Origin of the sequence: Bordetella parapertussis (assembly GCF_020735925.1) — a bacterium.
Lineage (GTDB): Bacteria > Pseudomonadota > Gammaproteobacteria > Burkholderiales > Burkholderiaceae_B > Bordetella > Bordetella pertussis.
This window is the reverse complement of sequence record NZ_CP085971.1, coordinates 3748209-3804540: the sequence shown is the minus strand read 5'-3', so window position 1 is coordinate 3804540 and position 56332 is coordinate 3748209. Positions and strand designations below refer to the sequence as shown.

General features: G+C 68.6%; 52 protein-coding genes and 2 pseudogenes (2 of these 54 only partly in view). 32 read left to right on the top strand and 22 right to left on the bottom strand.

The features are described 5' to 3' along the window. The 6 genes and pseudogenes from LK409_RS17935 to LK409_RS17910 form a co-directional block, all read left to right on the top strand. A protein-coding gene (locus LK409_RS17935) for an SDR family NAD(P)-dependent oxidoreductase (protein ID WP_003815002.1) crosses the window boundary here: on the top strand, window positions 1-408 show its 3' portion. Its footprint begins 384 nt before the window's first position; 408 of the gene's 792 nt are visible here — the last part of the coding sequence; its start codon lies beyond the left edge, outside the window; it ends in the stop codon at window positions 406-408. Window positions 409-429: 21 nt separating this feature from the next. Continuing rightward, window positions 430-1230, top strand: a pseudogene (locus tag LK409_RS17930) (enoyl-CoA hydratase family protein). 2 nt (window positions 1231-1232) lie between these two features. Further along, window positions 1233-2402, top strand: coding sequence for an acyl-CoA dehydrogenase family protein (locus LK409_RS17925; RefSeq protein WP_010929317.1), 1170 nt, complete (start codon window positions 1233-1235; stop codon window positions 2400-2402). Window positions 2403-2442: 40 nt separating this feature from the next. Further along, window positions 2443-4092 carry an AMP-binding protein gene (locus tag LK409_RS17920; protein ID WP_010929316.1) on the top strand — a complete coding sequence of 550 codons (1650 nt, stop codon included), beginning with the start codon at window positions 2443-2445 and terminating at the stop codon, window positions 4090-4092. Window position 4093: 1 nt separating this feature from the next. Continuing rightward, window positions 4094-4528: an acyl-CoA thioesterase gene (locus LK409_RS17915; RefSeq protein ID WP_003814993.1), complete on the top strand. Its 435-nt coding sequence runs from the start codon at window positions 4094-4096 to the stop codon at window positions 4526-4528. A gap of 24 nt (window positions 4529-4552) precedes the next feature. Next, window positions 4553-4954, top strand: a complete 402-nt coding sequence (locus LK409_RS17910) for a RidA family protein (RefSeq protein ID WP_003814990.1) — start codon at window positions 4553-4555, stop codon at window positions 4952-4954. Window positions 4955-5047: 93 nt separating this feature from the next. Here the strand turns inward: LK409_RS17910 and LK409_RS17905 are convergent, their stop codons facing one another. The 4 genes from LK409_RS17905 to LK409_RS17890 all read right to left on the bottom strand — a co-directional run bounded on the left by LK409_RS17905 (window position 5048) and on the right by LK409_RS17890 (window position 9712). Then, complete coding sequence (locus tag LK409_RS17905) at window positions 5048-6673, bottom strand: DUF342 domain-containing protein (protein WP_010929315.1); 1626 nt, start codon at window positions 6671-6673, stop codon at window positions 5048-5050. Window positions 6674-6913: 240 nt separating this feature from the next. After that, the gene (hemL, locus tag LK409_RS17900; protein ID WP_010929314.1) at window positions 6914-8197 is read right to left on the bottom strand and encodes a glutamate-1-semialdehyde 2,1-aminomutase; all 1284 of its coding nucleotides are present in this window, start codon (window positions 8195-8197) and stop codon (window positions 6914-6916) included. 16 nt (window positions 8198-8213) lie between these two features. Next, on the bottom strand, window positions 8214-8867 hold the full coding sequence (thiE, locus tag LK409_RS17895; RefSeq protein ID WP_003814984.1) for a thiamine phosphate synthase: 654 nt from the start codon (window positions 8865-8867) through the stop codon (window positions 8214-8216). After that, entirely contained in the window at window positions 8864-9712 is an 849-nt protein-coding gene (locus LK409_RS17890) for a hydroxymethylpyrimidine/phosphomethylpyrimidine kinase (RefSeq protein WP_003814982.1), read from the bottom strand. The genes thiE and LK409_RS17890 overlap by 4 nt, the downstream gene beginning before the upstream one ends. A gap of 116 nt (window positions 9713-9828) precedes the next feature. Between LK409_RS17890 and LK409_RS17885 the strand changes: the two genes are divergently transcribed. The 6 genes from LK409_RS17885 (at window position 9829) to LK409_RS17860 (ending at window position 14079) form a co-directional block, all read left to right on the top strand. Continuing rightward, window positions 9829-9993 carry a rubredoxin gene (locus tag LK409_RS17885; protein ID WP_003814980.1) on the top strand — a complete coding sequence of 55 codons (165 nt, stop codon included), beginning with the start codon at window positions 9829-9831 and terminating at the stop codon, window positions 9991-9993. An 87-nt stretch (window positions 9994-10080) separates the two neighbouring features. Then, window positions 10081-10686: a YqgE/AlgH family protein gene (locus LK409_RS17880; protein ID WP_010927118.1), complete on the top strand. Its 606-nt coding sequence runs from the start codon at window positions 10081-10083 to the stop codon at window positions 10684-10686. Next, window positions 10679-11080: a Holliday junction resolvase RuvX gene (ruvX, locus tag LK409_RS17875; RefSeq protein WP_003814967.1), complete on the top strand. Its 402-nt coding sequence runs from the start codon at window positions 10679-10681 to the stop codon at window positions 11078-11080. Before LK409_RS17880 ends, ruvX begins: the two co-directional genes overlap by 8 nt. Window positions 11081-11093: 13 nt before the next feature. Beyond that, window positions 11094-12047: an aspartate carbamoyltransferase catalytic subunit gene (locus LK409_RS17870; RefSeq protein ID WP_010929313.1), complete on the top strand. Its 954-nt coding sequence runs from the start codon at window positions 11094-11096 to the stop codon at window positions 12045-12047. Continuing rightward, complete coding sequence (locus tag LK409_RS17865) at window positions 12044-13342, top strand: dihydroorotase (protein ID WP_003814964.1); 1299 nt, start codon at window positions 12044-12046, stop codon at window positions 13340-13342. The genes LK409_RS17870 and LK409_RS17865 overlap by 4 nt, the downstream gene beginning before the upstream one ends. Continuing rightward, window positions 13339-14079, top strand: coding sequence for a lysophospholipid acyltransferase family protein (locus LK409_RS17860; RefSeq protein WP_010929312.1), 741 nt, complete (start codon window positions 13339-13341; stop codon window positions 14077-14079). The genes LK409_RS17865 and LK409_RS17860 overlap by 4 nt, the downstream gene beginning before the upstream one ends. 36 nt (window positions 14080-14115) lie before the next feature. Here LK409_RS17860 and LK409_RS17855 read toward each other — a convergent pair whose 3' ends face one another. The 8 genes from LK409_RS17855 to mpl form a co-directional block, all read right to left on the bottom strand. After that, entirely contained in the window at window positions 14116-14949 is an 834-nt protein-coding gene (locus LK409_RS17855; protein ID WP_003814962.1) for a symmetrical bis(5'-nucleosyl)-tetraphosphatase, read from the bottom strand. Beyond that, complete coding sequence (lptG, locus tag LK409_RS17850; protein WP_041937300.1) at window positions 14946-16124, bottom strand: LPS export ABC transporter permease LptG; 1179 nt, start codon at window positions 16122-16124, stop codon at window positions 14946-14948. The genes LK409_RS17855 and lptG overlap by 4 nt, the downstream gene beginning before the upstream one ends. A gap of 96 nt (window positions 16125-16220) precedes the next feature. Beyond that, on the bottom strand, window positions 16221-16949 hold the full coding sequence (mtgA, locus tag LK409_RS17845) for a monofunctional biosynthetic peptidoglycan transglycosylase (RefSeq protein WP_003814960.1): 729 nt from the start codon (window positions 16947-16949) through the stop codon (window positions 16221-16223). 20 nt (window positions 16950-16969) lie between these two features. Continuing rightward, the gene (gene aroE, locus LK409_RS17840; RefSeq protein ID WP_010929310.1) at window positions 16970-17833 is read right to left on the bottom strand and encodes a shikimate dehydrogenase; all 864 of its coding nucleotides are present in this window, start codon (window positions 17831-17833) and stop codon (window positions 16970-16972) included. Beyond that, a complete protein-coding gene (locus tag LK409_RS17835; protein ID WP_004567783.1) occupies window positions 17830-18729 on the bottom strand; it encodes a TonB family protein in 900 nt (299 codons plus the stop codon). Before LK409_RS17835 ends, aroE begins: the two co-directional genes overlap by 4 nt. A 37-nt stretch (window positions 18730-18766) precedes the next feature. After that, window positions 18767-20650: a ribonuclease catalytic domain-containing protein gene (locus tag LK409_RS17830; protein ID WP_010929309.1), complete on the bottom strand. Its 1884-nt coding sequence runs from the start codon at window positions 20648-20650 to the stop codon at window positions 18767-18769. 71 nt (window positions 20651-20721) lie between these two features. Further along, complete coding sequence (locus LK409_RS17825) at window positions 20722-21315, bottom strand: YqiA/YcfP family alpha/beta fold hydrolase (protein WP_003814956.1); 594 nt, start codon at window positions 21313-21315, stop codon at window positions 20722-20724. A 10-nt stretch (window positions 21316-21325) separates the two neighbouring features. Beyond that, window positions 21326-22696 carry a UDP-N-acetylmuramate:L-alanyl-gamma-D-glutamyl-meso-diaminopimelate ligase gene (mpl, locus tag LK409_RS17820; RefSeq protein WP_003814955.1) on the bottom strand — a complete coding sequence of 457 codons (1371 nt, stop codon included), beginning with the start codon at window positions 22694-22696 and terminating at the stop codon, window positions 21326-21328. Between the two features lie 82 nt (window positions 22697-22778). Between mpl and LK409_RS17815 the strand changes: the two genes are divergently transcribed. The 13 genes from LK409_RS17815 (at window position 22779) to LK409_RS17760 (ending at window position 33888) form a co-directional block, all read left to right on the top strand. Then, complete coding sequence (locus LK409_RS17815) at window positions 22779-23327, top strand: TlpA family protein disulfide reductase (RefSeq protein WP_003814954.1); 549 nt, start codon at window positions 22779-22781, stop codon at window positions 23325-23327. A gap of 78 nt (window positions 23328-23405) precedes the next feature. Beyond that, complete coding sequence (aroQ, locus tag LK409_RS17810; RefSeq protein ID WP_003814953.1) at window positions 23406-23840, top strand: type II 3-dehydroquinate dehydratase; 435 nt, start codon at window positions 23406-23408, stop codon at window positions 23838-23840. Window positions 23841-23929: 89 nt separating this feature from the next. Next, a complete protein-coding gene (accB, locus tag LK409_RS17805; RefSeq protein WP_010929308.1) occupies window positions 23930-24379 on the top strand; it encodes an acetyl-CoA carboxylase biotin carboxyl carrier protein in 450 nt (149 codons plus the stop codon). Between the two features lie 9 nt (window positions 24380-24388). Beyond that, the gene (gene accC / locus LK409_RS17800; RefSeq protein ID WP_003814951.1) at window positions 24389-25735 is read left to right on the top strand and encodes an acetyl-CoA carboxylase biotin carboxylase subunit; all 1347 of its coding nucleotides are present in this window, start codon (window positions 24389-24391) and stop codon (window positions 25733-25735) included. Window positions 25736-25753: 18 nt separating this feature from the next. Continuing rightward, window positions 25754-26677, top strand: coding sequence for a 50S ribosomal protein L11 methyltransferase (prmA, locus tag LK409_RS17795; protein ID WP_010929307.1), 924 nt, complete (start codon window positions 25754-25756; stop codon window positions 26675-26677). 25 nt (window positions 26678-26702) lie between these two features. Then, a complete protein-coding gene (locus LK409_RS17790; protein ID WP_010927115.1) occupies window positions 26703-27812 on the top strand; it encodes a DUF3426 domain-containing protein in 1110 nt (369 codons plus the stop codon). Between the two features lie 11 nt (window positions 27813-27823). Next, on the top strand, window positions 27824-28765 hold the full coding sequence (locus LK409_RS17785; RefSeq protein ID WP_003814947.1) for a carbohydrate kinase family protein: 942 nt from the start codon (window positions 27824-27826) through the stop codon (window positions 28763-28765). A 173-nt stretch (window positions 28766-28938) separates the two neighbouring features. After that, complete coding sequence (locus tag LK409_RS17780; RefSeq protein ID WP_003814946.1) at window positions 28939-29442, top strand: outer membrane lipoprotein; 504 nt, start codon at window positions 28939-28941, stop codon at window positions 29440-29442. Window positions 29443-29764: 322 nt separating this feature from the next. Continuing rightward, on the top strand, window positions 29765-30004 hold the full coding sequence (locus LK409_RS17775; protein WP_003814943.1) for an acyl carrier protein: 240 nt from the start codon (window positions 29765-29767) through the stop codon (window positions 30002-30004). A 25-nt stretch (window positions 30005-30029) separates the two neighbouring features. Beyond that, on the top strand, window positions 30030-31157 hold the full coding sequence (locus LK409_RS17770) for a D-alanyl-lipoteichoic acid biosynthesis protein DltD (protein ID WP_003814941.1): 1128 nt from the start codon (window positions 30030-30032) through the stop codon (window positions 31155-31157). After that, entirely contained in the window at window positions 31154-31279 is a 126-nt protein-coding gene (locus tag LK409_RS22715) for a hypothetical protein (RefSeq protein ID WP_003814939.1), read from the top strand. The genes LK409_RS17770 and LK409_RS22715 overlap by 4 nt, the downstream gene beginning before the upstream one ends. Before the next feature lie 7 nt (window positions 31280-31286). Further along, window positions 31287-32414 (top strand): membrane-bound O-acyltransferase, encoded by a 1128-nt coding sequence (locus tag LK409_RS17765; protein WP_010929306.1) that lies wholly within the window; start codon window positions 31287-31289, stop codon window positions 32412-32414. Window positions 32415-32424: 10 nt separating this feature from the next. After that, window positions 32425-33888 carry a D-alanine--poly(phosphoribitol) ligase gene (locus LK409_RS17760; RefSeq protein WP_010927112.1) on the top strand — a complete coding sequence of 488 codons (1464 nt, stop codon included), beginning with the start codon at window positions 32425-32427 and terminating at the stop codon, window positions 33886-33888. Between the two features lie 7 nt (window positions 33889-33895). On the opposite strand, the gene LK409_RS17755 is transcribed toward LK409_RS17760, so the two are convergent. The 5 genes from LK409_RS17755 to LK409_RS17735 form a co-directional block, all read right to left on the bottom strand. Further along, window positions 33896-34471 carry a YggT family protein gene (locus tag LK409_RS17755; RefSeq protein WP_003814933.1) on the bottom strand — a complete coding sequence of 192 codons (576 nt, stop codon included), beginning with the start codon at window positions 34469-34471 and terminating at the stop codon, window positions 33896-33898. Between the two features lie 138 nt (window positions 34472-34609). Next, a complete protein-coding gene (locus LK409_RS17750; protein ID WP_041937459.1) occupies window positions 34610-35197 on the bottom strand; it encodes a histone H1-like DNA-binding protein in 588 nt (195 codons plus the stop codon). 317 nt (window positions 35198-35514) lie between these two features. Then, window positions 35515-36711, bottom strand: a complete 1197-nt coding sequence (locus tag LK409_RS17745) for a ribonucleotide-diphosphate reductase subunit beta (protein ID WP_003814929.1) — start codon at window positions 36709-36711, stop codon at window positions 35515-35517. A gap of 21 nt (window positions 36712-36732) precedes the next feature. Then, entirely contained in the window at window positions 36733-39660 is a 2928-nt protein-coding gene (locus LK409_RS17740) for a ribonucleoside-diphosphate reductase subunit alpha (RefSeq protein WP_003814928.1), read from the bottom strand. A gap of 305 nt (window positions 39661-39965) precedes the next feature. Further along, entirely contained in the window at window positions 39966-43463 is a 3498-nt protein-coding gene (locus LK409_RS17735; RefSeq protein WP_010929304.1) for an indolepyruvate ferredoxin oxidoreductase family protein, read from the bottom strand. Window positions 43464-43591: 128 nt separating this feature from the next. Here LK409_RS17735 and LK409_RS17730 point away from each other — a divergent pair, with 128 nt between their 5' ends. The 3 genes from LK409_RS17730 (at window position 43592) to LK409_RS17720 (ending at window position 46079) form a co-directional block, all read left to right on the top strand. Then, a complete protein-coding gene (locus LK409_RS17730; protein ID WP_003814925.1) occupies window positions 43592-44044 on the top strand; it encodes an Lrp/AsnC family transcriptional regulator in 453 nt (150 codons plus the stop codon). Between the two features lie 254 nt (window positions 44045-44298). Then, on the top strand, window positions 44299-44808 hold the full coding sequence (locus tag LK409_RS17725) for a hypothetical protein (protein ID WP_010929303.1): 510 nt from the start codon (window positions 44299-44301) through the stop codon (window positions 44806-44808). 68 nt (window positions 44809-44876) lie between these two features. Next, window positions 44877-46079: an MFS transporter gene (locus tag LK409_RS17720; protein WP_010929302.1), complete on the top strand. Its 1203-nt coding sequence runs from the start codon at window positions 44877-44879 to the stop codon at window positions 46077-46079. Between the two features lie 3 nt (window positions 46080-46082). Here the strand turns inward: LK409_RS17720 and gltX are convergent, their stop codons facing one another. Next, window positions 46083-47528 (bottom strand): glutamate--tRNA ligase, encoded by a 1446-nt coding sequence (gene gltX, locus LK409_RS17715; RefSeq protein WP_010929301.1) that lies wholly within the window; start codon window positions 47526-47528, stop codon window positions 46083-46085. Between the two features lie 96 nt (window positions 47529-47624). Between gltX and LK409_RS17710 the strand changes: the two genes are divergently transcribed. After that, window positions 47625-50084, top strand: a complete 2460-nt coding sequence (locus tag LK409_RS17710; RefSeq protein WP_010929300.1) for a bifunctional acetate--CoA ligase family protein/GNAT family N-acetyltransferase — start codon at window positions 47625-47627, stop codon at window positions 50082-50084. Here the strand turns inward: LK409_RS17710 and LK409_RS17705 are convergent. After that, window positions 50081-50755, bottom strand: a complete 675-nt coding sequence (locus tag LK409_RS17705) for a GntR family transcriptional regulator (RefSeq protein ID WP_003814914.1) — start codon at window positions 50753-50755, stop codon at window positions 50081-50083. The genes LK409_RS17710 and LK409_RS17705 overlap by 4 nt on opposite strands. A gap of 296 nt (window positions 50756-51051) precedes the next feature. On the opposite strand from LK409_RS17705, the pseudogene LK409_RS17700 reads away from it, so the two are divergent. The 3 genes and pseudogenes from LK409_RS17700 (at window position 51052) to LK409_RS17690 (ending at window position 54570) form a co-directional block, all read left to right on the top strand. After that, window positions 51052-52547 (top strand): annotated as a pseudogene (locus LK409_RS17700) (hypothetical protein). A gap of 139 nt (window positions 52548-52686) precedes the next feature. After that, complete coding sequence (gene dbpA / locus LK409_RS17695) at window positions 52687-54075, top strand: ATP-dependent RNA helicase DbpA (protein WP_003814910.1); 1389 nt, start codon at window positions 52687-52689, stop codon at window positions 54073-54075. A 105-nt stretch (window positions 54076-54180) separates the two neighbouring features. Next, a complete protein-coding gene (locus tag LK409_RS17690; protein ID WP_010929298.1) occupies window positions 54181-54570 on the top strand; it encodes a VOC family protein in 390 nt (129 codons plus the stop codon). Window positions 54571-54581: 11 nt separating this feature from the next. Here the strand turns inward: LK409_RS17690 and LK409_RS17685 are convergent, their stop codons facing one another. The 3 genes in view from LK409_RS17685 to LK409_RS17675 are tightly spaced (at most 14 nt apart) and all read right to left on the bottom strand, a layout consistent with a single transcriptional unit that may run on beyond the window. Then, window positions 54582-55274 carry an isochorismatase family cysteine hydrolase gene (locus LK409_RS17685; RefSeq protein ID WP_010929297.1) on the bottom strand — a complete coding sequence of 231 codons (693 nt, stop codon included), beginning with the start codon at window positions 55272-55274 and terminating at the stop codon, window positions 54582-54584. A 14-nt stretch (window positions 55275-55288) separates the two neighbouring features. Then, a complete protein-coding gene (locus LK409_RS17680; protein ID WP_003814904.1) occupies window positions 55289-56125 on the bottom strand; it encodes an ABC transporter permease in 837 nt (278 codons plus the stop codon). Window positions 56126-56127: 2 nt separating this feature from the next. Beyond that, window positions 56128-56332 carry the final stretch of an ABC transporter ATP-binding protein gene (locus tag LK409_RS17675; protein ID WP_003814902.1) on the bottom strand. It continues 605 nt past the right edge of the window, so only the last 205 of its 810 coding nucleotides appear in the window; its start codon lies beyond the right edge, outside the window; the stop codon is at window positions 56128-56130.

Here is a 56332-nt window from a genome sequence, read left to right as displayed (position 1 = left end):
CTGCCGGGGATGCTGGATGGCGGCTGGGGCAGGGTGGTCAACGTCGCCAGCACCGCCGGCCTGATCGGCTACGCCTACGTCAGCGCCTACTGCGCCGCCAAGCATGGCGTGGTGGGCCTGACCCGCGCGCTGGCGCTGGAGACGGCGCGCAAGGGCGTCACGGTCAACGCCGTGTGCCCGGGCTACACCGAAACCGACATCGTGCGCGGCGCGGTGGCCAACATCGTGGAGAAGACCGGCCTGAGCGAGGCCGAGGCGCGCGCCACGCTGGCCGAACGCAATCCGCAAGGACGCCTGATCAACCCCGAGGAAGTCGCGGAAACCGTGGCCTGGCTGGCCCTGCCCGCCTCGGCAGCCATCAACGGCCAGGCCATCGCCGTCGACGGCGGCGAAGTCATGACTGGCTGAGAACCCGAAAACGGAGAGGAAATGACGCAATCCGAGCAAGTCCACACCATGAAGCACCACAAGCGGCCGTATGCCGGCCATGCCGCGCGCACGTTCCAGTGGCAGGTGTCCGACGACGGCAAGATCGCCACCATCACGCTGAACCGGCCGGAACGCAAGAACCCGCTGACGTTCGACTCGTACGCCGAGCTGCGCGATCTGTTCCGCGGCCTGGTCTACGCCACCGACATCAAGGTCGTGGTGCTCACCGGCGCGGGCGGCAACTTCTGCTCGGGCGGGGATGTGCACGAGATCATCGGGCCGCTGACGCGCATGAGCATGCCCGAGCTGCTGGACTTCACCCGCATGACCGGCGACCTGGTCAAGGCCATGCGGGCGTGTCCGCAGCCCATCGTGGCGGCGGTGGACGGCGTGTGCGCCGGCGCCGGGGCGATGATGGCGCTGGCCTCGGACATGCGGCTGGGCACGCCGGCGGCGCGCACGGCCTTCCTGTTCACGCGCGTGGGGCTGGCCGGCGCCGACATGGGCGCCTGCACGCTGTTGCCGCGCATGATCGGCCAGGGCCGCGCCAGCGAGCTGCTGTACACCGGCCGCGCCATGAATGCCGACGAGGGCCTGTAATGGGGGTTCTTCAATGCGCTGCATGATCCGGCCGAGCAGCTGGCCGCCGGTCCGACCTTCGCGCACGGCGTGACCAAGAAGCTGCTGCACCAGGAATGGAACATGGGCGTGGACGAGGCCATCTGCATGCAGACGCAGGATTTCCGCCGCGCCTACGATGCCTTCGTGGCCAGGCGCAAGCCGGTGTTCGAGGGGGACTGAGCATGCCGGATCTCTCCTGGCAGGACTGGCCCTTCTTCGACCCCCTCCATCGCGAACTGGCGCGCGAACTGGAGGCCTGGTGCGGCCCGGCGCTGGCGGCCATCGACCATCGCGACACCGACGCCGCCTGCTGCGCCCTGGTGCGCAGCCTCGGCCAGGCCGGCTGGCTGCGATATGCGGTGCCGGCCGGGCCGGGCGGCGGCTGGGGCGGGCGCCTGCCCAAGATCGACTCGCGCGCCGTGTGCATCCTGCGCGAAACCCTGGCGCGCCACGACGGGCTGGCCGATTTCGCGTTCGCCATGCAGGGGCTGGGCAGCGGCGCCATTTCGCTGATGGGTAGCGATGCGCTGCGTCAACAGTACCTGCCGCCGGTGGCGCGCGGCGAGGCGATCGCCGCTTTCGCGCTGTCCGAACCCGAGGCGGGTTCGGACGTGGCGGCGCTTGCCTGCGAGGCGCGCGCCGACGGCGACGGCTATGTGCTCAATGGCGAGAAGACCTGGATCTCCAACGGCGGCATCGCCGACTTCTATTGCGTGTTCGCGCGCACCGGCGAGGCGCCCGGCGCGCGCGGCATCAGCGCGTTCGTGGTCGATGCCGGCACGCCGGGGCTGGAGATCGCCGAGCGCATCGACCTGATCGCGCCGCATCCGCTGGCCCGGCTGCGCTTTGCCGACTGCCGCATCCCGGCGTCCCGGCGCCTGGGCGAGGCGGGGCAGGGCTTCAAGCTGGCCATGATGACGCTGGACATCTTCCGCGCCTCGGTGGCGGCCGCCGCGCTGGGCTTTGCGCGCAGGGCGCTGGACGAGGGCCTGGCGCGGGCGCGCGGGCGCCGCATGTTCGGCCAGACCCTGGCCGACCTGCAGCTGACGCAGGCCGCGCTGGGCGACATGGCGACCGCCGTCGATGCGTCGGCGCTGCTGACCTACCGCGCCGCGTGGATGCGCGACGTGCAGGAGGTGCGCACCACGCGGGAGGCGGCGATGGCCAAGATGACGGCCACCGAATCGGCCCAGGCGGTCATCGACCGGGCCTTGCAGATGTTCGGCGGCGCGGGCGTGGTGGCGGGCGCCACGGTCGAGCGCCTCTACCGCGAGATCCGGGCATTGCGCATCTACGAGGGCGCCACGGAAGTGCAGAAACTGATCATCGCCCGGGAACTGCTCAAGTCCTGAGCGCGGCGAGATCCACATCATCGACACAGGGGAAACAACCATGGAACCCTCCGCACACCTGGACAGCTTCGCGCGCGACAACCTGCCGCCCGCGAGCGAGTGGCCCGAATTCCTGCTCGACGGTCCCGACGTGGCCTATCCGAAGCGCTTCAATTGCGCCGCCGAGCTGGTCGACGCCATGGTGCGCCAAGGCCATGGCGAACGCGTGGCGCTGCGCTGGCGCCAGGACGAGCGGATCGAGACCATGACCTACGGCCAGCTGCAGGCGCTGACCAACCGCATCGCCCGCGTGCTGGTCGAGGACATGGGCCTGGTGCCGGGCAACCGCCTGTTGCTGCGCGGCCCCAACAATCCGATGATGGCCGCCGCCTGGCTGGGCGCGATCAAGGCCGGGCTGGTCACGGTGCCCACCATGCCGCTGCTGCGCGCCAAGGAGCTCAGGCAGATCATCGAGAAGGCGCAGGTGCAGGCCGTGCTGTGCGATGCCCGGCTCAAGGACGAGGCGCTGCACTGCGCCGCGCCCGCCCACGAGCACTATTGCCCCGGACTGGGCCAGGTCATGCTGTTCAACGACGGCGCGCCCGATGCGCTGGACGCGCGCGCCGCGGCCAAGCCGGAGGATTTCCCGGCCTGCGACACCGCCGCCGACGACGTGTGCCTGATCGCCTTCACCAGCGGCACCACCGGCGCGCCCAAGGGCTGCATGCATTTCCACCGCGATGTGCTGGCCATGTGCGACCTGTTCCCGCGCCACGTCATCAGGCCGGGGCCCGACGACATCTTCTGCGGCACGCCGCCGCTGGCCTTCACCTTCGGGCTGGGCGGGCTGCTGTGCTTTCCGCTGCGCGTGGGCGCCAGCGCCGTGCTGGCCGAGAAACTGAGCCCCGACACGCTGCTGGCGCTGATCCACGATTTCCGCGCCACCATCTCGTTCACCGCGCCGACCTTCTATCGCCAGATGGCCGCGCTCGCGCCCAAGTACGACATCTCGTCGCTGCGCAAGAGCGTGTCGGCCGGCGAGGCGCTGCCCGACGCCACCCGCCAGCTGTGGCGGCAGGCCACCGGCATCGAGATGATCGACGGCATCGGCGGCACCGAGATGATCCACGTGTTCGTCTCCAGCCCCCCCGAGGAGGTCCGCCAGGGCGCCATCGGCAAGGCGGTGCCGGGCTACGTGGCCGAGGTGGTCGACGAGCAGATGCGCCCGGTGCCCAACGGCACGGTGGGGCGGCTGGCCATCAAGGGCCCCACCGGTTGCCGCTATCTGGCCGACGAGCGCCAGCAGCGCTTCGTCCAGCAAGGCTGGAACCTGCCGGGCGATACCTTCTTGCGCGACGACGATGGCTATTTCTTCTACCAGGCGCGCAACGACGACATGATCATCTCGGCGGGCTACAACATCGCCGGCCCGGAGGTCGAGGACGCGCTGCTGCGCCACGAGGCGGTGGCCGAGTGCGGGGTGGTGGGCGCGCCGGATGACGACCGGGGGCAGCTGGTCAAGGCCTATGTGGTGTTCAAGCCCGGCTACGAGCCGGACGACGCGCTGGCCGCGGCGCTGCAGGCCTTCGTCAAGGCCGGCATCGCGCCGTACAAGTATCCGCGCGCCATCGAGTTCGTCGATGCGCTGCCGCGCATCGAGACGGGCAAGCTGCAGCGTTTCGCGCTGCGCCGCATGGCGGCGGAGGGTTGAGGTGGCCGAGCCGTTCGTCAGCGAGGTGGAGGTGCGGTTCCGGCATTGCGACCCGGCCGGCATCGTGTTCTACCCGCGCTATTTCGAGATGATCAATGACTTTGTCGAAGAGTGGTTCGACAAGGGCATGGGCCTGCCGTTTCATGCATTGCACGTGGACCGCCATATCGGTACGCCGCTGGCGTCGGTGCAGTGCGACTTCAGCGCGCCCAGCCGCTGGCACGAACGCCTGCGGCAGGAGCTGAGCGTGCGACGCATCGGGGGAGCGTCGTTTCGCGCGGATGTGCGGTTTCTGGGGCCGGACGACCGTCTGCGGCTGTCGGCCGACCTGACCATCGTCACGGTGGACCTGCGCAGCATGCGCTCGACGCCGCTACCCGATGACCTGCGCGCCCGCATGCAGGCGTTCCTGTCGCCGCAGGCGCGGGACGCATAACGTTTTTACAAGAGGATCCATGACATGAAAATTCTGCAACCGCCGGACTGGCTCGCGCCGCGAGGCTATTCGAACGGCACGCTGACCGAGATGGCGGTCGGCTCCAAGCTGGTGTTCGTCGGCGGGCAGGTGGGCTGGAACGGCCAACAGCAGTTCGAGACCGACGATTTCGCCGAGCAGGTGCGCCAGACCCTGGTCAATGTCCTGGCCATCATGGCCGAAGGCGGCGCCGGGCCGCAGCACATCGTGCGCATGACTTGGTACGTCAAGAACAAGGCGGAGTACGTGGCGTCCTATCCGGAAATCGGCAAGCACTATCGCGAGCTGATCGGCCGCCATTTCCCGGCCATGACCGCGGTCGAAGTCGCCGACCTGATCGAGGACCGGGCCAAGGTCGAAATCGAAGTCACCGCCGTGATTCCCTGACGCGGCGATCCGGGCGCCTGTCCCGCAGGGGGAGCGACACCCGCGGCCAGGGTGCCTGTCCCCGCCGGGACAGGCACCCCACTGCCCGGCCCGTCAGCGGATCGCCAGCTCGCCCTGCTCCAGCACGGCCTTGCCGCCGACCTGGTCCTCCAGGAATTCGGTCACCTTCACGCCCAGGTGCAGCGTCACGCCGCCGAAGAAGCGCCGCGAGGCCACGATCATGGCGGTCTCCAGGGGCTGCAGCTCCTTGGCCAGGCGTGCGTCCTCGGCCTGCAGCTCCACCAGGTCGGCGCTGATCTTGGCGTGCGTCTGGCGGGCGCGCTCGCTCATGTTGTTGACGTTCTTGGCCGGGTTGTTGTGCAGGAACAGGATCAGCTTTTCCAGCTTGGCCTTTTCCTCTTCCAGCTCGCGCGCGCGCGTCTCCAGCGCGGCGCGCTTGGCGTTGGCGTGCGGGTTCAGGCCGGCGCGCACCACGGTGGGAATGCCGGCCATCGAGCCCAGCGTTCCGGCGTGCACCGATTTGTACGCATGCGCCGTGCCGCCGGTGATCACGCCCTGCTGCGAGCCCGGCGGGCCGACGGTGATGGTTTCGCCGGCGGTCACCGTGCTCTGGCGGATCTCGCGTTCGGCCGCCACGTTCTTCTCGGCGCGCACCTGCGCGTTGTCGATGAAGCGCGCCTTGACCGACCCGCCGCTGACGATGCGGGCCATGCGGCTGCCGCCGCGGCTGTCCGCGACCCCTTCGGCGCTGCCGATGATGCCGCCGTTGACGGTGACGTTGCCGCCGGCCTCGACGTGGGCCGCCTCGATCGTGCCGTTGACCACGACATCGCCCGATACCCGCACGTGCATGCCGGCGGTGATGTCGCCCTTGACGCGCAGGGTGCCCTCGAAGTCGATGTTGCCCGAGCTCAGGTCCACCGCGGGCACTTCCACCAGCGAATTGACCGTGGCGCCGTGCTGCACCAGCATGGGCGAGCCGGCGATGGCCGCGCGCAGCAGGCCGGGGTCTTCCGGATCGACCTCCACGCCATTGAGCTTGGGGACGAAGGGCGGGTCGGCCACGGTCGGCGGCGCGACCGGGCCGCCCAGCACGTCGGTGCCCGGCTGGCCCGGGGTCGCCGGGATACGGCGCATCAGCGGCGTGCCGGCCGACACCAGGGTCAGGTCGCCCAGGTTGCGGTAATCGATGATGGCGTTCTCGTCATCCTCGCTCAGGCGCGTCTTCAGCGCGTCCAGCAGGCTTTCGAAGCGCGCCGGCTCGCCCGCCTCGGGCAGGGTGCCGCGTGCGATCTCCAGGGCCTCGCAGGCGCCGCGCTCCAGGGCCTGGCGCAGCGCTTCGGGGATGAGGCCGTGCACGATGCCGTGCGCCTGCAGGCCGGCCAGCAGGTCGGATTCGCCGACCGGCTGGCCGCCCTTGGGGGCACGCAGGGTCAGTTGCGCGCTCATGCGGTCTTCGGCCACCTCCAGCTCGAATGTGCCGTTGCGCACCTCGCCGATGCAGGCCTCGACCGGGCCGGCCGTATCGCGGCATTGTTCGATGAACACGATGGCGCTGATCTGGTCGAGCACCGTGGCCGGCCATCCGCGCGCCTGCACGGCCGCCACCAGCGTGTCCCAGGTGGGCAGCGTGTCGTTCTCGCCGGTCGGGGCATAGGCGGCCGATAGGACGCACGTCGCCTCGTCCAGCTCGAGCTGGAGCGCATTTGCGATGGTCATGTCTGTTCCTGCGGGTCCGGCCCGCTGCCGCGCGTCGGGGCAGGGCCGGTCGGCGATGTCATTAGGTGGGTAATATGTGGAAATATCGAGTTATATTAAGCCATAGATCGTGAAATCAATCGAGCCGGGGTTTCCCTGGATTTCGCGCTATGTCACTGATTTTTTTGATCCAAAACAAAAAAGCGAAGCCCATCGGATCGTAACAATCCGATGGGCCGGGCCCTGCCCGTCGCGGCGGGATCAGGCGCGCAGCGTGGCGAACACCTGTTCGGCCGCCTCCAGGGTGGCGTCGATGACGGCGTCGTCGTGCGTGGCCGAGACGAAACCAGCCTCGAAGGCGGACGGCGCGAAGTGGATGCCGCGCTCCAGCATGGCATGGAAGAAGCGCTTGAAGGCCTCGGTGTCGCAGGCCGACACTTCGGCGAACGAGGCGGGGACGCGGTCACCGAAGTACAGGCCGAACATGCCGCCGATGGCGTCGGCCGAGAACGGCACGCCAGCTGCGCGCGCGCGCTCCTGCAGGCCCTGGGCCAGCCGCGCGGTCTGGGCCGACAGGCGCTCGTAGAATCCGGGCTCGCCGATCAGGCGCATGGTCGCCAGGCCGGCGGCCACCGCCACCGGGTTGCCCGACAGCGTGCCGGCCTGGTAGACGCCGCCCAGCGGGGTGATATGGGCCATCAGGTCGGCGCGGCCGCCGAAGGCGCCCACCGGCATGCCGCCGCCGATGACCTTGGCCAGCGTGGTCAGGTCCGGACGCACGCCGGTCAGGCCCTGCACGCCTTGCGGTCCGACGCGGAAACCCGTCATGACCTCGTCGAAGATCAGCACCGCGCCGTGGCGGGTGCACAGTTCGCGCAGGCCGGCCAGGAAGCCTTCGGCCGGCTTGATCAGGTTCATGTTGCCGGCCACCGGCTCGACGATCACGCAGGCGATCTCGGCGCCGTGCTGGCTGAACGCGGCGTCGACCGCGGCCAGGTTGTTGAATTCCAGGGGCAGGGTGTGCGCGACGAATTCCGGCGGCACGCCGGCCGAGCTGGGGTTGCCGAAAGTCAGCAGGCCCGAGCCGGCCTTGACCAGCAGGCTGTCGGAGTGGCCGTGGTAGCAGCCCTCGAACTTGATGATCTTGTGGCGGCCGGTGGCGCCGCGCGCCAGGCGGATGGCCGTCATGGTGGCTTCGGTGCCCGAGCTGACCAGGCGCACCTGCTCCAGCGACGGCAGGCGGGCGATCAGCATTTCGGCCAGCTCCACCTCGGCTTCGGTGGGCGCGCCGAACGACAGGCCGTGGACGGCCGCTTCCTGCACGGCGCGCACGACTTCGGGATGGGCATGGCCCAGGATGGCCGGGCCCCAGGAACCGACATAGTCGATGTACTGCTTGCCCTCGGCGTCCCAGACGTAGGGGCCTTGCGCGCGCTGGATGAAGCGCGGGGTCCCGCCTACGGAGCGGAAGGCGCGCACGGGCGAATTGACGCCGCCGGGAATGCTGCGGCAGGCGCGATCGAAGAGTTCGGCGTTGGTGGACATGGCGGATACGGCAGGGTTAGGGGTTGACGGAGAAAGCCGCGGCGCATGCGCGCGCGGCCGCCTGAATGTCGGGCGCCTCGAACAGGCCGCTGATGACCGCGGCCGAATCGGCGCCGGCCTGGGCCACCTGCGACACGTTGGCCGGCGTGATGCCGCCGATGGCGACGACCGCCGGACGCGGCGCGGGGCAGGCCAGCACCCGGGCGCGGGCCTCGGTCAGGGTTTGCAGCGGCGCATGCACGGCCTCGGGCTTGGTGGGCGAGGCAAACACCGTACCGAAGGCGACGTAGTCGGCTCCGGCGGCCAGCAGGGCGTCCGCGCGCCGCAGGTCGTTGTAACAGGACACGCCCAGCAGCAGGCCGGCGCCGGCCTGCGCCCGCACGGTGGCCGGGTCGGCGTCGTCGCGCCCCAGGTGCGCGCCGTCGGCGCCCACATCCAGGGCCAGTTTCCAGTGATCGTTGACCAGGAACACCACGCCCAGCTCGCGGCACAGCGGCGCCAGGGCGCGCGCCTGCGCCGCGCGCAGGCGTTCGTCGGCCAGCTTGCGCCGCAATTGCAGCGCCGTCATGCCGCCGGCCGCCGCGGCGCGCACGGCCGCCAGCAGGCGGTCGGTATCGTCCCATTCGGGGGTGATGCCGTAGAGCCCGGCGGGAAATCGCAGCGTCTTCATGACTGGGCCACGCGGTTGGGCAGGCGGCGGCCCATGCCGGGCAGGAAGCTGGCGGCGATGGTGCGTTCGGCATGCGCCAGGGCCTGTTCCACCGCGCGCGGCATTTCCATCCCCTGCGCCAGCATGGCGGCGGCCGCGATGGCGGCGACGCCGCCCGTGTCGCCGTTGCGGTCGGGGGGGGCCTGCCACGGCCAGGTGCTGGTCTGGCCCTCCGGCCCCACCAGCATGTTGACCTGGTGGCCGGGACGCACCGGCGAACCCAGCACCAGCGCCCATTGCGCGCCGCCCGCCAGCAAGGCGTGGGCGGGCGAGGGCGCGCCGCTGGTGTCGATGCTGCCGTCGGCCTGCCATTGCGCCAGGCGCACGTGCTCGACCACGACCAGGTCGGTCTGCGGCAGCACCAGTTCCAGCGTGGCGGCCAGCAGGTCGTCGGCGTCGTCCTGGTCGGCGGCATCCTGCGGCAGCGGCGTGCGCTGGCCCAGGTGCAGCACCAGCGGCACGTGGCTGTAGTCGGCGGCGATCTGCGCGGCCACGCTGGCTGCCTCGGCCGACAGCAGCGCGCCGACCTTGATGGCCTGCACCGACATGTCTTCCAGCAGGCAGCGTGCCTGGTCGTCGAGCAATTCGGGGGCCACCGGGTGGACTTCTTCGATGCCGGCCGTGTCCTGCACGGTCAGCGCGGTGACCGCGGCCAGGGCGTGGCAGCCCAGCCGGGCGCAACTGACTGCGTCGGCGGGCAGGCCATCGGCGCCGGACGGATCCACGGGGCCGATAATGAGAACGAGGGGAGGCGTAACGGAGTCCAAGACAGGAACGACGGCGAAAAAGGGGTAATCGGGCCGCATCTTGAGCTAGCTCAGACGCTCCCGGTTGTGTTTCGGTAAGATGTGCCCATTCTAATGGATGCTTGACGGACTTGCCCCGGAGGTCGGAGCAAGCGACAGCAGTGCAAGAGAGAACTATGCGTACTTGGATGTGTCTTATCTGTGGCTGGGTCTATGACGAAGAGGCTGGCCTGCCCGATGAAGGAATTGCCCCCGGCACCCGCTGGGAAGACGTTCCGCCGAACTGGGTCTGCCCGGAATGCGGAGCGCGCAAGGAAGATTTCGAACTGATGGAAATCTGAGCACGCCAGGCCGTGATGGCCGCGCCCGCGGCCGCCTTCGCCGGCTTGCCGCGACTGTCCCGACTACCCGCTACCAAGGGGGCTGCCATGACCGACTCACATCGCCCAGACGCCGACGACATCCCGGACGACGACGAGCTGTCGACCGATTTCTCCAACCAGTTCCTGCTGGCCATGCCTGGCGTGGTCGAGGGAAGCCTGGCCGGCACGGTCATCTACATCTGCGAGCACACCCGGCGCGGCGCGCTGGGCCTGGTGATCAACCGGCCGACCGACCTGACCCTGGCAACGCTGTTCGAGCGCATCGATCTCAAGCTGGAAATCGGCCCGGTCAAGGATGAAATGGTGTTCTTCGGCGGACCGGTGCAGACCGACCGCGGCTTCGTGCTGCACGCGCCGGCCGGCGACTACACCTCCAGCATCAACCTCGGCGAGCTGGCCCTGACCACCTCGCGCGATGTGCTGCAGGCCGTGGCCGACGGCAACGGCCCGGCCCGCATGCTGGTGACGCTGGGCTATGCCGGCTGGGGCGCCGGGCAGCTGGAAAGCGAAATGGCGCAGAACTCCTGGCTGAGCGTGGGCGCCGACTCGCACATCATTTTCGATGTCGCGCCCGAAGACCGCTACCCGGCCGCGCTTAAGCTGCTGGGCGTCGACCCGGTGATGCTGGCGGGCGGCGCCGGCCATGCCTGAGGAAACCCTGCTGGCGTTCGACTTCGGCGAAAAGAAGATCGGCATTGCCATCGGCAATACCCTGACCCGCCAGGCGCGCCCGCTGGAAATCATTTTCTCGGAGACGCGCGCGGCGCGCTTCGGCCGCATCGGCCAGCTGCTGCAGGAATGGCAGCCGCAGCGCGCCGTGGTGGGCCTGCCGCTGACCCTGGACGGACAGGAGCAGCCCGCCAGCGCGCGGGCGCGCCGCTTCGCCAACCAGTTGCACGGCCGCTTCGGCCTGGCGGTCGAGCTGGTCGACGAGCGCGGCTCCAGCATGGAGGCCCAGCAACTGCTGGGCACGCATGCCGCCGACGACGCGGTCGCCGCGGCCGTCATATTGCAACGTTACCTGGATACCCTGCCGCAGCCCTGACCTGCCGCTGCCCATGCTCAATCCCCAACTCAATCGCCACGGCGAGCTGATCCACCTGCTGTCCACCGAAGGCCTGCCGCGCCGCATCATCGAGCAGATCCTCGACCTGGCCGCCACCTTCGTGCCGGCGCCCGGACAGGAATTCCCCAAGCTGCCCCTGCTGCACGGCAAAAGCGTGTTCAACCTGTTCTTCGAGAACTCCACCCGCACGCGCACCACCTTCGAGATCGCCGCCAAGCGCCTGTCGGCCGACGTGGTCAACCTGAACATCGCCGCCTCGTCCACGTCCAAGGGCGAATCCCTGCTCGATACCATCGCCAACCTGTCGGCCATGCAGGCCGGCCTGTTCGTGGTGCGCCACGGCGCCAGCGGCGCGCCGTACCTGATCGCGCAGCACGTGGCGCCCCATGTCCATGTCATCAACGCCGGCGACGGCCGCCATGCGCATCCCACGCAGGCCTTGCTGGACATGTACACCATCCGTCACCACAAGGGCGATTTCAACCAGCTGACGGTGGCCATCGTCGGCGACGTACTGCATTCGCGCGTGGCGCGCTCCGACATCCACGCCCTGACCACGCTGGGCGTGCCCGAAGTGCGCGTGGTGGCGCCGGCCACGCTGCTGCCCGAGGGGCTGGCGCAGATGGGCGTGCGCGTCTGTACCGACATGGAAGAAGGGCTGCGCGACGCCGACGTCGTCATCATGCTGCGCCTGCAGAACGAACGCATGCGCGGCGCGCTGCTGCCGTCGGCGCACGAATACTTCAAGCACTATGGCCTGACGCAGGCCCGCCTGGCGCTGGCCCGGCCCGACGCCATCGTGATGCACCCGGGGCCGATGAACCGCGGCGTCGAGATCGCCTCCGAGGTGGCCGACAGCGGCCAGGCCGTGATACTGGACCAGGTGACATTCGGCATCGCGGTGCGCATGGCCGCCATGAGCCTGGTCGCGGGAGTACGGCCATGACGGTGCGCACGGTACGCATCGCCGGCGGCCGGCTGATCGATCCCGCCAGCGGCGCCGACGCCCGCGCCGACCTTTACCTGGCGGACGGCCGCATCGCCGCCATCGGCCAGGCGCCGGCGGGCTTCCAGGCGCAGCAGCACATCGACGCGCGCGGGCTGGCCGTGCTGCCGGGCCTGGTGGACCTGTCGGCGCGCGTGCACGGCGCCGGGCTCGCGCCGCTGGCCTGCGAAATGCAGGCTGCGCTGGCCGGCGGCGTGACCCGGCTGGTCGTGCCGCCGGATACCGACCCGCCGCTGGACGAGCCGGGCCGGGTGGAAATGCTGCGCCACCGCGCGCACCAGGCCGGCCAGGCACAGCTGCACCCGCTGGGCGCCCTGACCGAGGGCCTGCGCGGCGAACGGCTCAGCGAGATGGCCGCCCTGGCCGAGGCCGGCTGCGTGGCCTTTTCCCAGGCCGGCTTGCCGGTGGCCGATACCCGGGTGCTGTGGCGCGCCATGCAATACGCGCGCACCTTCGGGCTGGCATTGTGGCTGCGGCCCCTGGACCCCTGGATGGGCCGCGACGGCGTGGCCGCGGCCGGCGCCTATGCGTCGCGGCTGGGCCTGGCCGAGGTGCCGGTGCAGGCCGAGACGCTGGCGCTGCACACGATTTTCGAACTGCAGCGCGCCACCGGCGCGCGCGTGCACCTGATGCGCCTGTCCAGCGCAGCCGGCGTGGCGCTGGTGCGCGCCGCGCGCCGCGAGGGCCTGCCGCTCACCTGCGACGTGGCCGCCCACCAGATCCACCTGACCGATGTGGACATCGGCTTTTTCGACAGCCGCTTTCGCCTCGACCCGCCGCTGCGCGGCCAGCGCGACCGCGATGCGATCGTCGCCGGGCTGGCGGATGGCACCATCGATGCCATCTGCTCCGACCACAGGCCGGTCGGCGATACCGGCAAGCTGCTGCCCTTCGCCGAGGCCGAGGCGGGCGCCAGCGGCCTGGAGCTGCTGTTGTCGCTGACGCTGAAATGGGCGCAGCGCGAACGCGTGCCCCTGGCGCGGGCGCTGGCCCTGGTCACCAGCGCGCCGGCGGCCATCCTGCGCGCCGCCACGGCGGCGCTGCCGCCCTGCGGCGAACTGGCGGCGGGCGCGCCGGCCGACCTGTGCCTGGTCGACCTGGACGCCGACTGGACCGCCGCGCCGGCCGCCATGCGCAGCCGCAGCGTGCACACGCCGTTCGCGGGTATGATGCTGCCCGGCCGTGTACGGGCGACCCTGGTGGCGGGGCGTACGGTCTGGGAGACCCCTGCTTGAAACTGCTGCGCTTCGTTTTCCGCGTGTTCCTGGTGGTGCCCTGGGTGCTGTTCGGCCTGCTGTGCGTGACCCTGGTGTACCGGGGGCTGCGCCAGGACCAGCGGGCCCGGCTGAACCGGTGCTGGTCGGCGTGCCTGATGCGGCTGTGCGGCATTGCCGTGCATGTGCGCGGCGCGCCGCGCCTGCGAGGCGGCGTGCTGTGGGTCGCCAACCATGTCTCGTGGATCGACATCTTCGTGGTCAACTCGGTGCGCGCGACGTCGTTCGTGGCCAAGAGCGAGATCCGCGCCTGGCCGGTCATCGGCTACCTTGCCGCCGGCGCGGGTACCTTGTTCATCGACCGGACGCAGCGCCACGCGGTGCATGCCATGGGGCAGTCGATCCATGACTGCTTCGCCCGCGGCGATGCCGTGGGCCTGTTTCCCGAGGGCACGACGACCGAAGGCTTCACGACCCGCCCGTTCCATGCCAGCCTGTTCGAGCCGGCGCGCGCCGAAGGCGTGGATATCCAGCCGGTGGCGCTGCGGTTCATGCATCGCGGCCAGCGCAGCGGCTTTGCCGCTTTCGTCGGCGAGGAAACCCTGGTGGCCAATCTGTGGCGGGTATTGGGGACGACCGGGCTGGCGGTGGAGGTGGTGTTCCTGGAGCCCCTGCCTACGCAGCATGCCGAAGGGCATCAGCCGACCCGGCTGGAGCTCTCGCACATGGCGCGCAACGCCATCGCCGGCGAGCTGTAGCCGGCCCGGGCGGCGCGTGGCCGCCCGCGGCGGCGTTCAGTCGCCGTTGGGATCCTGAAAACGTTTGCATTTCACCTGCACGAGTTTGCGGTCATGCAGGCGCAGGGCGCTCAGCGCGCCGCCCCATACGCAACCGGTATCCAGGCAGATGACGTCGGGGCGCATCAGCAGGCCCAGCGTCGACCAGTGGCCGAACACGACAGTGACGTCGCGGGTGGCGCGGTTGGGCACGTCGAACCAGGGCACCAGGCCGGCCGGCCAGGCGCCCGGCGCCACCTTGGTGGCGAACTCCATGTGGCCGGACGGGGTGCACAGGCGGATGCGGGTCAGGGCATTGATGATGACGCGCATGCGCTTGCCGCCCGTGTGGTCGTCCTTCCAGGTGGCGGGCTCGTTGCCGTACATCTTCTGCAGCGCCTTGCGCCAGTTCGGGCCGCGCAAGGCCTGCTCGACCTCGCCGGCCAGCGCCAGGGTCTTGGCGACGTCCCATTTGGCCAGCACGCCCGCGTGCACCATCAGGTGGCCCGCTTCGTAGTGGGCCAGCGGCCGGAACCGCAGCCAGTCGATCAGGTCGACGGCATCGGGCGCCTGCAGCACCTCGTCCAGCGTGTCGGACTTGGAGGGTTTGCGCACGCCCGCGTAGGCCGCCAGCAAATGCAGGTCGTGATTGCCCAGCACGGCCGTGCAGCGCTCGCCCATGGCCATGATGCGCCGCAGCACGGCCAGCGATTGCGGGCCGCGGTTGACCAGGTCGCCGGCAAACCAGAAACGACTGTCGGTATCGCCGGCGATCTCGGGGTGCGCCAGCAATTCTGCGAGCGGCGCGCAGCAGCCCTGCACGTCGCCTATGGTCCAGATACTGCCTTTCATGCAGGAACTTTTCTCCAAGGCCAGCGGTGTTGCATGCAACGCGCCATGGCGTGACGGTATTCCATCATCGACAGCGCGCCGAAAGCCAGCAGCAGGGCGCCGAGGTTCGGTCCCAGCGCCGTGATCCAGGGCGGCCAGCGGCTGAGCATGCCGACGTTCAGCGCGAGCTGGTTCAGCATGAAGAAGCCCACGCCCAGCAGGATGCCGATGAAGACTTTGGCGCCCACGCCGCCGCGGCGGGTCTGCATGAAGCCGATGGGCGCCGCGACGGTGATCATTACCAACAGGGTAAACGGATAGACCAGCTTGCGCCACAGCGCCACGACCTGGCGGTCGTATTGCAGCTGGTTGTGGCGCAGGTATTCGATGTAGTCGACCAGGGTCAGCGCCGACATGCGTTCGGGCGTGAGCACCCGCGCCAGCAGGCGCTCGGGGCTGAGCGTCGTGTCCAGCTTGAGTTCGGGCACCTTGGTGACCCGCGCCGGCAGCTCCTTGGGCTGCTTGGCGTCGGCCAGGGCCGACGGGGCGTGCTCGTCGATGCGGGTTTCGCTGACGTCGGTGAGCACCAGGTCGCCGCGGCTGAACCGGCCGTTGGGCGCGGTCCACAGCGCGGTCATTTCCAGGTCGGAGCGGAACTCGTACAGCGTGACGTCCTTGACCTGGCCGTCGGCCAGCAGGGTCTTGATATTGATGATGCGGGTGCCGTTCTGCGGGGTGGGTTCCTTGAACCAGTAGCCGCTGTTGAGGCGCCCGCCGCCGGCCTTGCCGCGGAACGTCAGGTCGGCCTCGCCGCTCTTGATCTCGGCCGCCGGCGTGACGAATTCGGACAGCAGCGTCGCGCCTATCATCAGCGGAATGGTAATGACCCACAGCATGCCCAGCAGCCGCATGCCGCTGACCCCCGAGACGCGCAGGATGACCAGCTCGTTGCGCTGCGCCAGGCCGGCCAGCGCCAGGATCGCGCCGATCAGCAGGCCGATGGGCAGCAGATCGTACAGCCGGGTGGGCAGGGCCAGCGCCTGCATGTAGAACAGCGCCAGCATGCTGAACTTGTCGCCCACGTTGTCCAGGTCGTCGACCAGCGCGAAAAACGTGAACAGCCCCAGCAGGGCCAGCAGGACCACTGCACAGGAGCGGTAGATTTCACGAGCCAGATAGCGGCGTGCGGTACGCATGGTGGGTGATGCGGCAGATAAAGCGCGGAAACGTGACAGGTTAACAAAAACGCGGCGGTTGGCGCAGCCCCGGGTAACCGGGGCCCGCACTCCTGGTCAGGGAATCTCGACCATGCGCATGCGGCGTGTCAGCGTGGCGGTGCGCGAGTTCAGGTAACCGGTGTTGCGGTGGCGGTCATAGTAGCGGGGATTGGGCAGCATGGCAGCCAGCCTGGCCGCCTGGCCTGCGCCCAGCCGCGCCGCGCTGGTATTGTAATAATGCCGGGCCGCCGCCTCGGCGCCGAACACCCCCACGCCCCATTCCGCGACATTCAGGTACAGCTCCAGGATGCGCTCCTTGGGCATGACATGCTCGATCATGTAGGCAAGCACCAGTTCCTGGCCCTTGCGCAGGTAGCTGCGCGACCCGGACAGGAACAGGTTCTTGGCCAGTTGCTGGGTGATGGTCGAGCCGCCGCGCATCTTGGTGCGGCCGCGTTCGGCCTGCCGCTGGTTGTATTCCCAGGCCTTGCGGATGGCATCCCACTCGACGCCGTCGTGCTCGGTGAAGTTGGCGTCCTCGGACGCCACGACCGCCTGCTTGAGCGTATTGCTGATGCGGTCGTAGGGCACCCACTGGTACTTCAGCTCGGCCTCGGGGTCGCGTTCGCGCAGGCGCGCCAGCTCCTGCCGCATGATGGCGCTGCTGCCCGGGTCGCGGTAGGCGTACCAGACCACCAGGGAGAACATCCACAATTGGTACAGGATGGCGATGCACAGCACCGCCATGATGACGGCGGTGATGACCCGGAACCAGTTCAGGCGGCGCGCGGTGGGCTTGGGCATGGGCGGGCGGCGGATTGCGGCTAGCCCGCGGCCAGCAGTTCGGTGCGCAGGGCCAGCAGCACCGGCCCGGGGTCGGGCCGCACGCCGTGCCAGATATGGAAGCTCTCGGCGGCCTGGCCGACCAGCATGCCCAGGCCGTCGGCGCAGCGCGCCGCGCCGTCGGCCTCGGCCTGGCGCATGAAGGCGGTGGGCCGCGCGCCGTACATCATGTCGTAGGCCAGGGCGTCGGGCGCGTACAGGCCGCCGGGCAGGTCCGGCGCCGCGTCCTGCAGGCTGCTGGCCGTGGCGTTGATGGCCACGTCCCAGCCGCCGGGTTCGGCGGCCTGGGCCAGGGCGCCGGCGCTGACCTGCGTGCCGGTGCGCGGCGCCGCGGCGCGCCAGGCGGCCGCCAGCTCGGCGGCGCGCGCGGCGGTACGGTTGACGATATGGATGCGGGCGCAGCCGGCCGCGGCCAGCGGCTGCAGTACGCCGCGCGCGGCGCCGCCGGCGCCCACCAGCAGCACCCGCGCGCCGGCCAGCGCCACGCCCAGGCGCAGCAGGTCGTTGACCAGCCCGACGCCGTCGGTATTGCAGCCGTGCCAGGCGCCGTCGCGCCACGACAAGGTATTGACGGCGCCGGCCAGCCGCGCCCGCTCGGACAGGCGCGCCTCGGCCAGCGCGTAGGCTTCCAGCTTGAAGGGCACGGTCACGTTCAGGCCCAGCCCGCCGCTCTCGCGGAAGGCCTGCACGGTGGGCAGGAAGCCGTCCACGGGCGCCAGCAGCCGCTCGTAGCGCAGCGGGCGGCCGGTCTGGGCCGAGAACATGGCGTGGATCTGCGGCGAGCGGCTGTGCGCGATCGGATTGCCGATGACGGCATAGCGGGGCGGAGAGGCCGGCAGGGTCATGGGGCGGTCGTTTCCAGGGAGTCGTTGACGAAATGCCAGGTGCGCGTGATGACCAGCACGTCGGTGTCGCGCGCCATCTCGGGCGGGAACGGCGGGAATGGCGCGGCCATCTGCACGATGCGGCGCGCCGCCTGGTTCAGCACGGCGTGCGGCGAGGGCTGGTCGATCTCGAAATCGGCCAGGCTGCCGTCGGCGCGCACCGTGACGGTGATGCGCAGCGAGCCGTAGATGCGGCCGCGCGCGTCTTCGGGGTAATGGCGCGTGCCGATGGTTTCGATGCGGGTGCGCCAGGCGTCCAGGTAGGCGGCATGGCGCGAGGCCTGGGCGGCCGGGGCCACGAATTCCTTGCGCGGCTGGGCGTTGTAGGCTTGCACCCGGCTGGCCAGCGTGGCGATCTGGGCGTTCTGGATCACGCCGGGTTGTTCGCGCGGGTCCAGCCCGGGTTCGGAGGCGTCCGGCCATGGGTGCACCGGCTGGCGCTCCTGGCCGGTCCTGGCCTGCGACTGCAGCTGCGTCAGCAGCCGGTCCTGCTCGGCCTCCAGTTGCGCCTGGCGCTTGCGCATGGCTTCCAGCACGATGGTCTCGGCGTTGCGGCCGGTCTGCGGCAGCGGCGTGGCGGCCAGCCCGCGCGCGGCGTTGCCGCCGCCATCGACCTGGCTTTGCGCGAGCACCTGCGCCGTGACCGGCGCGCTGTCGGTGCGGGCGTTGACCAGCACGATCTCCAGCGTCGAGGCCTGGGGGCGCGCGGGCGCTGGCCCGGCGAAGCGCCAAGCCAGCGCGCCGGCGTGCACCAGCAGCGAGATGGCCGTGCCGACCAGCAGGTAGTGCTGGGCGGGGGCGCCCAGCCAGCGCCAGAAGCGCGTCAGGATCGAAGAGGAGGAAGCGGAGCGTCGCACCCGTGCATTTTAGGGCGAACCGGCGCGCGGCGTGATCTCAGTCCGCCGGCCCCAGGTAGCGGCAGTCCAGCTCCAGCGCCAGTTCGTCCATATTCATGATGTCGATCTGCACCGCCGCGCCGCGTTCCGGCTCGGGCAGGCCGCCCACGCGCGTGACCAGCGGCGCGTTGGCCAGGCGCACCAGGTCCTCGCGCAGCACGTGGGCGGTCGTGCGGCTGATTCCCTGCTGCTTGAGCCAGCGCATGCACCAATAGCGCTCCATGGCGTTCTGGAAATCAGCCCAGGCTGCATACTGCGCGTCGAACGCGCCGATGATGGCATAGAGGTCGGCGTCGCGCGGCTTGAAGGGCGCCACCAGGCGCGCCGACACGCCGTGCTCGACGGCCGCGATCAATTGCCACTGGTTGACCAGGTCGACATAGCGGCGCAGCGGCGAGGTGCTCCAGGCATATTGCGGCACGCCGATCGCTTCGTGCGGCAGCGCCTGCGTGCTCATGCGTACCCGGCCGGCCTGCTGCGAGCGGTAGATGCCCGGCACGCCGTGCTGGTTCAGCAGGCCGCCCCAGATGTTGTTGGCCAGGATCATGTACTCGGCCACCATACGGTCCAGCGGCGCGTTGCGCTGGCGCGGCACCAGCCGCACCGGGGTATCCGGGTCGTCCGGGCTGCCGTCCAGGTAGAAGCTGTATTCGACCCGCGTATTGTTTTCGGGCTTGCCGCGCACGGCTTCGCGCTGCGCGCCCAGCGCCTGCGCCAGCTGCCACAGCGGCCGCAGCCAGTGGCCATAAGCCAGGGGGGCGTCCGGATCGGCCAGCGCGGCTTCGGAAATCTGCGCGTCCAGGTCGTTGTGGCGCAGGTTCTCGCGCACCACGATGCGTTCCAGGCGGGTTTCCGAGGCTTCGATCGCGCCGGTGCGCGGGTCGGCCGTGACATACAGCGACACGGCCGGCACCGGCCGGCCCGCGTCCAGCGAAAACGCCTGGATCACATTGTCGGGCTGCATCGGAATCTTCTCGCCCGGCATGTAGACCGTGGACAGGCGGGTGCGCGCCAGCTTGTCGTGTTCGCTGCCGCGCGTAATGGCCAGTCCGGGCGCGGCGACGTGGATGCCGACGCGGATCTTGCCGTCGGGCAGGGCGCTGACCGACAGCGCGTCGTCGATCTCGGTGGTGGTGATGTCGTCGACCGAGTAGATCTCGCCCTCGGCCAGCGGCAGTTCGCGTTCGATCGACGGCACGTCCATGGCCGGAAATCCCACGCCCCTGGGGAAGTTCACGGCCAGGAAGCGCCGCTTGTGCAGCGCCAGCGGATGCGGCCAGGCGCCCAGGTCCAGCAGCAGGCGCTCGGGCGTCTTCTGCAGCTGGGTGCAGGCGGCGTCGAACGCCTTCCACTGCATCGAATTCTTGTCCGGACGCACCAGCAGCGATTCGGCCGCCAGGGCGATGGCCTCGGGCAGGCGGCCCTGGGCCATTTCGTCGATCCACTGCTGCTGCTGTTCGGCCTGCAGGCGCTTTTTCTCCAGCGCGGCCAGGGCGGCGGCCAGGATGTCGGGCGGGGCCGGGCGGTAGCGGCCCTTGCCGCGGCGATGGAAATAGGCCGGCGCGCCGTGCAGGCGCATCAGCAGGGCGGCCTGCTCGACCGGGCCGGGGGCGTGGCCGAAGTACTCGGCCGCCAGCGCGGGCGCGTCGAATTCCTCCTGCGGCGCGCACTCCCAGAGGAACTGCAGGTCGATGTCCTCGGCCAGCGTGGCCGCCTGGGCCATCAGCGCGGCCGGCTCCGGCGCCGCGAAGGTGAACAGGGTGCTGGCGCGCTTGATCTTGCTGCGCTTGCCCGTTTCCGACTCAACCTGCAGGCTGGCGTCGGTCTCGGACAGGATATTGCCGGCCTTGAAGCCGCCGTCGTCGTCGTAAAACACGTACATAGTGAGAATCCATCGGGCGCGGCGGCGTCAGGAGCGCCCCGGCACATTGCGGCCTATCCGTATATTAATAATCAGTGGGGCGAACCCAGGGCAAATTCAAGGACCTCGGGCATCCAGCGCGGGAAGTCCGACAGGCCGTGGTCGCCGCCCTGCACGATACGCTGGCGGCAGCCGGGGTAGCGATCGCGCATCTCCCGCCAGTCCAGCACCTCGTCGCCCGTGGCCGCCACCAGGAAGTAGCGTTCGGGATGGGTGAGCGGGTCCGCGTACAGGGCGCGCAGTTCCTCGACATACTCGGGCAGGAAGTGGAACGGCGCGTCGGAATGATACATGCGATGTTCGCCGACCTGGGTGGCCAGATCGCGCGCCGCCTGCACCGCCGGGTTCAGCAGCACGGCCTGGCAGCCCAGCCGTTCGGCCAGCCAGGTGGCGTAATAGCCGCCCAGCGACGAGCCGATCACTGTCAGCCGGCGGGGATCCTGCTGCCCGGCCAGTTGCTCCCGGGCCAGCGCCAGCGCCAGCTCGGCGGCCTGCCGCGGGCTGGCCGGCAGTTGCGGGCATTGCCATTGGCCGGCCAGGCCGCGTTGGTGCATGGCCTGCGCCAGCAGGCGCGCCTTGAACGAGTCGGGCGAAGAACGGAAACCGTGCAGGTACAGGATGGGCATCGCGGCGCCTTCAGCGGGGTTGGGCCAGGGCGTCGAGCAGCTTGCCGTGCACGCCGCCGAAGCCGCCATTGCTCATGACCAGCACATGGTCGCCCGGCCGGGCCGCCGCCGCGACTGCGCGCACCAGCGCCGGCAGGTCGTCGTAGCCGGCGGCGCGTTCGCCCAGCGGCGCCAGCACCCGGGCCGGGTCCCAGCCCAGCGCGTGCTTGCCGGCGTGATCGCCGAAGCAGAACACCAGGTCGGCGCCGGCCAGCGCCTCGGGCAGGCGCGCCGCCATCGTGCCCAGCTTCATGGTGTTCGAGCGCGGCTCGAGCACGGCCAGGATGCGGGCCGCGCCTACCTGCCGGCGCAGCCCCTCGATGGTGGTGGCGATGGCGGTGGGATGGTGCGCGAAATCGTCGTAGACGCGTATGCCGTTGACCGTGCCGCGCAGTTCCATGCGGCGCTTGACGCCGCCAAAGCGCGACAGCGCCTCGATGCCTTCGGCCGGCGCCACGCCCGCGTGCCGGGCCGCCGCCAGCGCCGCCAGGGCGTTGCGGCGGTTGTGCTCGCCGCCCAGCGTCCAGCGCACCGTGCCGGCATCGCGGCCGTCCACGCTGACTTCGAAGGCGCCTTGCTCATCGGCGGGGCCGGCCTGCCATTGGCCGCCGGGGCCGAAACGCGCCACCGGGGTCCAGCAGCCGCGCTCGAGCACGCGTTCGAGCGCCGGCGCGTCGGTCGGCAGCACCAGCTGGCCGTTGGACGGCACCGTGCGCACCAGGTGATGGAACTGGGTCTCGATGGCGGCCAGATCGGGGAAGATGTCGGCGTGATCGTATTCCAGGTTGTTCAGGATGGCGGTGCGCGGCCGGTAGTGCACGAACTTCGAGCGCTTGTCGAAAAAGGCCGTGTCGTACTCGTCGGCCTCGATCACGAAGGGGCGGGCGCCAGGCGCGTAGCGCGCCGACACCTGCAGGTCGGGCGCGACGCCGCCGATCAGGAAGTTGGGCTGGCGTTGCGCGCATTGCAGGATCCAGGCCAGCATGGAGCTGGTAGTGGTCTTGCCGTGGGTGCCGGCCACGGCCAGCACGTGCGCGCCGGGCAGGATGTGCTCGCCCAGCCATTGCGGGCCGGATATATAGCGGGCGCCGCTGTCCAGGATGGCTTCCATCAGCGGGTTGCCGCGGCTGACCACGTTGCCGATCACGAACAGGTCGGGGGCCAGCGCCAGCTGGTCGGCGCCGAAGCCTTCGATCAGCTCGATGCCCTGCTCGGCCAGCTGGGTGCTCATCGGGGGGTAGACGCCGGCGTCGCAGCCGGTGACCTTGTGGCCGGCCGAGCGCGCGATCAGCGCCAGGCCACCCATGAAAGTGCCGCAAATACCAAGAATATGCAGGTGCATGGTGTTCTCCTGTGCGGCATTGTAGAGGCTGGCGCGGGGCGCGCCGGTATCCCCGGCGCGCGCGCATTGTTATGATCGCGCCATGAATCGTCGTCTTTTTCTGTACGCTGGCGTGGCCGCGGCAGCCGCCGCCTCCGGCGGGTATTTCCTGGCCGAGCGCCGCAACGCGCGCCCGGCGCCGTCGGCGGCTGCGCCGGCCGAAGGCGCCGGCGACCCGCTGGCGCAGCTGCGCCAGCTCGCCCTGCCCGATCTGCAGGGCACGCCGCGCAAGCTGGCCGACTGGGGCGGCCAGCCCCTGGTGGTCAATTTCTGGGCTACCTGGTGCGCACCCTGCGTCAAGGAAATGCCCGAACTGGACGCCCTGCAGAAAAAATATCCGCAGGTACGGTTTGTGGGTATCGGCGTCGATACTGCCGACAATATGCGCAAATTCGTCGAGAAAATCCCCGTGTCCTATCCCTTGCTGGTAATGGGTGCGGGCGCCATCGATACCCTGCGCAGCCTGGGCAACCCTAGTGGCGGTCTGCCTTTTACGCTGCTTTTGTCGGCAGATGGCAGCATGAAGCGCAAAATTCTGGGCCAGATTGTCTACGATGACCTGGATCGCAGCGTGGCCGGCCTGTCAGCTTGAATTCGGTTGGACAAATAGGCCGTTTTGGCGTTAAAAAGGCGGTTTATCGCTCGTATTGCCAACAGTTTGGCAAGCTCCATGGCGCAACGCATTCTTGTTTTGCATGGTCCCAACCTGAATCTGCTCGGCACCCGGGAGCCTCATATCTACGGCAGCCTGACGCTGGCGCAGATCGACCAGGGCTTGGCGGCGCTGGCCGGCCAGCTCGGCGTGGCGCTGACCTCGTGGCAAAGCAATCACGAAGGTGCGCTGGTCGAGCGCATCCAGGCAGCGGCGGCCGACGGTACCGATTTCATCATCATCAACGCGGCCGCCTACACGCACACCAGTGTCGCGATCCGCGATGCGCTGGCGGCGGTGGCCATACCGTTTATTGAAGTACATTTGTCCAACCTGTATAAGCGCGATTCATTCCGGCAGCATTCTTATCTGTCCGATCTGGCGATAGGCCTGATTACCGGCCTGGGCGCCGATGGCTACGAGGCGGCGCTGCGCTACGCGGCGCGCCACTGATCCTCGCCCCGGCATCTCTCACATCTACAGCAATCTGACGCGGCCCGGAAGTACGGGCGCGGCCAAAACACAATCGGGAAGCAGCTTCTATGGACCTCCGAAAACTCAAAACCCTGATCGACCTCGTGGCTGAATCGGGTATCGCCGAGCTTGAAATCACCGAAGGCGAAGGCAAGGTTCGCATCGTCAAGTTCTCGCAAGCCCTGCGGCCGGTTGCCTATCACATGCCCGAGGCCGTCGCCCCGGCCGCCGCTCCTGCGGCGGCTGCCGCGCCCGCCGCCGAGGCGGCGCCCGCGGCGCCGCAGGGCCATGTGGTCAAGGCGCCCATGGTCGGCACCTTCTACCGCGCGCCCAATCCCGGCGCCGCGCCTTTCGTCGATGTCGGGCAGTCGGTCAAGGAAGGCGACCCGCTGTGCATCATCGAGGCGATGAAGCTGCTCAACGAGATCGAAGCCGACAAGGCTGGCGTGATCAAAGAAATCCTGGTCGAGAACGGTGAGCCGGTCGAGTACGGCCAGCCGCTGTTCATTATTGGCTGATAGGTCAACATGTTTGAAAAGATCCTGATCGCCAATCGCGGCGAGATCGCCCTGCGGATCCAGCGCGCCTGCCGCGAGCTGGGCATCAAAACCGTCGTCGTGCACTCCGAGGCCGACCGCACCGCCAAGTATGTGCGCCTGGCCGACGAGTCGGTCTGCATCGGCCCGGCGCCGTCGCGCGAGAGCTACCTCAACATGCCGGCCCTGATCTCGGCGGCCGAGGTGACCGACGCCGAGGCGATCCACCCGGGCTACGGCTTTCTGGCCGAGAACGCCGATTTTGCCGAGCGCGTCGAAAAGAGCGGCTTCGTCTTCATCGGCCCGCGTCCCGAAACCATCCGCCAGATGGGCGACAAGGTCAGCGCCAAGCGCGCCATGATCGAGGCCGGCGTGCCGGTCGTGCCGGGGTCGGAGGGCGCCTTGCCGGACGATCCGCAGGAGATCCTGCGCATCGCGCGCGAAGTGGGCTATCCGGTCATCATCAAGGCTTCCGGCGGCGGCGGCGGGCGCGGCATGCGCGTGGTGTACACCGAAGCTGCGCTGCTGAACGCGGTCAACATGACGCGCTCGGAAGCCGGCGCGGCGTTCAACAATCCCGAAGTCTATCTGGAGAAGTTCCTGGAGAATCCGCGCCACGTGGAGATCCAGGTGCTGGCCGACGGCGGCCGCAACGCCGTGTGGCTGGGCGAGCGCGACTGCTCGATGCAGCGCCGCCACCAGAAAGTCATCGAAGAGGCGCCGGCGCCCGGCATTCCGCGCCGGCTGATCGAACGCATCGGCGATCGTTGCGCCGACGCGTGCCGCAAGATGGGCTACCGCGGCGCGGGCACGTTCGAGTTCCTGTACGAGAACGGCGAGTTCTATTTCATCGAAATGAACACCCGTATCCAGGTCGAGCACCCGGTCACCGAACTGATCACCGGCGTGGACGTGGTCCAGCAGCAGATTCTGATCGCCGCCGGCGAGAAGTTCACGCTGCGCCAGCGCGACATCCAGTTCAAGGGCCATGCCCTGGAATGCCGGATCAACGCCGAGGATCCGTTCCGTTTCGTGCCCAGCCCGGGCCGCATCACCAACTGGCATGTGCCGGGCGGCCCCGGCGTGCGCATCGATTCGCACGCCTTCAACGGCTACTTCGTTCCGCCCAACTACGATTCGATGATCGCCAAGGTCATCACCTATGGCGACACGCGCGAACAGGCGCTGGCGCGCATGCGCATCGCCCTGTCCGAGATGGTGGTCGAGGGCATTTCCACCAACATCCCGCTGCATCGCGAACTGCTGCAGGATGCGCGCTTCATCGAGGGCGGCACCAGCATCCATTATCTGGAGCACAAACTGGCGCAGCGGCCCTGATTCACGGAAATCCTAGTCATGCGTGAACTGGTCCTAAATTGCCGCGAGGCGCAGGCCGACGCGCTGTCCGATGCGCTGCTGGAGGCCGGCGTGCTGTCCGTCTCGGTGGAGGACGCCGACCTCGGCACCGAGGCCGAGCGGCCGCTGTTCGGCGAGCCGGGCACCGAGCCGCAGGTCCAGGCCTGGGAACGCAATTGCGTGGTGGCCTTGCTGCCCGGCGGCGCCGATCCGGCGCAGATCCTCGAACAGGCCATCGCCGCCGCCGGGCTGGATCCGGCGCTGGCGCATGGCTGGTCCCTGCGCGAGGTGCCGGACGCCGACTGGGTGCGCCTGACCCAGTCGCAGTTCGGCCCCATCCCGATTTCGGAGCGGCTCTGGATCGTGCCCAGCTGGCACCGCGACGACCCCGCCGTGCCGGGCCTGGCGCCCGACGCCGCGCGCGACGCGATTCATATCGAACTCGATCCGGGCCTGGCGTTCGGCACCGGCAGCCATCCCACCACCCATTTGTGCCTGGCCTGGCTGGAAGCCGAGCTGCCCGCCGGCGCGCGCTTGCTGGACTACGGCTGCGGCTCGGGCATCCTGGCCATTGCCGCGCGCAAGCTGGGCGCGGGCGAGACCGTGGCGGTGGACATCGATCCGCAGGCCGTGCAGTCCACCGTCGACAATGCCGAGGTCAACCAGGTACGCCTGCAGGCCATGCTGCCCGATGCGCTGCCGGCCGGCGAGTTCCAGGTCGTGGTGGCGAACATCCTCTCCAATCCGCTCAAGGTGCTGGCGCCCATGCTGGCCGGGCGCGTCGCGCCGGGCGGCCATCTGGTGCTCTCGGGCGTGCTCGAGCGCCAGGCCGACGAAGTGGCCGCGGCCTATGCGCCCTGGCTGACCATGTCCGTCTGGCGCGAGCGCGACGGCTGGGTCTGCCTGCATGGCGTAAAGGCCTGAGCGGCCGCGGGCAGGAGGCCGTCTCATGGCGCTGACCACCCGTTGTCCGCAATGTGGCGCCGCCTTCAGGGTGGTGGCCGACCAACTGCGTGTACGCAACGGGCTGGTGCGCTGCGGCGAATGCGCCACGGTGTTCGATGGCCGGGCCTGCCTGGTCCCGGCGCCCGATGCCGGCGCGCCGCGCGCCGCAGCGCCGCCGGTCCCGTCCGCGCCGCCGTCCGATCCGCCCTTCGATCCGCCTTACGCCCATCGGGCGGCGTCCGAGCCGGCGGCCCCGGCCACCCAGGCGCCGCCGGCCGTACTGCGTGGCCGCGCCGACATGCAACGCGGCGACGCCCCGCCCGTGGACGAAGACGAACCCGACGCGATGGCCGATGGCGCGCCCGAAGACGAGGCCGATTGGGACGCGGCGCCGCGCCCCGAGTCCGCAGAGGCCGGCTGGCGTCCGATATTGCCGCGCGATCCGGCGCACGACGACCGGGAGCCGGCGTTCCGGATCGGCCGCACGGCCACGGCCTGCGCTGCGGCCGACGCCGAGGATGCGGTGCAGGTGCCCGGCGAAGTCCGTACGCGCTATTCCAACGCCGTCGACAGCGGCCGTACGCCGCCCGAGTTCCTCGACGATGACCGCATCCAGGCGCGCCAGCTGGTGCGGCGCCTGTGGGCCTACGCCTGTGTGCTGGGCGTGCTGGCGCTGGCCGCGCAGCTGGTCTACGTCTATCGCGGCGCCATCGCCGGCGCCGCGCCGGCCTTGCGGCCGGTGCTCGAACAAGCCTGCGTGCCGCTGCAATGCAGCGTGGGCCATGCGCGCCGCATCGAACGCATTTCCATCACGTCATCGTCGCTGCGGCCGGCCGCCGGCGCCGCGCAGGGCGACGACGCCCGCACCCGGCTGACGCTGAACGTGGTGCTGCGCAACCGCTACGACCGGCCCCAGGAATGGCCGGCGCTGGTGCTCGATCTGACCGATATCTCCGATACCGTCGTGGCGCGCAAAATCATTCTGCCCCAGGATTACCTGCCCTCGCAGGCCGGGCCCGCGTTCGCGGCCGGCAGCGAAATCAACCTTGCCATCCCGGTCGAAGTGGCCGGGCTGCAGGTCAATGGCTACCAACTCGATAAATTCTTCCCATGAAGGACTCCAGCATGACGGCTCCCGTACTTGTATGCGGCTCGATGGCGTTCGACACGATCGCGGTGTTCGAAGGCCGTTTCAAAGAACACATCCTTGCCGAGCGCATTCAATCATTGAGCGTTTCGTTCCTGGTGCCCGCCATGCGCAAGGAGTACGGTGGCTGCGCCGGCAACATTGCCTACAACCTCAAGCTGCTGGGCGGCCAGCCGGTGCCGGTGGCGACGGTGGGCGAGGATGCCGGCGAATACCTGGCGCGCCTGTCCGGACTGGGCATCGACGTATCGCGCATCCAGGTCGTGCCCGGCACGTTCACCGCGCAGTGCTTCATCACCACCGACCTCGAAGACAACCAGATCGCTGCCTTCCACCCCGGCGCGATGGAGTTTTCCTCGGGCAACGACCTCAGCGACGCGCAGGCCGCCTGGGCCATCATCGCGCCGGACTCCAAGGCCGGCATGTTCGCCCACGCCGAGCGTCTCCACGCGCGCGGCATTCCGTTCATTTTCGACCTCGGGCAAGCCATGCCGCTGTTCGACGGCGCGGACCTGGAGCGCATGCTCAAGCTGGCCCAGGCGCTGACCGTCAACGACTATGAAGCCGGCGTGGTCGAGCAGCGCACCGGCCGCAGCCTGGCCGAGATCGCCAGCGGGCTGCGGGCCGCGGTGGTCACGCGCGGCGCGCACGGCGCCACGGTGATGGCCGGCGGGCAGACCATCGAGGTCGCGCCGGTGCAGGCGCAGGCGGTGGTCGACCCCACCGGCTGTGGCGATGCCCACCGCGCCGGCCTGCTTTACGGCCTGACCAGCGGCTGGGGCTGGGCGGACAGCTGCCGCCTGGGCAACCTGATGGGCGCGATCAAGATTGCCTCGCGCGGCCCGCAGAACCATGCGCCGTCGCGCAGCGAGATCGACGCCCTGATGCGCGCGAACTACGGTATCGGCCTGCCGGACTGAGACGGGCAGGGGAACCCTGGCCGCGGCGGACGATCCAACCAGCGCGCTGCAGGCATGTCGATTTGTAATAATGAGGCTGTGTCAGTAGCACCCTGTTTCGCTCACCCCGGCCAGCAAAATCCGGGGGCAGAGTATGATCGAGGATCATCGGTAAGTCCGATCGAGGAGCTTCAATGAACTATATGCATTCCCCCTCTGTAGTTGCCGGGCGCGCCCGCCGCCTGCTGGCGGTAGCGGCGGTTGCCGGCTCGGTGGCCGTTCTGGCCGGCTGCGCCAATCCCAGCGCATCGAGTGGGGTGTACACGTACGGCCAGGCGCAGCGCGAGCAGATCGTGCGCACCGGCACGGTCACCGGCGTGCGTCCGATCACCATCCAGAACGACAAGTCCAGCGGCGTCGGCATGGTGGCCGGTGGCGCGCTGGGCGGGGTAGCGGGCAATGCCGTCGGCGGCGGCACCGGCCGCACCATCGCCACGGTGGGCGGCGTCATCCTCGGCGCGCTGGCGGGCAACGCCATCGAGAACCGCGCGGGCAAGTCCTCCGGCTACGAAATCACGGTGCGCCTGGACAACGGCGAAACCCGGGTCGTGGCGCAGGAAGCCGACGTGCCCATCAGCGTGGGGCAGCGCGTGCAGGTCATCAGCGGCGCGGGCCCGACCCGCGTGACACCGTATTGATCGCCCGCTGCTTCCGGCAAGACGCCCGCTTCACGCGGGCGTTTTTTTTTGCGGCGGCGGGCCGGGAGTCGGCGGGTGCCTGTCCCCCATGGCGTACGGCAGTGTGCCTGTCCCGGCGGGGACAGGCACACGCACGGGCAGATGCCATGAAATCTTGCAGGCGCCTGTCCCCCGGCGGGGACAGGCACCCGGGGAAGGGGGTATTTTTGTGACCGCCGATGTTTTTTCAGGCGGCCGTCAGAATCCGGAAAGTATAGTCGCGCTCGAAACTCTGGGGGCGGGGTGTATATGCCTGACGAGGCAACCTGCACACTGACCAGCCATGCACACCGAGCAAGAACTGCACACCCGGATCGCCGACATCGTCGAGTCGATCATCCTCAAGAAAGTCACCCCCGACACTGCCCTGATCTCTTCCGGCCTGGTCGATTCGCTGGCCGCGGTCGACATCACGCTGGCCGTCGAGTCGGAGTACGGATGCAGTATCCCGGCGCCTGAAATCGCCGAACACCTACAGTCGGTCCGCACGCTTGCCGGCTATGTCGCTGCCAATTCGCAATAGCCGCCTGCTGTCCCACCTGGCCGCGATGGCAAGCGCCGTCGCGCTGTCGCTGGGCCTGTACTGGGGCGCCGATGGCGCGCTCAGTGCGTTGGTGCACCCGCATTCCAGCGTGGCGTCGGTGCGCGACAACTATCTGCCCAATCTCGGCCCGGACTGGGGCACGCAGAACGTCAACCTGAACCGGCTGGGCAACGCGCTGGCCGATGGCACCCTGGTCGTGCTGGGTTCGTCCGAACTGTCCAGCCATGATCTGCGCTTCGTGCCCTATCGATTCTTTCCGCAGGAACTGAAGGTGCCGACCCTGGCGTACGGCCATGCCATGTTCCAGTCGTATGGCATCGTCAGCGTGCTGGAGGCGGTGGCCGATTCCCTCACGCCGAATACGCGCCTGGTGATCATGGTGTCGCCGGCCTGGTTCGCCTCGGGCGGGCAACTGCCGCGCTCGGCCTTCGCCGAGCACGTCACCGGGCCGGTGTGGGACCGCCTGTGGGACAAGCCCGCCACGCGCGAACAGATGCAGGACTGGATCGCCGACAACGCCAACTGGGGGCTGCTCTGGCTGATCGCCAACGGCCAGGTGGCCGAGCTCAAGGACAAGATCGCGCTGTGGTGGAACAGCCGCGGCGAGCGCGCGCCCGACCGGCCGCGCAGCCCCCTGGCCGTGCCGGCGCACAAGTATGTGAGCTGGCCGGCGGCGGCCCGCCTGGATGCGGGGCGCTGGCACGACCTGCTGGGCCAGGCGCGCGGTATCGAAGCGGAACTGGGCGGGCACAACCCCTACGATGTGCGCGACGACTACTACCGGCAGTACCTGGCGCCGTTGAACTCGCCGGCGCGCAATGAATTTCCGGAGATGCCGCCCATGACGCGGCCCGAACTGGGCGATCTGGCCCGCGTCATGGCGCTGCTGCAGCAGCGCAAGGTGCGCGCCTATTTCGTGATCCAGCCCTTCAATCCCAAGCTGATCCTCGATGTCGAGCGCTTCGACCCGGTGGCCGATGCCATCAAGGGCATGTGCGCGCGCTACGGCATGGGCTGCCTGGATATGTACAGCGTGCCGTTCCAGCCCGGCATGGTGCGCGACGACATGCACCTGGCCGAACTGGGCTGGGCCATCGCCGACCAGGGCATTGCGGAGTTCTTTTCCCGATGAAGCGCTTCTTCTGGCATTTGTGCCTGTACCTGGGCCTGATCCTGGTGTTCGTGCTGCAGGCGCAGCCCACCACGGGCAGTGGCGGACCGATCAAGGTCGAGTTCCAGTACCAGCAGTTCTGAAACGGCCATGGAACTGTTCGGCAGCTTTGCTTTCTTCGGCGGCGCACTGTTCGGCGGCCTGGGCCTGCTGCTGTACCGCGCGCTCGGATTGCCCTGGCGGCTGGGCTACCGCCACCTGATCGGCGCGCTGTGCCTGGCGGTATGGCTGGCGGTGTTCTGGACCCGGCCATACCAGCCGCTGGGGCTGCTGGCGGTGGCCAGCGCCGCGTTGTGGGCGATGCGGCGCGGCTACCTGCCCACCTGGGCGGCGGTGCTGCTGACCATGGCGCCCCTGTTGCTGCTCAAGTGCGGCATCACCACCATGACCGGCATGCTGGGGCTGTCGTTCGCCACGTTCCGGGCTGTCGACGTGCTGCTGTTCGCGCCCCGCAATGAGCGCATTTCGCCGCTCGACTACTGCATCTACCTGTTCTTCCCGCTGACGCTGCTGGCCGGGCCGATGTACCGCTGGCGCAACTTCCAGGCCGACCTGAAGCGCGGCTATGAAGGCGTGACGCTGGAAACCTGGCTGGCCGGCCTCGAATTGCTGATTTTCGGCGTGATCCAGAAGTTCGGCGTGGCCGAGGCAATCTGGCGCTACGGCCTGAACACCCTGGATGCGCACGACTACTCGCTGACCGGCGTGGCGCTGAACGCCAGCCTCTACAGTTTCTACCTGTTCTTCGATTTTGCCGGGTACAGCAGCATGGCGATAGGCGTGGGCATGCTGTTCGGCTTTACCCTGCCCGTCAATTTCCGCAATCCGCTGGCCAGCGCCAATCCGCAGGATTTCTGGCGCCGCTGGCATATCAGCCTGTCCGAATGGCTGCGCGATGTGGTGTTCATGCCGATCTACAAGGCGCTCAGCAAGACGGCGTTTTTCGGCCGCCACCGGCTGGCCGCGCAGAACATCGGCATTCTCGCCACCCTGCTGGCCATGGGCGTGTGGAACGGCCTGGCCCTGCATTACGTGGTCAGCGGCCTGATGTTCGGCGCCTATTCGGTGGGGCACAACCTGCTGGTGCAGCATGCGCGCACGCGGCCCGCGCTGCAGGCGTTCCTGGCGCGCCGGCCGGTGCAATGGGCCGGGCGGGCGCTCACGCTCATCCTGGCCGCGTTGGCGCTGTACGTGTTCAGCGGCCGCAGTCCTATCTGATCCGCCGGGAGTGCGCGGCATGTATTTCGATCTACGCAGTTTCGAATTCGTTTCCGATGCCCGCGGCGGGCAGGCCGACGCGGTCGTCGGCAGCGATCGCGTGCTGACATGGCAGGCGTTGCGGGAAGAGGCCTGCCAGTGGGCGGCGCGGGCGCGCGCCCACGGTATCGGTCCGGACGTGCCGGTGGTGATCCACGGCCACAAGGAGGCGGCCTTCTTCGTCGCCATGGCGGGGGCCTTGCTGGCCGGCGCGCCGTTCGTGCCCGTCGATACCATCTACCCGCCCGAGCGCGTGCGCCGCATCGTGGAGATCGTGCGCGCGGCCGCGGTGTACGACACGCAGGCGGATGTCTTCCGGCCCGGCGCGGCCGAGCCCGCAGCGCTGGCCGAACGGGGCCTGGCCTACGTCATGTTCACCTCGGGCAGTACGGGCGATCCCAAGGGCGTGCAGATCGGGCGCGAGAGCGTGGCCTTGCTGGGCGATTGGCTGCGCGATGGCCTCGCGCTGGGCGAGGCGCCGGTATTCATGAACCAGGCGCCTTTCAGTTTCGATCTGTCCATGTACGAGGTGTTCGGCACCCTGGCCGCGGGCGGCACCTGCGTACTGAATGCGCGCGAGCAGATCGCCGCGCCGCAGCAGTGGCTGGCGCGCCTGGCTGGATCCGGCGTGACGGTCTGGGTGTCGACGCCATCGTTCGCCCATCAGCAGCTGGCCAACCGCGATTTCTCGCCGCAGCAACTGCGGGCGCTGCGCACATTCCTGTTCTGCGGCGAGCCGCTGCCCGTGGCGCTGGCGCGCAAGCTGCGCCAGCGCTTCCCCGAGGCGGCGATTCTCAACACGTACGGTCCGACCGAGGCCACGGTGGCGACCACCGCGCTGGTCGTCGACGATGCGGTGCTGGCCGAACACGACCCCCTGCCGGTCGGCTACGCCAAGCCCGCCAGCCTGCTGTACGTCGCCGACGATGAAATCTGCATCGTCGGCGATCACGTGATGCGCGGCTATCTCAATCGCCCAGACCTCAACCAGGCCAAGCTGTTCGTGCATCATGACGGGCGCCGCGGCTTTCGTACGGGCGACCTGGGACGGATGCGCGAGGATGGGCTGCTGTTCTGCCGTGGCCGCATGGACGACCAGATCAAGCTCAACGGCTATCGCATCGAGCTGGCGGAAATCGATGCGGCCCTGCATGCCCTGCCGGGCGTGGCGGGCGGCGCCTGCGCCGTGCTGCGCCGGCCCGACGGCACCGCGGTGCGGGTGATCGGGTTCGTGGCGCAACGTACGGTGGAACAGGCCAGCTTCCAGTTGCCGGCGGCGCTGCAGCAATGGAAAGCGCAACTGACAGGGCGGCTGCCGTCCTATATGGTGCCGTCCGAACTGGTGGCCTGTCCGGATTTGCCCGTATCGAACAACCACAAGATAGACCGCAAGAAGCTGCTGGAAATCTACGCGGCGATTCCGGCGGCGGCGTAGCGCCGTTTCAGACGCCGAATATGCCGTAGGCCAGGCGTGCCACCATCATCAGCAGGATCTGCGCGCCGATCAGCAGCACCAGCGGCGAGAAGTCGATGGCGGTGCGCGGCAGGATGCGCCGGATGGGGTCGAGCAGCGGCGCGGTCAGCGTCTGCAGCAAGGGCATGAGCGGCGACAGCGGGTTGACCCACGACAGCACCGCCTGGATCAGCGTCATCCACACCATCAGGTTCAGGGTCCATTTCAGGACCATCAGCAGCGCCGAGCCCATGGCCGAGGGCAGGGCGCTGGCCGGCGGCAAGGCGCCCACGGCGCTCAGCCAGACCAGGATAAGGTAGATCAGCGCAGCCACCCAGGCCGCGATCAGGCTGGTCCAGTCTATCGAGCCGGTAGCCGGTATCACACGGCGCAGCGGCAGCACCAGCCAGTTGGTCCCCTGGTAGATGGCGCGTGCCAGCGGATTGAAGGGATGCAGGCGTACGGCATGGATCCAGGCCCGCAGGATCAGGGCCGCGCCGAACAATGTGAAGGTGATTTCAAGCAGAAAGCGGATGATGTCGCCGAGCATGAGGGCAGTCGCCAAACAATAACGGCTTTTATTGTCGCATGGCGGGCGCCAAAAGATAGCGCGGGCCGCGAAGGCGGGCGAAGGCGCGGGACGGAAAAAGCCGCCTGGCGGAGCCAGGCGGCTTAAGGTGCTGCTAACTGGCGAAGAGGTCCGTTACGGACGGCCGCCGGTCGGGAACGGCCACGACGCAGCGGGGTTCAGCGCAGTCTTCGCGCCCGGAGCGGCAGCGGTCGAAGGAGGCGTCGCGGGCTTCTTGGGCGCAGCCTTCTTGGCAGCCGGCTTTTTCGCGGCGGGCTTCTTGGCGGCAGGCTTCCTGGCCGCGGCAGCCTTCTTGGCAGGCGCCTTCTTGGCAGCAGCCTTCTTGGCAGGCGCCTTCTTGGCGACGGCTTTCTTGGCTACGGCTTTCTTGGCTACGGCTTTCTTGGCTACGGCTTTCTTGGCGACAGCTTTCTTCGCCACGGCCTTCTTGGCTACAGCCTTCTTGGCTACAGCCTTCTTGGCTACAGCCTTCTTGGCGACTTTCTTGGCCGCGGGTTTCTTGGCGACGGCCTTCTTGGCGACCTTCTTGGCTGCCGGCTTCTTCGCGGCAACCTTCTTCACCGCCGGTTTCTTGGCGGCGACTTTCTTCACAGCGACTTTCTTGACCGCAGCTTTCTTGGCCGGAGTGGCCTTCTTGGCGGCAGCCTTCTTCGCTGCGGGTTTCTTAACCGCCTTCTTGGCGGCCTTCTTGGCAGTTGCCATGGTCATGCTCCTTAGGTTCAGGGGTCCCAGAACTTAAACCCGTGTGGCAACCCCCAAAACAGGCGGATTGCACCCGGGCTATTCATCGGCGCATGCCGCTGTCCCTGACTGGCGACAGCTACTGCGGCTTGCGCTAATGAATTCAGCACAGCCATTTGATATGGCCCCCGCAACCTCGTCGGCGCGAGCCATTTCAAATGGCGCCGATAGGCGGCCTCGCCAGAGGTCGCCTACCGCTACGTTCTACGTGTCAGAACACCAGTCACCGGGGCACATCCGGCTTGCCTGCGACCGGCGCAGGCAAGCGGCATGAACGCTTATTCCCAGCTCAACGTACCGCCGGTCTGGTATTCGATCACGCGAGTTTCAAAAAAGTTGCGTTCCTTCTTAAGGTCGATCATTTCCGCCATCCACGGGAAGGGGTTTTCTTCCTGGGGGAACAGCGGTTCGATACCGATCTGCTGGCAACGGCGATTGGCGATGAAGCGCAGGTAGGACTTGAACATGGGGGCGTTCAGGCCCAGCACGCCGCGCGGCATCGTGTCTTCGGCGTAAGCGTATTCGAGTTCGACCGCTTTGCGGAAGAGTTCGCGGATTTCTTCGCGGAACTCCGGTGTCCACAAATGCGGATTCTCCAGCTTGATGGTGTTGATCAGGTCGATGCCGAAATTGCAGTGCATGGATTCATCGCGCAGGATGTACATGTACTGTTCGGCGGCGCCGGTCATCTTGTTCTGGCGGCCTAGCGCCAGGATCTGCGTAAACCCGACATAGAAGAACAGGCCTTCCATCAGGCATGCAAAGACGATCAGCGACTTAAGCAGTTTCTGATCGGCTTCGGGCGTGCCGGTATGGAAGTTCGGGTCCGCGATCGCGTCGATGAACGGAATCAGGAACTCATCCTTGGCGCGGATGGACGGGACTTCGTTATAGGCGTTGAAGATCTCGGCCTCGTCCAGGTCCAGGCTTTCGACGATGTACTGATAAGCGTGGGTATGGATGGCTTCTTCGAATGCCTGGCGCAGCAGGAACTGGCGGCACTCGGGCGCCGTGATGTGGCGGTAGGTGCCCAGCACGATGTTGTTGGCGGCCAGCGAGTCGGCCGTCACGAAGAAGCCCAGGTTGCGCTTGACGATACGGCGTTCGTCCTCGGTGAGCCCGTTGGGGTTCTTCCAGAGGGCGATGTCGCGCGACATGTTGATTTCCTGCGGCATCCAGTGGTTGGCGCAGGTGGCCAGGTATTTTTCCCAGGCCCACTTGTACTTGAACGGCACCAACTGGTTGACGTCGGTCTCGCCGTTGATGATGCGCTTGTCGGCCACCTTCACGCGGCCGGCGGTGGCGTCCGAGGCCCCCAGGCTGGCTGCGTGCTGGGGCGCGGTGGGCGTAGGCAGGGCTGCGTCGCCGAACACGCCGGTCGCGGCCCGCACGGCGGGCGCGGCTTCCCGCCCGCCCGCGGGCGCGGGCGAGGTGGCGGGTTTGGTGGCGATGTTCTCTTCTTCCCAATTAAGCATGATCGAATTTTCCGGTGGCGGTTATTGGCAGGCTTCGCACTCTTCGAAGCCGGGGTCTCCCGGCCGCATGGTGCAAACCGCCCCGACGATTTCGGGTTCCGGCAAAACGGGTGCTGCGGATACGGCCGAGCCCGCGCCGTGGTCGCCGGCGCTGACGGCGTTCAGTTCGCCGCCGCGGCCCGTCGACTTCTCGGCGCTGGTGGCGCCGAGGGTGCGCAGGTAGTAAGTGGTCTTCAGGCCACGCTGCCACGCCAGCTTGTAGGTGTCGTCCAGCTTCTTGCCCGATGCGCCCGACATGTAGATGTTGAGCGATTGGGCCTGATCGATCCACTTCTGGCGGCGCGAGGCGCACTCCACCAGCCAGCTCGGTTCGACTTCGAACGCGGTGGCGTAGAGCTTGCGAAGTTCGGAAGGTACGCGATCGATACGGGACAGGCTGCCGTCGAAGTACTTGAGGTCGGCGACCATGACTTCGTCCCAGAGACCGAGTTTCTTCAGGTCACGCACGAGATAATCGTTAACGACCGTGAACTCGCCGGAGAGATTCGATTTGACGTACAAGTTCTGGAAAGTGGGTTCGATGCACGCAGATACACCAATGATATTGGAAATCGTCGCAGTTGGGGCGATTGCGATGCAGTTCGAATTGCGCATGCCGTGTTCTTTGATGCGTGAACGCAACGTATCCCAGTCCAGCGAGCTCGAATCATCGACGTCGACATTGCCGCCGCGCTCTTCGCGCAGCATCGCAAGCGTGTCTTGCGGCAGGATGCCGCGCGACCACAGCGAACCTTCGTACGACTGGTAGCGGCCGCGCTCTTGCGCGAGTTCGCTCGACGCCCAATACGCGTGATAGCACACCGCTTCCATCGAACGATCCGCGAAGTCGATGGCGTCCTGCGACGCATACGGCACGCGCATCACGTGCAGGCAATCCTGGAAGCCCATGATGCCCATGCCCACCGGGCGATGGCGCTCGTTGGAGTTGCGCGCCTTGTCGACCGCGTAGTAGTTGATGTCGATCACGTTGTCGAGCATGCGCATGGCCACGCCGATGGTGCGCTTGAGCTTGTCGTGGTCGAGCTCGTAGCCGCCGTTGGCGCTGGGCTTCATGTGCGCCACCAGGTTCACCGAACCCAGGTTGCACACAGCGATTTCGGTGGCGTTGGTGTTCAGCGTGATCTCGGTGCACAGGTTCGAGCTGTGCACCACGCCCACGTGCTGCTGCGGCGAGCGGATGTTGCACGGATCCTTGAAGGTGATCCACGGATGGCCGGTCTCGAACAGCATCGACAGCATCTTGCGCCACAGCGAGACAGCCGGCATTTTCTTGAACAGCTTCAGTTCGCCGCTGGCGACCTTGGCTTCGTAGCCCGCATAGGCCTGTTCGAAGGCCTTGCCGTACTTGTCGTGCAGGTCGGGGCAGTCGGAGGGCGAGAACAGCGTCCATTCGCCGTTTTCCATCACGCGCTTCATGAACAGGTCGGGAATCCAGTTCGCCGTGTTCATGTCGTGGGTGCGGCGGCGCTCGTCGCCGGTGTTCTTGCGCAGTTCGAGGAACTCCTCGATGTCCAGGTGCCACGTTTCCAGGTAGGTGCACACCGCGCCCTTGCGCTTGCCGCCCTGGTTGACCGCGACGGCGGTGTCGTTGACCACCTTGAGGAACGGCACCACGCCCTGGCTTTCGCCGTTGGTGCCCTTGATGTGGCTGCGCAGCGCGCGCACGGGCGTCCAGTCGTTGCCCAGGCCGCCGGCGTACTTGGCCAGCAGCGCGTTTTCCTTGATGGCGTCGTAGATGCCTTCGAGGTCGTCCGACACCGTGGTCAGGTAGCACGACGACAGCTGCGAGTGCAGGGTGCCGGAGTTGAACAGCGTCGGGGTCGAGCTCATGAAGTCGAACGACGACAGGATTTCATAGAACTCGATGGCGCGCGCTTCGCGGTCGGCTTCGCGCAGCGCCAGGCCCATGGCCACGCGCATGAAGAACACCTGCGGCAGCTCGATGCGCGTGCCGCGCACGTGCAGGAAGTAGCGGTCGTACAGGGTCTGCAGGCCCAGGTAGCCGAATTGCAGGTCGCGGCGGCCGTCCAGGGCCTTGGCCACGCGCTCCAGGTCGTATTCGGCCAGCTTGGCGTCGAGCAGGCCGCCTTCGATGCCGCGCTGGATGAAGGCGGGGAAGTATTCCGCGTAGCGGGTGGCCATGTCGGCCTGCGACACTTCCTCGCCCAGCACTTCCTTGCGGATCGTGTGCAGCAGCAGGCGGGCGGTGACCTGGCTGTAGGCCGGATCCTTTTCGACCAGCGCGCGCGCGGCCAGGATGGCGGACTTGAACACTTCGTCGACCGGAACGCCGTCGTAGAGGTTCTTGACCGTTTCCTTCAGGATGGCTTCGGTGTCCGTGTATTGCGTCAGGCCTTCGCCGGCGGCTTCGATGGTGGCGCGCAGCGCAGCCAGGTCGAGCGGACGGCGCACGCCGTTGTCGACCACGCTGAGGGTCGGTTCCTGGGCGGCGGCCGGCGAGCTCTTCTCGAGCACTTCGGCGGCGGCGGCGCGCTCCTGGGCGCGGCGCTCGCGGTACAGCACGTAGGCGCGGGCCACGTCGTGCTCGCCCGAGCGCATCAGGGCCAGTTCAACCTGGTCCTGCACGTCTTCGATATGGAAGGTGCCGCCGGCGGGGCGGTTGCGCACCAGCGCGCTGACGGCCTGCGCGGTCAGCTGTTCGACCAGCTCGCGCACGCGCGCCGACGCCGCGCCCTGGCCGCCGTTGACGGCCAGGAACGCCTTGGTCATGGCGATGGCGATCTTGCTGGGTTCGAACCCCACCACCGAGCCATTGCGGCGGATGATGTTGTAGCTGGCCCATTGGCCGCTGTTGGGATCGGTGGAGGTCTCGGATTGGGCGGGCGGCACGGCCGTGGGCCGGGTCACAGAGGCGATCGTAGTCTGCATGGAAGCTCCTGTGCGAAAAAGCGTAGAGGAAGGCCAGGCGGGCCGCCTGGCCGGGTGTAAAAGTATTCGGTGTGAGGGGAATCGCTACGCGTGGACGAATGGTCCGGGGTGCGTGGCCGGTGGGTCCAGCGTGTTTAGCGACCACAAGATGTAGTGTACCACCCCCTCGTATGGCACTAATTCTAGTGAGCGTCCGGGTCCGGGACAAGACACTGAGCGATACAAGTTCAAATTTAGTTGTTACTAAATGCGGCGGGCGCGCCCTGCAAGGCGCGCCCGCCGAAGTGATCGCTCTGAATGAGCGTCTATGCGGTCTGGCGCAGGGAAACGTCCGGCGAGCCGGTCGGTTCCTGGTAGCGCTGCAACTGCCGCTCCAGTTCGTCGCGATATTTCCGCACGCTGGCCTGCTTGACGTGGCCATAGCCGCGCACGGTTTCGGCAAGGGCGGCGATTGTAGCCGCTTGCGCCAGCCTGTCAACGCTCAGCCCGGCCAGCAGCTGGATGACCGTGGCGCGGTACTCGGCCACCAGCGCGCGTTCCATGCGCCGCTCGGCGGTGTGGCCGAACGGGTCGAACCACGTGCCGCGCAGTTCCTTCAGGCGCGCCAGGGCTTTCATCAGGGTGAGGGTTCGGGGGCCCAGCGTGATCTTGCGCGGCGCGCCGGTGCGCGGGTCCTTGCGGGCCAGCAGCGGCGGGGCCAGGTGCAAGCGCAGGCTGTAGTCGCCCTCGAACTGGCTGTCGAGCTGGGCGCGGAAGGCGTCGTCGGTGTAGAGGCGCGCCACTTCGTATTCGTCCTTATAGGCCATCAGCTTGAACAGGCTGCGCGCCACTGCCATGGCCAGGCGTGGCGCGCGGGCTGCCGGCGCCAGCTCGCGTTCGCGCGCGGCCACCTGTTCGACCAGGTCGCGATAAGCCTGCGCGTACGCGGCGCTCTGGTAGGCGGTCAGGTCGGCAACGCGGCGCTCGACGGCGCGCTCGAACGACTCGGGAATGTGCAGCTGCACGACCTGGGCGGCCGGGCGCAGCGCCTGCGCCATGGATTGCGGCTCGTGGGCCGCCAGCCTTCCGGCGTCGAACGCGGCGCGGTTGGCCGCCACGGCCACGCCGTTCAGTTCGATGGCGCGCGCCAGCGCGGCCAGCGCGAGCGGCACGTCGCCGCGCTGCCAGGCATGGCCGAGCATGAACATGTTCGACAGGATGCTGTCGCCGAACAGGGCCTGCGCCGCCGCGTGCGCGTCCAGGGCCGCGACGTGCTCGCCGGCGGCGTGGCGGATCTTCGCCAGCAGGGCGTCGGCGCGCAGCGGCGCGTCGGGGTTGCGGGTGAAGTCCGATACCGGCGCCACATAGGTATTGACGGTGGTGCGAGTATGGTCGCGGCGCAGCGCGCCCAGTGAATCTGGCGCGACGGCAGCCACCGGGTCGCACAGGATGGCGGCATCGGCCTGCTGCCAGTCCAGCCGCACCGGCCCGTTGGCCGTGCCGGACGGCGCCAGGCGGATGTGGCTGACCACGGTGCCGCCTTTTTGCGCCAGGCCGGTGAGATCCAGCACGGCGGCCGACAGGCCTTGCAGGTGCGCGGCCATGGAGACGATGGCGCCAATGGTGATCACGCCGGTGCCGCCCATGCCGGCGACCAGCAGCCGGTACGGCGCCTCCAGCGGCGCCGGGCGCGGCTCGGGCAGCCGTGCGATGCGGGCGCGCAGGCGCTCGTGGTCGGCCGCCGGCGCGGCGCTCTTGCGCGGCTTGCCGCCCATGACCGAGACGAAGCTGGGGCAGAATCCCTCCACGCACGAATAGTCCTTGTTGCAGCTGGACTGGTCGATGGCGCGCTTGCGGCCGTAAGGGGTCTCCAGCGGCACTACCGACAGGCAATTCGACTGCACGCCGCAATCGCCGCAGCCCTCGCAGACGGCGCTGTTGATCAGCAGGCGGCGCGGCGGGTCCGGGAACTGGTTCTTCTTGCGGCGCCGGCGCTTCTCGGCCGCGCAGGTCTGGTCGTGGATCAGCACGGTGACGCCGGGCGTGGCGCGCAGCTCGCGCTGCACCGCGTCCAGGTCGCGGCGGTGGTGCACATCGATGCCGGGGCCCAGGGCGACGCCGCGGTATTTTTCCGGCTCGTCGGTGGTGACGACGATGCGCGCCACGTTCTCGCCGCGCAGCTGCTGGCAGATCTGCGGCACCGATATCGGCCCGTCGACCGGTTGGCCGCCGGTCATGGCCACGGCGTCGTTGAACAGGATCTTGTAGGTGATGTTGGCGCGCGCGGCCACGGCCTGGCGGATCGCCAGGTAGCCCGAGTGGTAATACGTGCCTTCGCCCATGTTCTGGAACACGTGCGGCATCTCTATATAGGGAGACAGGCCGATCCAGTCGGCGCCTTCGCCGCCCATCTGGGTCAGGCCGCCGGTGTCGCGGTCCATCCAGGCCGCCATGTAATGGCAGCCCACGCCGGCCAGCGCCTGGCTGCCTTCGGGCACCTTGGTGGAGGTGCTGTGCGGACAGCCCGAACAGAAGTAGGGGCGCCGGCGCATGCCGTCGGCGTCGTTGGAAAGCGGCGCCGGACACGCGAACGCTGCGGGCGCGGCGCCGCCCGGCATATGGCCCGCGCGGCGCAGCCACGCGGCCAGCGGGGCGGCCAGCAGCGACGGCCGCAATTGCCCGGCGGCCGGAATCAGCTCGGCGCCATCCAGCCCGGTCTTGCCGGCCACGCTGGGGCGGTTGAACAGCAGGTCCTTGATCTGGCTTTCGACGACCGCGCCTTTTTCCTCGATGACCAGGATGTGCCGCAGGCCTTGCGCGAATTCGATCAGGCGCGGCCCGTCCAGCGGCCAGGTCAGGCCGGGCTTGTAGATGCGCACCGGCGCCTGGGCGCCGACGGTGTCCAGGCCCAGCCGATGCAGGGCCTCCATGGTGTCCAGGTGCGCCTTGCCCACCGTGACGATGCCGAGCGTGGCGCGCGGGGCCGCGCAGACCAGCCGGTCCAGCGAATGGCGGCGCGCGAACGCGCGCACCGCGCGCAACCGGCGGTGCATGCGCAGTTCGACCGCCGGCGACAGAAAGTCGCGCGCGGTGTATTCCAGTTGTTCGGCGGGCAGCTCCGGGTCGTCGGGCATCTCGTAGGCGGCCGGCGGCTCGAGCACGAACGACTGGCCGCATTCCACGGTTTCGGACACTGCCTTGAACGCGACCCATGCGCCGCTGTAGCGCGACAGCGCCCAGCCCCATAGCGCGAAGGTCTCGTATTCGTCGATGGACGCCGGGTGCACGATGGGCATGTGCCAGCCGATCAGCGATGCCTCGCTGGCATGCGGGATGGACGAGGAGACGGCGGTATGGTCGTCGCCGACCACCACCAGCACGCCGCCATGGCGCGAGGCGCCCGCCGCGTTGCCGTGGTGCAGCGCGTCGCCGGCGCGATCCACGCCGGGGCCCTTGCCGTACCACATGGCGAACACGCCATCGACCTTGCGGTCGGCGCGCACGCCGGCCTGTTGCGTACCCATGACGGCGGTGGCCGCCATGTCTTCATTGATGCCGGGCAGGAAGCTGACCTGGTTGTCCGCCAGCGCCTGCCCGGCCTTCCACATGGCCATGTCGACGCCGCCCAGCGGCGAGCCGCGATACCCGGAGACGAAGCCGGCGGTGTTCAGGCCGCGGTCGCGGTCGAGCCGGCGCTGCGTCAGCATCATGCGCACCAGCGCCTGCGTGCCGGTCAGGAACACCCGCCCGCTGGTGCGGGTGAGGTTGTCGCCGAGTTGATAGTCGAGGTCGATATGCGGGTCGACCGCGGGGGGGCCGTCCATGGCGTGTGCTCCAGTTCTTTCGACCATGATAGGTGCGTGGAGCCCGGCATTCATTGCGTTTTCGGATCGTGTAATCCCTATAATGCGAAACAAACATTTCGTTTGTGGCGAAAACAGGAGGCAACCCGATGGACAAGACCGATATCGGCATTTTGAAGGCGTTGCAGGAGGACGGGCGGGCCTCGGCGCAACAGCTGTCCGAGACAGTGGGGTTGTCGGCCGCGCCGGTCTGGCGGCGCGTCAAGGCGCTGGAGGCGAACAAGGTCATCACCGGCTACAGCGCGCAGGTCGACCGCAGCAAGGTGGGCCTGCAGGGGTGCATGTTCGCGCAGATCAGTCTGGAACGGCATTCGGCCGGCACGGTGGAAACGTTCGAGCGCTCGGTGCGCGATGCGCCGGAAATCCTCGAATGCTATGCCGTGACCGGCGATTCGGATTTCCTGTTGAAGATCCTGGTCGAGAGCCCGGAGGCCTACGACCGCTTCCTGCACCGTTTCCTGTTCAACCTGCCCGGCATCCGCCAGACCCGTACCATCGTGGTGCTGCGCGAACTCAAGCACGAGGTCCGCCTGCCGCTGTAGGCGCGCCGCCTCGCCATATAGAGCGGTGTGCCTGTTCCAGTGGGGACAGGCACGCCTCGCCGCGGATGATCCGGGACAGGGCCCTCGGATACGGCGCCGGAAGCATCTGGACACGGTGTAACTGTTGCGCAATTGCACAAGGCCCCGCGCGCCATTGCTTTGTCTGTCGCCGCTCTTTAGAGTGCGTGCTGTCGTCGCGTCGGCAGTCCGGCAGGCGGCGCTGTCGTGTTTGTTTTGCGTGGTCCGAGGAAGTCATGAGTCGTGTGTCTATATCGCTGGTCGGCGCCCTGGGCGTGGCGCTGATGCTGGGCGGCTGTGCCGCCCGCAAGGAGTCTGCCGCCACCGCGCCGCGCGCGACGCCCGAGGCGCCCGAGGCGGTGGCATGCACGCCGGCCCAGGCCGGCGATCCGATGGTGGGAACCTGGTATTCGGTATCGCGCCAGCGCAGTTTTGCCGGCGACTTCCAGACATTGACGGTGCTGTCCGCCGACGGAACGATGCGTTATGAAACGCAACTGAAAGTTGGCCGCAAGACCCGGCCGGCCCTGCGCGAAACCGGCTGCTGGCACGTGGCCGATGGCATCTACACCATGCGGACCACGCAATCGAACGGCGAGCCCGTCGATGCGTCCGATCCCATCTACCAGAACCGCTACCGCGTCGAGAAGGTCGACAGCGGCAAGCTGACGCTGCGCGAACTCAAGCGCAACGGGCAGGCCGTCACGGCCCGCCGCATGCAGCCCGGCTACCGCCTGCCCTATTGAGGATTGTCGCCAGCGGCGCGCCATTCGGGTAAGGTGGCGGACTTCCCACGTCGCCGCCGCTACCCGCCATGTCGTTGTCGTCCGAAAGTCGAGCCATCCTGCTGTTGGCGTTGGCCGCCTTCGCCAGCTCCACCGCTTTCCGCATCTGCGACCCCATGCTGCCCCAGCTGGCGGCGGATTTCGCCACCACGACGGGGCAGGCCGCCTACGCGGTGACCGCGTTCGCCATCGCGTATGGCGTACTGCAGATGTTCTTCGGCCCGCTGGGCGATCGTTATGGCAAGTACCGCGTGGTGTGTATCGCCACCTTCGCGTGCGCGCTGGGCAGCGCCGCGGCCGTACTGGCCGGTTCGCTGGACGCGCTGGTGGCTGCGCGGGCGCTGTCGGGCGCGGCCGGCGCCGGCGTGGTCCCGCTATCGATGGCCTGGATCGGCGACAACGTGCCCTACGAGCGGCGCCAGGCCACGCTGGCGCGCTTCCTGACCGGCACCATCCTGGGCATGGCGGCCGGCCAGCTGGTGGGCGGCCTGTTCGCCGACACGGTGGGCTGGCGCTGGGCGTTCGCGGTCCTGGTGGCCATCTACCTGGTGGTGGGCACGCTGCTGTACCGTGAGCTGCGCCGCCAGGCGGCCAGCGGCCAGACGGGCGCGGCCGGCGCGGCGCGTATCGGATTCGTGGCCCAGGCGCGCCTGGTGCTGGGCACCCCGTGGGCGCGTGTCGTGCTGGCCACGGTGTTTTTCGAGGGATTGCTGGTGTTCGGCACCCTGGCCTTCGCGCCGTCCTACCTGCACGCGCGCTTCGGCATTTCGCTGACCGCCGCCGGCGCACTGGTGGCGTCCTATGCGCTGGGCGGCCTGCTCTACACGCTGGTGGCCGGGCATGTGCTCAGGCGGCTGGGCGAGCGCGGACTGGCGCTGGCCGGCGGCCTGGTGCTGAGCGCGGCGTTCCTCTGTTATTGGCTCGGGCCGCAGTGGCTGTGGAGCCTGCCCGCCGGTGTGCTGGCCGGGTTCGGCTACTACCTGCTGCACGCCACCTTGCAGACCAACGCGACGCAGATGGTGCCGGCCGCGCGCGGCACCGCGGTGGCCTGGTTCGCGTCGTGCCTGTTCATGGGCCAGGCGGCCGGCGTGGCCCTGGCCGGCCTGGTGGTGGACGCAGCCGGCGCCGCCATGCTGTTCGGCATGACCGCGCTGCTGCTGCCGCTGCTGGGTTGCGGATTCGCCTGGGCGCTGCGCCGCCACGCGGCGGCGCAGACGGCGCAGGCGGCATAAGCGTCAGAGCGCCTGCAGGCGCGCCAGCACGGTTTCCTTGCCCAGCAATTCCAGCACGGCGTCGACCGCCGGGGTCTGGGCCCGGCCCGTCACCGCGACGCGCAGCGGAATGCCCAGTTGCGGCATCTTCAGGCCGCGGTCGGCCAGCACGGCCTTGATCAGGGCGGAGATGGCGGCGCGGTTCCATTCGGTGTCGCGTGCGCGGGCGGCGAAATCGGCCAGGGCGGCGCGCGCCGTTTCGGTCAGGTGCTGGGCCGCCAGCTCGGCGGGAGCGGGCTGGTATTCGCCGCAGAACAGCATGGCGTCCTCGGCCAGTTGCTCCAGGGTTTCGGCGCGGTCTTTCAGCAGCCCCATGATGGCCGGCAGGTCGGCGGCCTGCGGCTTGCCGCCGCGGCGTTCGACGCGCGGCGCCACGCGGCCGGCCAGCTCGGCGTCGTCCATGCCCTTGATGTAATGGGCGTTGACCCAGTTCAGCTTCTTCGGGTCCCATTGCGAGGCCGACTTCGACAGGTGGCGGGTGTCGAACCACTCGACCAGCTGTTCGCGCGTGAACAATTCATCGTCGCCGTGGCTCCAGCCCAGCCGGGCCAGGTAGTTGATCATGGCTTCGGGCAGGTAGCCCTGGGCGTCGTATTCCATGACATTGACCGCGCCGTGCCGCTTGGACAGCTTTTCGCCGTCCGGCCCGAGAATCATCGGGACATGGCCGTATTCGGGCAGGGTGGCGCCCAGCGCGCGCAGGATGTTGATCTGGCGCGGCGTGTTGTTGACGTGGTCGTCGCCGCGCAGCACATGGGTGATGCCCATGTCCCAGTCGTCGACCACCACGCAGAAATTGTAGGTGGGCGTGCCGTCCGGGCGCGCGATGATCAGGTCGTCGAGCTCGCCGTTGTCGAAGCTGATCGGGCCCTTGACCATGTCGTTCCAGCTGGTGGCGCCGTCGATCGGGTTGCGGAAGCGGATCACGGGCTTGCGGTCGGCCGGCACCGGCGGCAGGGTCTTGCCGGGCTCGGGGCGCCAGGTGCCGTCGTAGCGCGGCTTCAGGCCCTTGGCGCGGGCGGCTTCGCGCATGGCGTCCACTTCCTCTGGCGAGCAATAGCAATGGTAGGCCGTGCCGGCCTCGAGCATGCCGGCCAGCACCTCGGCATAGCGGTCCATGCGCTTCATCTGGTAGAACGGGCCCTCGTCGGGCTGCATGCCCAGCCAGTCCATGCTGTCGAGGATGGCCTGCACGGCCTCGGGCGTGGAGCGTTCGACGTCGGTGTCTTCGATGCGCAGCACGAATACGCCCTGGTGATGGCGCGCGAAGGCCCAGGAGAACAGGGCGGTGCGGGCGCCGCCCAGGTGCAGGAAACCGGTGGGCGAGGGCGCGAAGCGGGTGCGCACGGGACGCGTAGCGTTGGCTGTCATAAAGGCATAGGGGCGCGGCCGCTCGGCGGACTGCGCCATCTCCATAAAAGAAGTGGCGAAACATGCGCCCGCCATGGATGTTGGCGGGCGGTATTGATACGATGAGTGCTATTTTAGATTAGCGCCCGGGATCAGATGCTGCGACACGTTCTCGCCCCGATGTTCGAGCCCGCTTCGCTGGTGGTCATCGCCGACCGCCTGTTGCCCGTGACCTCGGTGCTGCCGTCGGCCCTGCGGGCGCGTACCACGGTGGTACAGGCCGCGCCGGGGGCGGCGCCCGAGCTGCCGGCGGCCTGTGCCGGGGTGGCCGAGGGACAGCGTCCCGACCTGGCGCTGGTATGCGTGGCCCCCGGGGTGCTGCCCGAGACGCTGCGGCGCCTGGCGGCCCTGGCGCCGCGGGCCGTGATCCTGTTGCCCCACGAGCTGCCCGACCCGTATCCGCGCGGCACCCAGGCGCTGTGCCGCGCCTGGGCGGCCGAGAACCGCTGCGAACTGCTGGGGCCGCGCTCGTTCGGGGCGCAGCGTCCGCACGCCGGCCTGAACCTCAGCCAGCATCCGTCGCTGGCGCGCGCCGGGCGGGTGGCGCTGGTGGCGCAGTCGCGCTCCATCATGGCGGCGGTGATGGACTGGGCCGAAGACGTGCACATCGGGTTTTCCATCGCGGTATCGCTGGGCGACGAAGCGGTCGTGGGGCTGTCGCAGGTGCTCGATTACCTGGCCAGCGATTCCCGCACCGACAGCATCGTGCTGTATATCGAGGACGTGGGGCCGGCGCGCGAGTTCATGAGCGCGCTGCGCGCCGCCGCCAGCGTCAAGCCCGTCATCGTGCTCAAGGCCGGCCGCGCCGACGCCAACGGCGTCGATGCCGTGTTCGATGCCGCGCTGCGGCGCGCCGGGGCGGTGCGGGTGCGCTACTTCGTGCAGCTGTTCTCGGCCGTCAAGGTGCTGGGCTATACCCGGCGTCCGCGCGGCCGCCGGGTGGCGCTGTTCTCCAACGGCAGCGGCCCGCCGCAACTGGCGCTGGACCTCATCGGCCCGGACGCCGCGGTGCTGCAGGCGAAGCTGTCGCCGGCGACGCAGCGCACGCTGGCCGACATGCTGGAACCCGACGCCGCCACCGCCAATCCGGTCATTACCTATACGCCGCTTACGCCCGAGCGCATCCAGGCCATCCTGGACTGCCTGCTCGACGACGCCGGCGTGGATGGCGTGCTGGTGCTGCTTGCGCCCGACGCGCTGGCTGACATGCCGGCGGTGGCGCGCCAGCTGGCGCAGTTGGCGCCGCGCGCGCGCAAGCCGGTGGTCAGCTGTTTCATGGGCGACGCGGGCATGCGGCCGTTGCGCCGCATGCTCGACGATGCCGGCACCTCGGCGTTTCGCACGCCCGAATCGGCCGCCGACGCATTCGGCGTGCTGGCCACCCATCACTACAACCAGCAATTGCTGCTGCAGACCCAGCCGCCCGAGCCGCCCGGCCTGCTGCCCGACAGCGCCGGCGCGCGCGACATCATGGGGCAAGCGCGCGCGCAAGGGCGGCGCGAGCTGGATCCCATCGAGGCGCGCGCGCTGCTCGATGCCTTCTACGTGCCGCTGCGCGAAGGCCCGCTGGGCGTGCGCCCGATCGAGGCCGAATCGCGCCCGATGGCGATCCGCGTGCGGCGCGATCCGCATTTCGGCCCGGTCATCCGCTTCGGCGCGGGCGGGCCCGACGCGGTCCTGTCGGGCGCCGACCGGGGCATGGACCTGCCGCCGCTCAACGGCTTCCTGGCGCGCCAGATGATAGAGCGCAGCCGGCTGTGGCGCCGCGTGCTGGCACCGCAGGTCACCAACGTCGCCGCCGAGGCCTTGCAGCACGCGCTGGTGCAGGTCTCGGAGATGGTGTCCGAACTGCCCGATATCGAGTCGGTGGATATCGATCCCCTGTACGCCGGGGAAACCCAGCTGCGCGTCGGCGGCTTGCGCATCGTGCTGTGCGAGCGCGAGGCCACCGTGTCGCCGCAGCTCAGCGGCTACGCCCACATGGCGATCCATCCCTATCCGGCGCGCCTGGTGCAGGCGCGCCGTTTCGACGATGGCACGCCCTGGGTCATCCGCCCGATCCGGCCCGAGGACGGCGAGCCGCTGCAGGAGTTCATTCGCGGGCTGTCCGAGCGCTCGCGCTACATGCGCTTCGTCTCGATGATGCGCGAGCTGACGCCGCGCATGGTGGCGCGCTATACCCAGGTGGACTATCACCGCGAATTGGCCCTGGTGGCCGCCACGCAGGTGCCCAACCCGGCCAACCGGGGCCACCCGCGCGAAGTCATCATCGGCTTCGCGCACTACCTGCGCAACCCGGACGGGCGCGGCGCCGAGTACGCGTTGGTCATCGGCGACGACTGGCAGCGCCGCAAGCTGGGCGGCCAGCTGATGAGCGCGCTCATCGACGCGGCGCGCGAGCAGGGGCTGGAATACATAGACGGGCTGGTGCTGTCGACCAACCGGCCGATGCTGACACTGATGACGCGGCTGGGCTTTACCAACGACGCAGACCCCGAGGACCCGACCATGCGGCGTGTCTGGCTGCAGCTGCGCGAGCCGGACGCGCCGGCCTAGTCGGTGTCGGCCGCCACCGCCTTGCGGTCGACCGGTCGTTCGAAATACCACTGGGCCGCGTTGTGTACGTGGCGCGCCGCCAGCAGGCTGGCGAGGTCGGCATCGCCGGCGGTGACGGCCTGCAGGATGCCCGCGTGTTCGTCCAGGATGTCGGCCGCCCGTGTCACGCTGTTGCGGGCGAACAGCAGGGCGGTGCGGTCGCGCAGCGAGCGCATCAGGTCCTGCAGCACGGCGTTGGTGCTCACGCCGCCCAGCAGTTCGTGGAAATGCCGATTCTGCTCCACCAGGGCGGCGGTGTCGCCGCGTTCGCAGGCGTGCGCGCCGTCGCGGATGGCGCGGTCCATGTCGGCCACTTGCTGGGGGTTGCGGCGCTGCGCGGCCAGGCGGGCGTTCAGGGCTTCGAGGGTGGCGCGCACTTCGACGATGTCGCGCGCATGCTCGGGCGACAGGCTGGCCACCGAGGCGCCGCGCCGGGGTTCGATGCGCACCAGGCCGGCGGCGGCCAAGGCGCGCAGCGCCTCGCGCACCGGAATGCGCGAAACGCCCATTTCCTCGGCCAGGTCGCCCTCGACCAGGCGTTCGCCCTGGGCATAGGCGCCGCTCAGGATGCGTTTGCGCAGGGTTTCCTGCACCAGGGCGAACAGTGGCGAATGTTGGCTGCCTAGGGTCATCGTCGTGATCCGCGCGGAGCGCGGATTATCCAAGCCTGCGATGGTCGGTAGTCAAACCGTATACCGTATTCAATGAAAACGCAACAAGGGAAATCCTGATTGTCGAATCTTGTGCAGGCATCTCTGGTTTTGATGGAAGTTCGTTGATTTTAATGAATAAAATTTCGTATTGCCTTGCTTGGTTCGTTGTGTCTAAATTCGGAATTTAAGAATATAGTATACGTTTGTGGTGGTTCGTTCCGGCGCCGTTCGCGTGCCGGCCTTGTTGCACAACAAGCGCAAATCAGGGGGTAGTCATGGGCCAGCAAGTTGTCATTACTGCGGCGCATTGGATGTATCTGCTGGGCGTGGTCGTCATCGTGATCACGATGATCTTTCGCGCCAACGTCGTCGTTCCCTCCCTGCTGGGTACGTTGCTGGTCGGCATCGCCTTCGGCGGCAGCGTCGTCAGCGGCGTGACGGCCGTGTTCAACGCCAGCTTCATGGCGGCCAAGGAGCTCTTCAACATATTCCTGGTCATCGCATTCATGACCGCCCTGCTCAACGCGCTCAAGACGCTGGGCTCGGACGTGCGCATGGTGCAGCCCTTCCGGGCCGTCATGACCAACGGCCATATCGCATTCGTCGTGCTGGCGCTGGCCACCTATCTCATCTCGCTGTTCTTCTGGCCCACGCCGGCCGTGCCCCTGGTGGCCGCCATCCTGCTGCCCGCGGCCATCGCCGCCGGCCTGCCGCCGCTGGGCGCGGCCTGTGCCATCGCCATCGCCGGCAGGGCATGGCCCTGTCGTCCGACTATGTCATCGGCGTCGCGCCCGGCATCAGCGCCAAGGCCGCCGGCGTGGCCACCGCCCTGGTTGCCGAACGCACGCTGATCCTGTCGCTGGTGACCGGCATCGTCGCGCTGGTGCTGGCCTATGTCGGCATGCGCCGGCAGATCCAGGCGCCCAGCGAAGCGCTGCTCGACGCCTGGCAGCGGCGCGCGGTGGTCGTGCCCGAATCGGTCGAGGAGTCGGGCACCATGGACAAGGGCGAACTGGCCGCCGCCGTCGATTACGACAGCGGCTCGGTGCCGCTGGGCAAGCAGGGCTGGTCGCGCCTGTTCGCCATCGTCACCCCGGTGGTCTTCCTGCTGGTGGTGCTGGTCATGGTGGCGCCGCGGCTGTTTCCCTCGCTGCCGGCGCTGCGCGGCGGCGAAGCGGCGGCCCTGGTGGGCGGCGCCGCGGCGCTGCTGATGGTGGCCGCTACCGCCGTCGGCGTGCCTGGACGCGATTTCCTCAACACGGCCGCCGACCACGTCACCGACGGCTTTGTCTTCGCGTTCAAGGCCATGGGCTCGGTGCTGCCCATCGCCGGCTTCTTCTTCCTCGGCGCGCCCGACCAGGCCGCCGGCATCCTCGGCGTCGAGCCGGGCCATGCGCCCAACCTGCTGTTCGACCTGCTGCAGGCCGCGCAGGGCTGGATTCCCAACAGCCACCTGGTCGTCGCCTTCGGCGTGCTCATCGTCGGGGTCATCACCGGTATCGACGGCTCGGGCTTTTCCGGCCTGCCGCTGACCGGCGCCTTGTCCGGCGCGCTGGGCGCGACCGCCGGCGTGGACGCCGCCACCCTGGCCGCGGTGGGCCAGATGGGAGCGGTCTGGACCGGCGGGGGCACCCTGGTGGCCTGGTCGTCGCTGATCGCGGTGGCGGGCTTTGCCCGCGTGCCGGTGCTGGAGCTGGTGCGCAAGCTGTTCGGGCCGGTGGTGCTGGGCCTGATCGTCTCCACCGTGGCGGCGGTGATGTTCATGACCTGAGGCCGCGGCGGCGCCGGGCCGGGCAGGCCGGCGGCGCCGGGCCGGGCAGGCCGGCGCCGCCGGATGAGGCAGGCGGGGCGCGACGGCATACACTGTCGGTCGATCCTGTCTTTCGCGATCCTCTGCGATCCGCCTTATTGTGACCAACACGTCTTTTTCCTCCCTGCCTCTTCTGCCCGCCTTGCTCGACAACCTGCAAGGCCTGGGCTTTGAACAGATGACGCCGATCCAGGCGCAAAGCCTGCCGCTCATCCTGGAAGGCCGCGACCTGATCGCGCAAGCCAAGACCGGCAGCGGCAAGACCGCCGCATTCGGCCTGGGCGTGCTGCAGAACCTGGACGTCAACCGCCTGGCGCCGCAGGCGCTGGTGCTCTGTCCCACCCGCGAACTGGCCGACCAGGTGGCCCAGGAGCTGCGCCGGCTGGCCCGCCTGATTCCCAACGTCAAGGTGCTGACGCTGTGCGGCGGCGCCGCCGCGCGTCCCCAGGCCGAATCGCTGGCGCGCGGCACGCATCTGGTGGTGGGTACGCCCGGCCGCATCCAGGACCACCTGGCGCGCGGCAGCCTGGACTTGTCCACGCTGAACACGCTGGTGCTGGACGAGGCCGACCGCATGGTGGACATGGGGTTCTACGACGACATCGCCGCCATCGCCTCGCATTGCCCGGCCAGGCGGCAGACCCTGCTGTTCTCGGCCACCTACCCCGACAACATCCGCAAGCTGAGCGCCCGCTTCCTGCGCAATCCGGCCGAAATCAAGGTGGAGGCCCAGCACGACGCCAGCCGCATCGAGCAGCTCTTCTTCGAGATCGACGAAGGCCAGAGGCTGGATGCCGTGGCGGCGCTGCTGGCCCACTTCCGCCCGGCGTCCACGCTGGCGTTCTGCAACACCAAGATCCGCAGCCACGACCTGGTCGAACGCCTGCGCGCCCAGGGCATCAGCGCCCAGGCGCTCAACGGCGACCTGGAGCAGCGCGAGCGCGATGAAATCCTGATCCAGTTCGCCAACCAGAGCTGCGCCGTGCTGGTCGCCACCGACGTGGCCGCCCGCGGGCTGGACATCCAGAACCTGGGCGCGGTCATCAACGTGGACGTGACCAAGGACACCGAAGTCCACGTGCACCGCATCGGCCGCAGCGGCCGCGGCGACCAGAAAGGGCTGGCGCTGAGCCTGTGTTCGCCCGAGGAAATGCGTTGGGCCAACCTCATCGAGCAATACCAGGGCGCCCCGCTGAAATGGGCCGACCTCGGCTCGCTGCGGCCCAAGTCCGACCGCCCCTTGCGCGCGCCCATGATCACCCTGTGCATCCAGGGCGGCAAGAAGGACAAGCTGCGTCCCGGCGACCTGCTGGGCGCCCTGACCGGTGACGGCGGGCTGGCGTTCGAGCAGGTCGGCAAGATCAACATCACCGAATTCAACGCCTATGTGGCGCTGGACCGCCAGGTCGCCAAGCAGGCCTTCGCGCGCCTGTCCAACAGCAATATCAAGGGACGGCGGTTCCGCATGCGCTTCCTGGAAGAGTTCTGAGCCCGGCGGGCCGAGGCGCGCGAGCGCGGCGCTAGAATGGACGGATCCATGCGCCGGCCGCGAGCGTCGCCCGGCGCATGGACGAACCGGCCAGGGAGGCGATCCATGCGAATCAGACTGAACAGCATCTTTGTCGACGACCAGGACAAGGCGCTGCGTTTCTATACCGACGTGCTGGGGTTCACCAAGAAGCACGATATCCCGGCCGGCGCGGCGCGCTGGATCACCGTGGTGTCGCCGGAAGGGCCCGACGACTTGGAGCTGGTGCTGGAGCCGAACGGGCATCCCGCCGCGAGCGCCTACCAGGCTGCCCTGCGCCAGGACGGGATACCGGTCACCGCGTTCGAAAGCGCGGATATCCACGCCGAGGCGCGGCGGCTCAAGGACCGGGGCGTGGCGTTCACGATCGACCCCACGCCGGCCGGCCCGGCCACGATCGCCATCTTTTCCGACACCTGCGGCAACCTGATACAGCTGTACCAGGTCGGGCGCTGAGCGGCGCCGGCTCAGGCGATGCGGCGCGCCTCGTCCGCCGCGGCCAGCCTGGCGCTGGCCTCGTCCACCGACAGCACGTCGCCGAAGAACAGCATCCAGCCATGCAGGGCGTTTTCGTGCTCGGCGGGCGTGACCGCCGCCAAGGCATCGTCGACCATGATGGTGCGGAAGTCGCGCATCATCGCGTCGCGGGCGGTCGATTCGCAGCAGACATTGGTGACCGTGCCGGCGATCAGCAGCGTGTCGATGCCGCGGCCGCGCAGCAGCGGCTCCAGCTCCGACGAGCCGGGAGCCATGGCGCTGTAGAAGCGCTTGGTCACGCGTACGTCTTCGGCGCGGGCGTCCATGTCGGGGTGCAGTGCGTAGCCCTCGCTGTCGCGCTTGAGCGTCTCCAGCCGGCGCTTGCTGCGTTCGGGCGTCAGCATCACGCCATGGTGGTGCGACCAGAACGAGTCGGCATGGTCGGAGGCGGTCTGCACCCAGACCACGCTGCCGCCGGCGGCGCGCACCGCGGCGCACAGCCGGTTGATGGGCTGCACGATGGCGCGCGCGGCCGCGCATTCGCCCTGGTAGCCGGGCAGGGTGAAGTAGCGCTGCATGTCGATGACGACGGCGGCGGTGCGGGGGCCGGGCAGGCTATCGTAGGGATGCAGGCAGCCCTGGCGCGCCTGTACGCGGTCGACGACCCATTGGGGAAATTCCATGGTGTGGGTGCTCCTCAGGCGTAGCGGCGCGCAACGGCCGCTTCCAGGCGATAGATCGCCAGGTACATCACGCTGGAAATCAGCGCCAGGAGGGTGATGGCGGTCATGACGATGTTCAGCTTGAAGATCTGGCTGCCGTTCATGATCAGGAAGCCCAGGCCGAGGTCGGCGGACTGGAATTCGCCCACGATCACGCCCACCAGGGCCAGCCCGATGTTCATCTTCACGGCGGCGATCAGCGTGGGCACGCTGCCGGGCAGGATGACCTTGGTCAGCACCTGCCAGCGCGAGGCGCCAAAGGTATACGCCAGTTTCATCTTGTTCGGATCCACGCCGCGAAAGCCCGCGTAGACGACCATGATGGTGACGAACACGGCGATCGCCACCGCCATGCCGTAGACCGCGTAGTCGGATCCCAGCCACAGGTAGAAGATCGGCACGAAGGCGATCTTGGGCATGGCGTTGGCCACGACCAGGAAGGGATCGATCACCTTGTAGAGAAAGTCCGACCACCACAGCGCCGCCGCCACGGCCACGCCGATCAGCATGCTCAGCCCGAAGCCGACCAGCGTGGCCATGACCGTGGCGGCGATGTGGCGCGGCAGGTTGCCATGGTTCCACAGTTCGAAGAACGTGGGCCACAGCGCGCTGGGATAGCTGGTCAGCAGCGGATTGAGGACGTGCATGCGCGGCAGGATTTCCCATGCGCACAGGAACAGGACCAGCAGCATCAGCTGGGCCAGGCGCACGTGGTGCTTGCGGCGCCGGTCGCGGCGCAGGTATTCCTGGTATTTCTCGCTGGGCGCGTGCGCGGGGCGCAGGGCGAGCGTGTTGGCGGCAGGCGCGGTCATGGTTACCCCTCCACGTGTACGTCGAGCTCTTCCCACAGCTGCTCGAAGTAAGTGTTGAATTCCGGGCGCGAGCGGGCCTGGAACGGCGTCGGGCGCGGCTCGGCGAAGTTGATGCGGTACTGGCTCTTGAGGCGGCCCGGGCGGCGCGACAGCACGATGACGCGGTCGGTCATGGCGATGGCTTCGCCGATGTCGTGCGTCACCAGC

Coding starts and splice junctions, on each gene's coding strand:
- LK409_RS17925 (WP_010929317.1), top strand. CDS start 1,233: ATGCCGGATCTCTCCTGGCAGGACTGGCCCTTCTTCGACCCCCTCCAT.
- LK409_RS17920 (WP_010929316.1), top strand. CDS start 2,443: ATGGAACCCTCCGCACACCTGGACAGCTTCGCGCGCGACAACCTGCCG.
- LK409_RS17910 (WP_003814990.1), top strand. CDS start 4,553: ATGAAAATTCTGCAACCGCCGGACTGGCTCGCGCCGCGAGGCTATTCG.
- LK409_RS17905 (WP_010929315.1), bottom strand. CDS start 6,673: ATGACCATCGCAAATGCGCTCCAGCTCGAGCTGGACGAGGCGACGTGC.
- hemL (WP_010929314.1), bottom strand. CDS start 8,197: ATGTCCACCAACGCCGAACTCTTCGATCGCGCCTGCCGCAGCATTCCC.
- thiE (WP_003814984.1), bottom strand. CDS start 8,867: ATGAAGACGCTGCGATTTCCCGCCGGGCTCTACGGCATCACCCCCGAA.
- LK409_RS17890 (WP_003814982.1), bottom strand. CDS start 9,712: ATGCGGCCCGATTACCCCTTTTTCGCCGTCGTTCCTGTCTTGGACTCC.
- LK409_RS17885 (WP_003814980.1), top strand. CDS start 9,829: ATGCGTACTTGGATGTGTCTTATCTGTGGCTGGGTCTATGACGAAGAG.
- LK409_RS17880 (WP_010927118.1), top strand. CDS start 10,081: ATGACCGACTCACATCGCCCAGACGCCGACGACATCCCGGACGACGAC.
- ruvX (WP_003814967.1), top strand. CDS start 10,679: ATGCCTGAGGAAACCCTGCTGGCGTTCGACTTCGGCGAAAAGAAGATC.
- LK409_RS17870 (WP_010929313.1), top strand. CDS start 11,094: ATGCTCAATCCCCAACTCAATCGCCACGGCGAGCTGATCCACCTGCTG.
- LK409_RS17865 (WP_003814964.1), top strand. CDS start 12,044: ATGACGGTGCGCACGGTACGCATCGCCGGCGGCCGGCTGATCGATCCC.
- LK409_RS17855 (WP_003814962.1), bottom strand. CDS start 14,949: ATGAAAGGCAGTATCTGGACCATAGGCGACGTGCAGGGCTGCTGCGCG.
- lptG (WP_041937300.1), bottom strand. CDS start 16,124: ATGCGTACCGCACGCCGCTATCTGGCTCGTGAAATCTACCGCTCCTGT.
- mtgA (WP_003814960.1), bottom strand. CDS start 16,949: ATGCCCAAGCCCACCGCGCGCCGCCTGAACTGGTTCCGGGTCATCACC.
- aroE (WP_010929310.1), bottom strand. CDS start 17,833: ATGACCCTGCCGGCCTCTCCGCCCCGCTATGCCGTCATCGGCAATCCG.
- LK409_RS17830 (WP_010929309.1), bottom strand. CDS start 20,650: ATGTACGTGTTTTACGACGACGACGGCGGCTTCAAGGCCGGCAATATC.
- LK409_RS17825 (WP_003814956.1), bottom strand. CDS start 21,315: ATGCCCATCCTGTACCTGCACGGTTTCCGTTCTTCGCCCGACTCGTTC.
- mpl (WP_003814955.1), bottom strand. CDS start 22,696: ATGCACCTGCATATTCTTGGTATTTGCGGCACTTTCATGGGTGGCCTG.
- LK409_RS17815 (WP_003814954.1), top strand. CDS start 22,779: ATGAATCGTCGTCTTTTTCTGTACGCTGGCGTGGCCGCGGCAGCCGCC.
- aroQ (WP_003814953.1), top strand. CDS start 23,406: ATGGCGCAACGCATTCTTGTTTTGCATGGTCCCAACCTGAATCTGCTC.
- accB (WP_010929308.1), top strand. CDS start 23,930: ATGGACCTCCGAAAACTCAAAACCCTGATCGACCTCGTGGCTGAATCG.
- accC (WP_003814951.1), top strand. CDS start 24,389: ATGTTTGAAAAGATCCTGATCGCCAATCGCGGCGAGATCGCCCTGCGG.
- prmA (WP_010929307.1), top strand. CDS start 25,754: ATGCGTGAACTGGTCCTAAATTGCCGCGAGGCGCAGGCCGACGCGCTG.
- LK409_RS17790 (WP_010927115.1), top strand. CDS start 26,703: ATGGCGCTGACCACCCGTTGTCCGCAATGTGGCGCCGCCTTCAGGGTG.
- LK409_RS17785 (WP_003814947.1), top strand. CDS start 27,824: ATGACGGCTCCCGTACTTGTATGCGGCTCGATGGCGTTCGACACGATC.
- LK409_RS17780 (WP_003814946.1), top strand. CDS start 28,939: ATGAACTATATGCATTCCCCCTCTGTAGTTGCCGGGCGCGCCCGCCGC.
- LK409_RS17775 (WP_003814943.1), top strand. CDS start 29,765: ATGCACACCGAGCAAGAACTGCACACCCGGATCGCCGACATCGTCGAG.
- LK409_RS17770 (WP_003814941.1), top strand. CDS start 30,030: ATGGCAAGCGCCGTCGCGCTGTCGCTGGGCCTGTACTGGGGCGCCGAT.
- LK409_RS22715 (WP_003814939.1), top strand. CDS start 31,154: ATGAAGCGCTTCTTCTGGCATTTGTGCCTGTACCTGGGCCTGATCCTG.
- LK409_RS17765 (WP_010929306.1), top strand. CDS start 31,287: ATGGAACTGTTCGGCAGCTTTGCTTTCTTCGGCGGCGCACTGTTCGGC.
- LK409_RS17750 (WP_041937459.1), bottom strand. CDS start 35,197: ATGGCAACTGCCAAGAAGGCCGCCAAGAAGGCGGTTAAGAAACCCGCA.
- LK409_RS17745 (WP_003814929.1), bottom strand. CDS start 36,711: ATGCTTAATTGGGAAGAAGAGAACATCGCCACCAAACCCGCCACCTCG.
- LK409_RS17740 (WP_003814928.1), bottom strand. CDS start 39,660: ATGCAGACTACGATCGCCTCTGTGACCCGGCCCACGGCCGTGCCGCCC.
- LK409_RS17735 (WP_010929304.1), bottom strand. CDS start 43,463: ATGGACGGCCCCCCCGCGGTCGACCCGCATATCGACCTCGACTATCAA.
- LK409_RS17730 (WP_003814925.1), top strand. CDS start 43,592: ATGGACAAGACCGATATCGGCATTTTGAAGGCGTTGCAGGAGGACGGG.
- LK409_RS17725 (WP_010929303.1), top strand. CDS start 44,299: ATGAGTCGTGTGTCTATATCGCTGGTCGGCGCCCTGGGCGTGGCGCTG.
- LK409_RS17720 (WP_010929302.1), top strand. CDS start 44,877: ATGTCGTTGTCGTCCGAAAGTCGAGCCATCCTGCTGTTGGCGTTGGCC.
- gltX (WP_010929301.1), bottom strand. CDS start 47,528: ATGGCGCAGTCCGCCGAGCGGCCGCGCCCCTATGCCTTTATGACAGCC.
- LK409_RS17710 (WP_010929300.1), top strand. CDS start 47,625: ATGCTGCGACACGTTCTCGCCCCGATGTTCGAGCCCGCTTCGCTGGTG.
- LK409_RS17705 (WP_003814914.1), bottom strand. CDS start 50,755: ATGACCCTAGGCAGCCAACATTCGCCACTGTTCGCCCTGGTGCAGGAA.
- LK409_RS17690 (WP_010929298.1), top strand. CDS start 54,181: ATGCGAATCAGACTGAACAGCATCTTTGTCGACGACCAGGACAAGGCG.
- LK409_RS17685 (WP_010929297.1), bottom strand. CDS start 55,274: ATGGAATTTCCCCAATGGGTCGTCGACCGCGTACAGGCGCGCCAGGGC.
- LK409_RS17680 (WP_003814904.1), bottom strand. CDS start 56,125: ATGACCGCGCCTGCCGCCAACACGCTCGCCCTGCGCCCCGCGCACGCG.